Genomic DNA, 52,750 nt, shown 5'->3' on the forward strand with positions numbered 1-52,750 from the left:
GAACGGCCATCCCAGTCGATTCGAGGTTTCCATTCGCTGGCCGCCACCTCCACGGCCGCTACCAAGTCATTGAACTGGGCGACGTCGATGATGCCAAGTTCGTGCACCTGACGGATGTAGGTGATCGTCTGCGCGGCATTCCGGCAGGCAAAGTCGTGGCTCGCGCCATGGCGAATTGACTCGATTAGTTCGTCGATGCGCTCAGCTACGCGTTTGGGGGTCATGGGCATGAGTTTTCCATTGTGTCTGTGAATGTCGGCAACCGACTCACTGAATCGACCACGACAGGCCTGGGATATCGGGCTTATTTGCCCTGTGTCTGCAGCTCTGGTTGCCCCTCTTTACTGGCAAGCCCCACCATCCAATGACCGCCTGGCTCCATGGCTGCAGTTAAGAGGTCGTAGGTTTTAATCATGTCGATCAATCCTGAGTGCCCGTACACACTGGGTGAAAATGCTGGGTCGGTTCGCTTTAAGTAGGCCCCCAGCAGGCCGGCTGTCACCTTCCCTTCTGTTGCCCCACTGGCCAACAACGACACAGCCTCTACAACAAACTTGGGCCTCCGCTTAATCACAGGTGATCCAAGATCTTCCTTGCCCGAACCCGTTTTAGGAGAACAGTCAGACGGGGTATCCAAGGTGGTGGCCGCTATTGGCTCCGCTGCGGGAGCCGGGCGGCTCCACTCGAAGAATTGGTCACTTGCATTCCGTAATGCGTCAGGTGTTTTAGCCTCACCAACAATGCACACTGATGCGCCACGCTCGCGGAGCTTGCGGCAAAGATAAGCGAAGTCAGAATCACTAGTGACCAGGCAGAACACATCAGCTCTATGGTCAAAAAGCGCTTCAAGTGCATCAAGGGCAAGGGCTATGTCGGATGTATTTTTACCAGAAGCGTATTGGTACTGCAGGCAGGGCGTGAAAGCCTGGCGCACCAGAGCTTCCTGCCATTTATTGGCGAGAGTGGCATGGTTGCCATAGCCACGTCGCAGAACGATTCGGCCAAACTGTGCACCTACTCGGAGCGCATGCTCTAAAACGTCAGGTGAAACATTGTCGCAGTCCACCAGCACGGCAACGCGTGCTTCGCCAGGTGTAGAGTGAGCGGTCATCTTAGTTTCCCCATATCAGACCAATCTAAGGCCTGCGCCCTTGTCGGCTGCGTTGGCCGCTTCTTTCTCTAGCTCGGCTTCCCCCATGCGCATGAGCAGCTTCAACGCTCTATGACGGGTGATTACCTGGCAGATCTGGAGAGTCGCAATTTGGCTTTCCAGCATTCCCTGGAAACGGTGATACATCGCATCCGCTGAGTCCAGTTTCAGCCAGTTCGCAAGGTTTCTTTCAAAACGTTCAATTTCGCTAGCTTGCAAGGGGTGCGGTGGCTTCTTAGTTGCCATGCTCATCCTTTCCGTTATTAATTCATACGCTGATAGCGCCCATCATGTGCGCAAATTAGGCTTCGAACGAACGTCGCATCCCACGGTTGTGATCCATCAATAGTCCAGCCGTCATCCCAGTCCCACCATACGTAGTATCCGCCGACCTTCCAGAGATATGGCGTTTGCTCGCTGTCAAGAAGACGCATCATAGAGTCAACCTTCAGCATGGCCCAAGGATCAGGGGGGCCTACAAAATCATCTGGCAGGTATTTGCGGATGCTTGGAGCCAACGTGATCACCGTCATTAGATTCGAGGGTTTCTATCTTTCCTAGAACCGGTCACCGTGCCAATTTTTCTTGACCATGGATTGATCTGCGGACCGATGAATTGTAGTCATCGAGGAAGGCCGTGCGCTTGTCAAGGGTCCCCGAATGTTCGGCATAGATCTCTTGTGCGAGTGCGGGACCATTAGCGGCTGTCACGCTATCGGATAATTCTTTGCCGACACCACTCCTCTCCCAAACATACATAGCGTTCACGGCCGGCGGATAGTTGATTACGGAAATTGCAATTACGCACGTCAAGTACTGCTTTTGGTCGAGCTTTGGAGAGCAAGCGCAGATGGAGGTCAGAGCCAAAGCCAAAGCACTATCTGCATTGTGGACACACAATTGCTTAGTTTCATCAGGCGGAAGGTCATTCAAATGAGTCCTTAGGGTCGTTTTCCTATGCTGATTCGTCTTCACCGCCAGGTACATCCTTTTCAGCAGCAGCCAAGCATTTCGGCCATTGCTTCCTGTGCGCGGCACGGTTGCATAGTCTTTCCAAACAAGACACTGGCACCGGCGCTTAATGTACGGAACGCGATTGCTCATACGGTGCGTGAGCGAAAGGCCGCCACGTTCGCTTTGTTACCGCAAAGAGCGTAGGAGTGCCATCGCTGAGTGCGGGCCCGCGTCGTGTCGAAGTAAGCGGCCTTGCAATCGGGGTTGGCGCAGATCTTGAACCGATTCCATTTTCCCTCCCGGCGCAGCTGCGCAACATCCCGAAGGGCCAATCCGACCAGGGTTTCACCCCCCTGCTCTTCCAGACAGGCGCCTGACGCTTCAGCAAAAAAATAGTGGAAAGATCGTTGCGTCGAGAGTTGATTCAGCTTAGCCAGTGCGTCGGGATCGTCGCCACCGTGGTAGACCATCGTCAACAGGCAATCACGAAGCTGACGGGCCAGCGGAAGTGAATCCTCTCCAACCTTCTCGGCAGTCGCCATGATCAGCGGCAGGCGAAACGCGTCGAAACGCTCGGCGTTTTCCATCTGATCGATACCTTGTTCAAACCCGACTCCGCCTGAATTCAAAAGAGCTAACAAACGGTCGACGGCCGAAGCCTGCTGCTGGGTTGGCATCGTGTTTCCTCGCAATGCAAAAAGCCCATCCTACAAAAAAGCCTTGCCGCACCGAGATTGTAATGGTCATAATCATTTAAGGCAATTACATTGACGGGAGAGCGGTGATGAAGTCACTTCAAATTAACGCCCTCGGCGAGCCGGGCGAGGTCATCGCATTAGCGTCCCTTCCTTTACCGACGCCGAACGAAGGTGAAGTGGTGGTGAGGCTGGAAGCGGCACCGATCAACCCATCCGATTTCATGCTGGTGCGTGGGCGGTACGCGGTGAAGCCGACATTTCCTTTCACCCTCGGTGCAGAAGGCGTCGGCCGCGTGGTTGCCTTGGGTCCAAAAGTCAGCCAGACATGGGAAGGCGCAAGGGTCATCGTCTTGCCCACCAACGAAGCCGGAACCTGGGCCGAAGAAATGGTGGCTCCAGTAAGAAGTCTGGTGGTGGTCGGTGAGAGTGACGAATCCGTTCAGATGTCCATGCTGGGCATCAATCCGCTGACGGCCTACCTGATCTTCAATCACTTCAAGGCCCTGAAGGCCGGGGACACGATCGCTCAAACAGCCGCCAACTCTGCCGTGGGGCATTGCATCGCTCAACTGGCGCATCAGGCCGGTGTCCATGTCGTCCATGTCATCAGGCGGCCAGAAGCTGTGAGCGAAGTGCTGAGCCATCCGGGCGATCTGATTGCCGTCGAAGGCGATGGATTGATCGCGGATGTCGAACGGCGTTTGGCCGGAAGAAAGCTGTCACTGGTGCTGGATTCAGTCGGCGGCAAAACGGCGGGCAGTCTGACGTCGCTAATGGATCACGGCGGCGCGATGGTCTGTTATGCAGCCCAAAGCGGCGCTGCTCCGCTCGTGTCCCCGATCGATCTGAATTTCAAAGGGCTGTCCATTCACGGGTTCTGGTTGATCAACTGGATCCGGTCAACGCCACGGCTGCAAATCGAGGCCATTTACAAACGGCTGGCAGATCTGACCAGAGCAGGCACCATCAGGTCCCCTGTGGAGGCGGTTTATGGCATCGATGATTACCAGCAAGCGATTGCCCATGCCCTGCGACCTCACCGGATAGGCAAGATCCTGTTCAAGTTCTAAACACCAGCGTTTCAGGCGTTCGGTTCGCCCGCTTAAATGTCACTCATCATTCATAGGAGTCACCTCATGCTGTCAGGCCACATGAAATGGCGCTACGCAACCAAGAAATTCGACCCGGCCGCCAAGGTCTCAGAAGCCGAGCTGCAAGAGCTGCTGCTCAACATTCAATTGGCGCCCACCTCCTACGGTTTGCAGCCTTTCAAAGTCATCGATGTCCGCACGCCGGCACTTCGCGCGCAGATTCGAGAAGCCGCCATCGGTCAGCCGCAGACCACCGAAGGCAGCCATCTGCTCGTTTTCGCCGTGCGTACCGATCTCGATAGCGCCGCTGTTGCCCAGTTCATCGACCTGGCCGCGAAGACGCGTGGAGTAAGCCGCGAAACCCTCGCCCAACGGGAGACGCATATTCAGGGCGCGGTCAATAAGCTGATCCCGTCCGAGCGCATCATTTGGGCGCAGAAACAGGCGTACCTTGCCCTGGGTGTCCTGGTAAGCGCAGCCGCGCAGATGCAGATCGACATCTGCCCGATGGAAGGCTTCGACCGTTCGCAAGTGGACAAGATTCTCGGGCTGACAGAACAAGGACTGGCGTCAACGGTGTTCGCGGTAATCGGCCATCGCGCATCCGACGATCCAACCGCCGGCCTGGCAAAAGTGCGCAAAAGCACAAACCAACTGTTCATGACCGTCTGATCGTTTTGGGGGGCCAGTCCCGTGGCCTCCTGTTCTCCCCTGTTCTCATTCAAAAACCAGGTAACCCGCTATGCAGTCGGAAAAATTCATTCTTCTGGTCCAGGCCCATGTCAAACCCGAATGCCGCGAGGAAGTCCTCAGCGCGGCACGAGCCAACTTTCCCCACACCCTTGCAGAGCCGGGCTGCGAGGCCTTCTTTCAAACCACCGCGGCAGACAATCCGAATGAGCTGGTGTTCTTCGAAGTCTTCAGCTCGGTCGCGGCGCACGAAGTGCACCTGACACAGGACTACGCCGAAGCTTTCTTTGCCGCGCTTGAAGGCAAGTTGATCAGTCCGCCCAGCATCAAAAAACTTCAGCTGATTTGAGCGTGACGCCTACCGAGGAATGTCGATATGCCTGATGTCAAACACACGGTTCTCATTACCGGCGCCAGCGGGCGACTGGGTCGAGCGGTGGTTTCGCTGGCCGCTGCACGGGACGACGTCAATGTCATTGCGGCCAGTCGCTCGCCGGAAAAACTGTCGGCGTTGCAATCACTGAACGTCACCCTGCGCAAGGCAGATTTCGACCGACCGGAGCTTCTGGTGGACGCGTTCACTGGCGTTGATCGGCTGCTGCTGATTTCCACCGATGAACTCCACGCGCCGGGCAAGCGGATCGTGCAGCACCAGGCGGCAATCGATGCTGCGCGCGAGGCGGGTGTGAAACACATCGTCTACACCTCGATGCCGAACCCTGAGCGCGCGCAGACCATCCCGTTCGCACCTGACCACACGGCCACCGAGCAGGCGTTGAAAGCTAGCGGCATCCGTCACACGATTCTGCGCGTGGCGTGGTATGCCGAGAATTTGATCGAGCTGGGCATTCTGCCGCTTGCCCTATCGACGGGGACCTGGCTGACGTCGTCGGGCGAAGGCGCGATCCCGTACATCATGCGTAAGGACGTAGCGCGGGCAGCCTGCGCTGCATTGCTCGATACCGGCACCCGCAGCCGGACGCTGGACATTACCGGTCCTGCGGCACTCACGGTGAATGAAATGGCGGCCACGCTCTCGCACCTCTCGCAGAAGGCGTTGCGCGTTGTTTCCCTCGGGGACGCCGAGCTGCTGGACAGACTGTTGGCTGCCAACATCCCGCCTCCGGTGGCGCCCATGATTGTTGCGACTGACGCCACCGCCCGGGCGGGCCATTTCAACATCGTGTCGAATGCCGTGAAGGCATTGACCGGCCAGCCACCGACAGCTTTCGCCGATTTCGCGCGGCAAGCATTCAACGCCGCGTTGTGAGGGCGACCTTCAAGGGGCGCGGCTTTTCCAACACATCAAAGGACGTTTTCCATGACTGAAATGGACAGTCTCGAACCGGCCGTCAAATACAAGATCGCTGTCGTTCTGCGTGAAGATTTGCAAGGCTGGCAAAAGCTCAATGTAACCGCGTTTCTGGTCAGCGGCATCACCGCCGGGGCCATGGTGCAAGGCCTGACCTATTACGACAAATCGGGCTACAAGTACCTGCCGATGTTTCAGGAACCGGTGATGACCTACAGCGCTCCGCTGGAGGGGCTGCGGTCCATCGCCGACCGGGCGCGGGTGCGTGACATTCCATTCGCCATCTTCACCGACGAGCTGTTTCTGACCTATGACGATGAGGCCAACCGGCAGGCCGTGTCGGCGTTTTACAGCGAAGATTTGAACCTCGCGGGCCTGGCATTTCGATGCCCGAGAAACGCCGCTGACAAGCTGCTCAAGGGATACAAATTAATGAGCTGACTGCGCCGCCTGGCGCTCGCGCAATCCCCTGATTGAACCCTGGAGTGTTGACGGAGCAATAATGGACATTGAAGAAGCAAGCCTGACCCGAAGCGCTGACACCCGAGCGCTCGCCTACCTGGAAACCGTGGCTACGCGCCGTGTCTTTCCTGATAACGATGCGCTGGCTGCGCTGTCGGCCTTCGATGAGCCCCTGAGCGAACGGGGTGTCGACGCGGAGGAAACATTGGCGCTGCTGGACGACGTGGGATCCCCCGCAACAGTGGCCACCAACGGCCCGCGGTATTTCGGCTTTGTGGTCGGCGCCGCGTTGCCGGTCGCCGCCGCCGCCGAGAGACTGATGCTGGCCTGGGACAATGGGGCACCGCTTCATCTCACCTCCCCAGTCTGCGCCAAGGTCGAGGAAGTCGCAGCCGGCTGGTTGCTCGACATCCTTGATCTACCGCGCAAAAGCGCGGTGGGCTTTGGAACCTCGGCCTCCGCCAGCAGCCTCGTCTGTCTGACGGCGGCCCGTCAGAAACTGTTGATGAACGCCGGTTGGGATGCCGATAAACACGGCCTTTTCGGTGCACCGGAAATCAAGGTCGTGGTCTCTGAAAAAGTCCACATCACGGTTCTGAAAGCCTTACGCATACTGGGTTTCGGCACTGAGCGAATCATCTTCGCAGCGGTGAACGATCACGGCGCCATCGACCTGGCAAGACTGCCGCCGCTGGACGCTCGCACGATTGTTTGTCTCCAGGCCGGCGAGGTGAACACGGGCGAGTTCGACCCCGTCGAGGCGATCGCACTCAAGGCTCAAGAGGTTGGCGCCTGGGTGCATGTCGATGGTGCATTTGGTTTGTGGGCGCGTGCGTCTGAGAAGCTCAGGCACCACACCGTGGGCATGGAGCTGGCAGACAGTTGGGCCGTCGACGGCCATAAATGGCTGAACACCCCTTACGACTGCGCGATGGCCATCTGCAAAGACCCCGCAACGCTCGCAGCGGCGATGAACAGCGATGCGGTGTATGCCAATGGCGCGAACTCGGCCCAGAAAAACCTGACGATCGAGTTCTCCCGCCGCGCTCGGGGCGTGCCCGTCTGGGCAGCGCTTCGCACGCTGGGTCGCCAGGGTGTCGCTGCCATGATCGAGCGTCACTGCACGCAAGCCAGTGCCCTGGCGCAGGCATTGAGCGACAACGGATTCGACGTGGTTAACCGCGTGGTACTCAATCAGGTTTTGGTGCGCGGTCGGGACGATGCCGAAACCAGGGCCATTCAGGCCTATGTTCACGACTCCGGCGATGTCTGGTTTGGCACAACGATGTGGGGTGGTCGAGCGGCATTTCGTTTGAGCGTGTCATCTTGGCGCACTACTGACAGTGATATTTCACTGTTGTCGAACGTAATCTGTAAAGCGCGGGACGCATATAACCCCTCTGCACAGTAGGTGACACACGTGGTTCGAGGCCACTGCTAATGCCTATCGACATGAGTCACTGGATTGGGGGCCTCAATACAAAGTCCCTTCGGCCATCGCGAGCGCTCTTATGATGATCTGCTGGCAGCTTTTTCCTATGCTTGCCACATAGTGACATCATCAGCCTCAACCAAGGGCGCCATACTGGCAACTTGGCCGAAACCGAGGACAACACTCCAGCTCATGGCAGCTCGATCCCCAGCTTCTCCTTCAGGACTTCTTTTCCGTAGGCTTTGCCGATTTCTAAGAGTAATCCAAGGCTCGCGACGCCTGCTTTTTCCGCACCGGCTTTGGTACGTCGCCACACTTCGTTATCCCGTACGGTGTCCAGAAACTCGTGTCCTCGATAGGTCAGGCGCTTGGGTTGCCATACGGGAAAAACGTCGGCCAAGACAGAGGCATCGCGGCCTACAAGCAACCCTGCTTCATGCAGCAGCATTACATGGTAGGACACCTCCTGTGGCGTTCGATTATTCAACGACAGCGTGATGCTTACTTCAGGGCTATGGTCGCTGTCTTCAACAGCCAACAAGATCTCGCGCACTAGGTCTTTATCTAGCTTCATAAGCTGTGTTTTTCCTAAGGCGAGGGACTGTTATCCGTGTACTCAACCTGGTGCCCTTCTTTAGAAAGCTGGGCAATGTAGGTTGCCACAATTCGGTAGAACTCCAATGCATCGCCATTCGCAATCAGCCCTGATGGTGAATGAACGTGGTCATAACCAGTCAGTTCTTTCTCGCTGACCACCAACGTCCGATTTCCGCCTGGGTGGTGCGAGACTTTTGCATAAAGGGTTGCCATTTATCGATTCCTTGCTTCGCGGACGTCAAATGAGTGTCCTTCTACGTCATCGGCCCCGCGTTTGAAGGCGAGGCTTGGGTGTACCTAGTGCGAATTCCTATAACCCAAGAGGCAAATCGTAAACGCCGAAATGCTGATAATCTGCGGCGATAACACCGGCTGGATGGTCAGCACGCCAGGCATTCATCTGCATACGCCATTCGGTCCAATCTTCTGCATTATCGGACCCGTGGGGCTGCTCAGGCGGACTCACATGATAGTCGAGCAATTTGTCCAACCAACCGTCTGCTTCCGATCGGTCTTAAAAGACTCGCAGAGGCAGAGGTTGCCTCTCGGATGCTCTAAAGCCGCTGGCGGTTGCCATCACCAAAAAAACTGTGGCCATGCTTCCTTCCTTCAGCTTTCGGCACGTCGCGCCAAAGCGCGTTGCATGTACTCAATGGCCTTTTCCAGATTCGCAACGGCGTAATCAGGACACGGTGTTGAGCTTGGCTTTTCGGGATCGTTGAGCCACGAGCGAACGGTTCGCACCGAGCATGGCCTCGCTGTAACCGCTGCAATAAGTTCAGCGCTTTTGGCCTGGGTGATGCCGTAGGTATCCAGCAGTTGTAGATAGCGTGTGCGATTGTCCACGCATCCCTCGCTTAGTTAACAATAGGCAATATTGCCTAATCAAGATGATAGGCAATATTGCCTACTCAGTCTACTGGCGCAGCCCCAGTTTTTAGGCCAGGGCTTGAGGGTGCAGCTGATCGATTTCCGGGAATGCATCGAGAAAGGCAGTCAATCGATCCGCCAGTATCGTGCGCAGAAAAAAAGGATCGACATCGACCCTGAGCTTCCCGCGTACCGCTGCGGGTGAGCTGACCAAATCTGCGGCCGCAGCTTCAATGTCGGCAAGCCCCGGAACAACTTGCTGGTAGAACCGACGACCCTCTTCTGTAAGCGCCAGTGATCGAGTCGTACGGTCAAGCAGGCGTATACCAACCTGCGTTTCCAGGCGCGCAACGGCACGCCCAACACCCGAATCGGACATTCCCAGCACAACAGCAGCCCGCGTAAAACTTCCGGTTTCCACAACAGCCGCCAGCACGGCAACGCCTGATAACAAACGCCCATCAAAGCTCATGGCCACCTCTGCACTTGAGTCAAGAGTGTAAGGACATAAGCGCACTTCAGTAAACAGATGCTGGGCCTTAGGCTTTGTTTCATGCAGGGCTGCTCTTGCCAGCTCTGGACAATCAGCAGGACGCCTCTTAGTCCGCTGCCTCAGCTAACCAGCGTTATGGATGTATGCCCAAATGCAAACCACACCTTACAAGCGCACGCTATTTCAGGGCGGTATCGTCCTCACACTTGACGCCAGCGTCGGCGACTTTGCCAAGGCGGATGTCTTGATCGAAGGCTCACGCATCATTGCCGTGGGCCCAAATCTGAGCGCTGAAGGCGCGCTGGTCATCGACGCCACCGGCCACATCGTCATGCCTGGCTTCGTGAACCCACACCAGCATGCTTGGCTTGGACTGCTGCGCGGTCTCATGCCGAACGTCGAGACACTTAACGAATACTTCGAAGCGATCCCGTTAGCTATTGGGCGCCATTACCGCCCTCGCGACATGTACCTGGCAACCCTGTTGACGAGCCTGTCATGTCTGGACGCGGGCATCACCAGCATCCTGGACGCTGCGCACAACAGCCTTACCCCAGAACACACCGACGCGGCGCTCGAAGCTTTCGACGATGCGGGTATTCGCGCTATCCACATGGTGGGTCAGCCGGTGGGTCTGACGGTGAAGCACTGGCCAAACGAAGTTCAACGCCTGAAGAGATCTGCTGACGCTTTGGTTAACGTGGGCTTGTTCGCCAATACATCCGACGCGGATCAATGGGCCGTTGCACGCGCATCTGGCTGCCGGATTCTGAGCGAGTTTGGCAACTGGGACGGCTGCGTATCGCCGCTTCGTGATCTTCAAGACAAGGGATTGCTCGGCCCAGACAATGTCTTCAACCACTGCGTCCGGTTGACCGACGATGATTGGAAAATCCTCCGCGAAGCCGGGGTTCAGATCACTGTAAATCCGAGAACGGACTCATTGTTCGGCCTGGAAACTGATGGATTTCCCTATCAAACGGCGCTCGAACACGGCCTACGACCAGCGCTTGGTATCGATATCGACACCTCACAGGGGGAGACATGTTTGGCGAGATGCACGCGGCGTTTTATCAGCAGCGCACATCCAGCCAAAAACGACGCGCCAATGGAGATACATCGGTGCCTGGTCCGGTACACGTAAGGCCGATTCTGGAAGCTGCGACGATTGACGGTGCCCGATGCATGGGACTGGAGAGCACCGTGGGGAGTCTCACACCGGGCAAACAGGCCGACCTGATCATGATCCGTACCGACGGCGTCAGCATCTTTCCTTCACACAACGCCATAGGCAACGTTGTCCACATGGCTAACCGCAGTGACGTGCGTACTGTCATGGTAGCCGGTCGCCTGCGTAAGCATGAAGGTCAACTGCTGGGCGTCGATCTGGCGCGTATTCAACAGGACACCGAGGCTGCCCGCAGCTATCTGTTCGAAGCATCGGGTTATCAACCCGACGCCTTCGAAGAAGACTTCCCTCGCCTGCAACCTGCCACATGAACGCCATGACGTGAACGAATCTGCCGCAGTCACTGACTGCGGCAGGTTTCGTGTTCTGCAAAACATGTTCAGAGGAACTGTTGTTCACAGGAAAAAACATGCGCTCATTTTCAAACTTGCCACCGGTATCACCGGCTGGCGCGCGTCACCCGAGTCCTGTTCGAGCCATGGCTCCTATTGCCATGGCACTTTTCTTTGGCTTCGTGTCAGTGGGGTTACCACTTCCCGTCGTACCTCTGTTCGTACATCAGGTACTCGGCTATGGCGACATCGTCGTAGGGACCACGGTGGGCTTGCAATTTTTGGCAACCGTGCTCACGCGCGGTCACGCAGGAAGTGTCGCTGACGCCCAAGGCGGCAAACTGTCGATGATGCGTGGCGCTTTGACCTGCTCGGGAGCGGGTGCGTTGTATGTCATCGCTTCAATCCTGCCGTTTTCTCCCGCAGTCGCGTTATCCGTATTGCTCGTCGGACGTGTGCTCGCAGGAGTCGGCGAAAGCCAGTTGGTGACAGGGTCCGTGACTTGGATGATCGCCACTGGCGGCTCGGCCTATGCCGGAACCGCGATGTCGCTGACCGGCATGGCCATGTATGCCTCGGTCGCCCTTAGTGCGCCGTTAGGTATGGTCCTCTACGAGCACCTTGGCTTTCCTAGCGCAATGACGGTGATTGTAATCGCCCCTTTACTCGCCTGCGCAGTCGGCGCTCGGACGCCTTCCGCATTTACCACCCCAGGGGTGCGCGTGCCGATGAGTCGCGTACTTGGAACAATCTGGCGCAGCGGCTTGGGTTTGCTGCTCCAAGGCGTCGGGTTCGCGGTCATTAGCGCGTTCGCTTCGCTCTTCTTCGCGTCACGCGGCTGGCCACATGCGGCGTTGGCGATGACGCTGTTCGGTGGAGCCTACGCGCTGATGCGCGTGTGTTTCGGACACTTACCTGATCGCATGGGGGGATACCTAATTGCGGTCATTTCGCTAGGCGTCGAATGTGCTGGCCAAGCGATGCTGTGGTTATCTCCCACTGAAACTGTGGCCCTTGGGGGGGCCTTCTTATCAGGCATGGGTTGCTCGCTGCTGTTCCCGGCGCTGGGCGTGGAAATCCTCAAACACATCCCCGCGCACAGTCGAGGAACGGCCTTAGGAGGGTTCGTCGCGTTTCAGGACATCGCCTACGGAATCACCGGCCCGATCACCGGCGTACTGGCTGCGCGAGCTGGGTATGCATCGGTCTTCCTCGTGGGCGCACTGTCCGCATTAGCAGGCATTGGATTCGTCCTGTTCGAAAGATCCAGATCCCATTCGCACAATCGGCTGACGCCATCACTCCCAGAAAGGAACCCTGCTCATGAGTAAAACTGACGTCGAAAACCTCATTAGTTCTTCGTCCAGGAGGCAGTTCGTCAACCGTCTTGGTGCCGGTGCAGCTGCGCTCGCATTGGGCTCAATCGTAACCTCGGCAAGCGCTACCTCAGCATCATCGGACAGTGTGCCAAAACCGCCCCTTTCGCCGTCCCCAGGAACGCGCGTAGGAACAACGGCCGTCTCATCAAGCGGCCTGATCACCAAAGCGATTCCAAGCACTGGAGAAATGCTGCCCGCCATTGGAATGGGTACATTCATGACCTTTGACGTACTGGCAGGGCAACCTATCGACAATTTGCGTGAGGTACTGAGGCGTTTTTACGAAGGTGGCGGACGGGTCGTCGATACGTCGCCGCTGTATGGAAATGCTGAAGTTAACGTAGGTGAATTGTCCAGCGGACTGGGGCTGACGGACCGTCTGTTTTTTACCGACAAAATGTGGGTGACCGGCGACTACCTGACCGACGACAGTCATGCCCGGCGCACCCTTGATCAATCGATGAAACGATTGTCGCGCGACCAGATTGATGTCGTTCAGGTCCACAGCTTGACCAACGTCGAAATCATGGTCCCCTATCTCAATCGAATGAAAGCAGAGGGGCGGCTACGCTACGTGGGAGTTACCCACCATGACAAGTTGTACTTCGAACCACTCGCCTGGTGGGCTGAGAACGGGCCTATCGATTTTATACAAGTGCACTACTCAATCCGCACCCGTGAGGCCGAACAGCGGATTTTGCCTGCTGCGCAAAGGCGCGGCTTGGGCGTGATGCTGAACATGCCGCTCGAAAAGGCGCGCCTGTTGAAAATCGTCGAAGGTCGTCCACTGCCCGATTTTGCTGCTGACATTGGCGTTACAACTTGGTCACAGTATTTTCTCAAATGGGCCATTTCTCACCCTGCCGTTACCTGTGCACTGCCCGCTACCACCAACCCCGATCACATAAGTGAAAACCTAGAAGCCATGCGAGGACCTCTGCCAGACCAAGCGATGCGTGACCGGATGCTGCGCTACATGGAGGCAGTGCCCGGATTTGATCAGGTTGACCGGATGCCTTGGTATCCAGGTAAATCATTTAATGGGTTGGTGAAGCTAAGGTCATAAGGAGGGCTTAGCCGGACGTGCGGCCGGTGCTCGTCTGCAAATCTGAATCGCGGCAAAGATCTTCTCTTCCGCGATTCAGATTACTTACACGGAACCGGCAAAGAGTGGCAGCTTCGGGTCGGTAGCTGCCACCCAGGGCGCCGCCCCAATCTCACGAGCACTCATGGTTACGTAACGGCTCTCTCAAAATCACTGAGCGCCTGGTTGACCTTGTATCGAAGCATCATCGATGCAGAAAGCTTAACCATAGCTTCGAACAAGACATGCCCTGATTCGATCTCACACTGACCAACGCAACGCCCCGCATATTCGCCAGGTTCGTATGCGTAAACTGTGTAGTAAACCCTACCAGCCTTTCGGTTCAATCCCGCAGTGATATGTGTGACCGCCCCTTCCCTCACATCTGATTCAGGACGTGAAAACTCCAAGACGTCTTCAAACGGAATGAACATCGCCGATGCGGACATCACAAAGAGACTCGCGATATCCAACGCTTCTTCAACGCTTCCAATCTCAGAAGTTACGTACTCATGCTCAAGAACATTTCGCATATCTACGACTTTCCGCAGCAGACTCGGCGCGAGTAGTCCCAAAGCCCTAAGACGTTCAATCTTCTTCGGCACGTTCCATCTGAATGACGGATAGCCAAAAGAGGTCAGCAATTGATCTAGCTGGCTGACAATGGCACGTTTTGCATTGGCCGTCGCGTTGACAAGAGCCGCCAATCCGCCCCGTTCAAAATCGTCCTCCGCCAGCGATAGAAACTCGACCGGTGAGGTCTCAAGGTCAGCCGTTCCAAAACTACCGCCGCCTGACGCGACCGAACACTTGCTCATATCAAATTTATGAGCGAGGCAAAATTCTCTGATATCCATTTCACTCCAGCGGATTGGCAATTGTCAGAACGAAAAGCAGTGTATCAGCGAGAATGAATGCTCCATGAATTCCACCGACGCTTGAGAGCAGTGTGGGACTACGTGGTTTTGGAAACGCACACGACAATCGCCCTCTGATGCTGCCGCTACTTCACACCGGCAGCTCTCGGCCACAAGCAGACCGTCAGGTCGGTTACTCGCGACCATGAGCGTCCACATACGGCTCGCCCAATGTCTCCGCGCGGCAGAAGCTAGACCAGTCGCAAGAAACGCGACCACGTTCATCCTTTGCCAAGTCGCGAAATCGTCACGAACCATGAAGGCAATTTTGGTGAACACATGGGACACTTCTTAAGGCCGAATGGCGATGATAGAGCTGGCGAATCATCCAGTCTGTAACGTTGGTGCAGGGCGACACTCTCAGCGATGCCTCGGCCTCATCTATTCGCCATCGGTATCGAATTAGCCCCATCCTCATCGACAGACTCACCATCCTCGTTAGAGGGTTTGGATGAAAGCTTTTTAGGGGCATTTATGAACGGGACGCGGCTCGGGCCCTGCTCTTCAAGTCCCTCGGTTTTTGGCTGCACGCATATTCCTCCGTTGGAATCTATCAGAGGGCTGCTGAGCTTAGATGTTCACTCCATACCAATGGGATGACCGCCAGACTATCTGCATTGGTGATCCGGTGATCTTTTACTCGGAACGATCCCGGACTGAGTCACTCAACTTATTGACTGACTCCAAGCCAGCACTTTCTTACTCCCTCCGAGTATTTCCGCATCCGATCAGGTGGAGCACACACACATGCAAACCATGGATGACCTTAAAAACTCTAGAGCTGTTGCCAGCTTCATCTCCCGTCCAAGGCTGATGCTGGGAATGGTGATTTTCTGCGCTGGTGTGACCCTGTTGACGGTCGAGGCCGCTTCAACTCTGTACCGCTAACCTCTCCCGCATCCTTCCCTAAAACGCGTTGCGTTGGTTACAGGCACCATGGCTCAACACCCTCAAATGTCCCCACCAAAGGAATGACCTATGCCGTCCAAACAACCAATCGCTGCTTTAGCCATCACTCTACTTTGCGCAGTTTCAAGCGTTTCTCATGCTGCTGATGATCTAGGCGTTACGCTGGATCGACCTGGAACCGGGGACAGGGAATACAAAGTGGGTGATCCCGTGCCCGATGAATATCAACGTGAAAGCATGGAAGTCAAAGACTGGAAAAGCCGGCACTTGAAGGCGCCTGCTGAGCACGAGCAATGGGTGCAAATCAAAGGCAAATATGCCCTGATCAGTGTGCCAACCGGCACCATCAAAGAGATGGTCAACAAGTAGTCTGTGAGCTTTCCGCATCGACCGGCGCTCGATTGGTCAGTGAGCGCCGAATCAAAAAAAACCCGTGCAGGGCACGGGCAAAAAGCTTGGCTCGAGCTACGACCGGCCAAGCAATCCTTGTTTAAAGCGCTGAATGAACAAGGCAGTATGCAGACCTCGGGCACAGGCATTGGCCTGCGACTCAAAGCTGCGAGCACAACGCCCAAACTCATTCGAAACATGCGCATCGATGCTTCCGACACCGTGGTTTTTCGTCGATGGACTACGGAATGCAGAGGCCATGAGCAATCTCCTGGTCTGAATTTGCGAAACTGGCAGCAACTGGCGCTGCCGCCAGGAGAGAATTAAAGCGCTGGGTCGATATCCTTCTCGGAGCCCTGGCCCAGGCCGGAACCCAGGTCTGCACCGGTCACCGGATCGGATGTTAGATCAGACTTGGTGCGCTCCTTCAGCATGGTCAGGGTGACCGAGTCATCTTCACTCAGCGTGACCGATGCCGTGCCGTCACCACCGTCCACCGCTGGATGAGGGTTCTCGACATATTCAAACTCGGTATCGCTGTTCCACGGCCCACGCACGTTCGGCTCGCCATTGGACATGCTGAAATAGGTGCGGCTGAACTCCGGCATGCCCGGCAGCTTGCCTTGCGGAAAGTTGGGCTGGATCGAATGCAGGGCTTTCTCGAATGAGAGCTGGTGGGCGATTTCGCGAGTCATCAGAAAACCCAGTGCGTCCTTAATTCCCGGATCGGAGGTGACGTTCATCAAACGTTCGTAAACGATCTTGGCCCGGGCCTCTGCGGCGATGTTGGAGCGGAAATCTGCAGTCGGCTCACCGATGGTGTCGATGTACGCGGCAGTCCAAGGAACGCCCGCCGAGTTCACCAACGGCGCGCCTCCCCCGTAGAGGAGGCTGGTGATGTGTGAATCATTGCCGGCACCATTGATATCGCGGTAAAGCTCGCCCTCTGCCTGAACGCCTTCGGCCAGCTTGCCCTTGGCGCCCTTATTAAGCATGACGATGATCGACCCGATGATTTCCAGGTGGCTCAGCTCTTCGGTGGCGATGTCCAGCAGCAGATCCTTGCGACCTGGATCTTCCTCGGCCAGCGCCTGGGTGAAATAACGGGTGGCAGCCGCCAGCTCACCTTGAGCTCCCCCAAACTGCTCCAGAAGTAGATTGGCCAAACCCGGATTAGGCTCAGCGACGCGCACGGTATATTGCAAACGTTTGTTATGTAAGAACATGTTGTTACTCCCATCCTTAGCTATTATTAGGCGAGTTCGAGCCGAAGCCCGATATCGCTCACGGTTTACTACTCAGGAATCAACTTCAAACTTAAAGCTGCTTAGCCGGCACTAAACTCATTGTGCCCGACTTATACATAGTTTCAGCTTTGTACAGGTTCAGTCTCAGAGTTAGTTCGCGGCATCGAAATGGCGATGACGCAGTCCATCACTTTTTAGCGAGCGTCGCCGCTTGATTACCGCCCTCTTCGGCGATGGCCGAGAGCTTCTCATCGGCGGCCTTTTCTTCTGCCAGCGTTTCGGCCAAGAGATTGGCAGCGTCAGTCATTCCAAGGTGTTTAGCCATCGCGATGAGCGTGCCGTAGCTCGCGATCTCGTAGTGCTCGACCTTCTGGCAGGCCCCGATCAGCGCGGCATCCAGCACCTCACCCTTCTCGATTTCATCAAGCAGTTCCTTGCTCTCCTCCACGAGACCTTCCATGGCAACACACTTCATGCGCTTGAGCTTCAGTCCGGCTTGCTCAACGAGTTGATCAATGCGTTCGATCTGGCCCTGAGTCTCTTCCAAGTGAGAGGTGAAGGCCTCTGCGAGCTTCGGATTGGTGGAAGCCCGTGCCAATCGTGGAAGTGCTTTGGTAATCTGTTTCTCCGCGCTGTAGACATCGGAAAGTTCGTGAATAAACAAATCATCCACAGTGGTTCTAGCCATGACTAAGTCCTCGTCTGATCGGTACCGGATTAAAAAGCGGAGACGGCGATTTAACGCGTCCTGCTAATTACTCGACCTAGGGCAAACGGCGGGCGTTCTTGAAAATAATCCGTTGACCGACCGGTGGTAGCTGGCGCCTTTAATTAGCACCATTGAGCAAATATCGCTGAACGTAATTTATCGGCATCGCTCACAAGCCCATGGGCGCGAATGCCCATCATGGAATGATGAGGAAAATCTAAATGGCTAAATTACTGAACACTTGCGTCCTGACCCTGCTGATTGGCCTGGGAACTCAAAGTGCTTTTGCAGCACAGGATAACGACGACTTTGTGGAGGACGCCTCTGCCAAAGGTGTGGCTGAGGTTGAGGCGGGCAAGCTGGCTCAGGAAAAGGGCACTGCCGCTGACGTGAAAAGCTTTGCTGACATGATGGTCAAAGACCACACCGCCGCCAACGCGAAACTCAAGTCGATTGCCGATGCCAAGAAGCTTGAGGTTTCTGACAGCGCTGAGCTAGTGGACAAAGCGAAGGCGATGATTCTTGAACTGCGAAGCGCCAAATCGTTCGATCAGGCGTACGCGAACAACCAGGTCAAGGCTCACGAAGCGACCATCGCGCTGTTCGAAGAAGAGGCCTCCAATGGTAAGGATGCAGAACTCAAAGCTTTCGCCACCGACACCCTGCCAAAACTGAAAGCTCACTTGGAGCATGCCAAGGCTCTGGCCAAAGCCCATGGTGGCGACGCCGCAAACTGACGTCACCTGCGCCGCCCTCCTGATCGGCGGCGCATTCCACCAAGTGCGGAAAAGGATTTCGTTATGGTCATTTCTTACGACGGCATTGCTTCGCTTTGTGTTTCCGCTGGCGAGGATCCTTCACACATACGTCGCCTGCACACCATCGCGTTCATCAAGCTCAGATGTGAGTATCCGACAGGCCTGGGCCTAGTGGACTTTGTGGGTCACTTGAATCGTCCCACGGGGTTCAAGCATGTGCAGATCTGCACATCGGCAGGGCCATCGCTTTCAGGAGACATTATCGATTATCTGGAGCATGGCAGCGGAGGCTGGATCAGGTTCGAGGTAGGTGGATCATGACTTATTTCGCTCCACCTACTGGAGAGGTAATACGCTTGATCAGGCAGTTTTGGGCGGAAGGTGCGTGTTCGGTTGGGACATGGTGCTGAACTCGGTCCGGAGCTCTCCAATCAGTTCCGAGATGGCACGACTGGTACCCAAAGTCGCGACATCAATCCCACCCACAGCGAGATTGGCGCCGGTGGTTCGATCAATGATCTCGATGGTCAACTCATTGGCTGTGGTGGATGTACATCGGCATTCAAGCGGCAGAAAACCCGATTCGATGATGTGGCGTAATTCAAGCAGAGAAATAGACATGATGTTTTCCTTCTTGTGTGAGGGGTCGACTGCCTCGCAGGTGGCTTAATTCCATCTTTCGGCGGGAAGGCCACGATAGAAATTCACCCATGACCCTTAGGAGGCTGCATGAGCCGATCTCGTCAAAACGCTGAATCAGAGGTCGCAGGTCATTTGCTCGGGCTGCGCAGTGCCATCCAGACCCTCGCCGAGCACCACACCTCTGAGCCCCATGAACTCTCAGGCCATCAGACTGTGGAATCCCGGCAAAGCCTGCTGCTCAGCTTCCAACGCCTGCAGGCCTGTGTCGACGAAATGCAAGAGATCCTCGCAACCATCGCGGAAGCCACAACTGATAATTGAGGCGCCGGAGATCCTGACCTCGCCCTTCAGTTCGTGCGCTTGATGTCATCTGTCCAGGCCGACCAAACTTCGTTGAATTAATCCTCCAGGCCTTTCTCTCACCTACATACCAAGAAAACTGTGTAGGCCTATCTATGACTTCTCTGCGAAACGTCGCTGACTGCCTGATCTCGAAACCGACGCACGCATCAGATGCGGTTTCCATCTATGACGCCCTCCTGAACCGGCCTCAGGACGTCGCCTTGCCGGTGGTTAAGGAATTTCTGAGCGCTCAATTGATGCGAGCTAAGCAGCACCGTGACGCCTCAGGGCTTCCTGATGACCTCAACAACTGGGCAGCGTGGATCGAGGGCAATGCAAGTCAGGTAGCAAGCGCCTATCGCGAATATCTGGAAGGTCGACACGCGGGGCGTGGCCGAAAATTTTTCACCAATAAATCTCACGCCTTGTATTTCCTGCAGCACGTAGCACCGACCAAACTGGTCGACGGTGCCTGGCTGTATGACGCAGTGAACCATCTCGGTGACTGGCGATATCACAACCTGATCCGCACGTATCTCGAAGAGCTGGGCGACGGAGATCCCGCACTGAATCACGTGGTGCTCTACCGCAAGCTGCTGGCGAAACACGATTGCGCGCCCACAGAAGTGCTTGATCAGGAACACTACGTTCAAGGCGCTATCCAACTCGCGTTGGGGCATGCAGGCGCCGATTACCTGCCTGAAGTACTGGGCTACAACCTGGGTTATGAACAACTGCCGCTCCACCTGCTGATCACCGCGTTCGAACTCAACGAACTTGGAATCGACCCCTACTATTTCACGCTACATGTCACCATCGACAACGCCAGCACAGGCCATGCCCACAAGGCCGTCCAAGCCGCTATCGACCTCCTGCCCACGGATGGCTCGCGAGAGAAATTCATCGCACGCATGCGGACAGGGTACTTGCTCAACGAGCTAGGAATAGGCACCAAAGCTGTGATTTCAAGCTTCGATTTGGAGCAGGAAGTCGTCGCCATGCTGGAGCGCAAACGTTCGTTCGGCCAGCACATGCATTCTGATTACTGCCGTCTCGATGGCTTGACCATCAACGAGTGGCTTTCTGAGCCGGGGCGATGCCGGACCTTCCTTGCCGTTCTCGAAAACAAGGGTTGGATCAAACGACATGAAGATCCGGCTAATAGCCGTTTCTGGCAACTGATCGATGGCCCCGGTGCCGCAATGTTCGGGGTGTTCAGTGGCTACGAAATGCAGCTGCTTCGGGACTGGATTTCGGGGAGTTGGCAGGAAGAAAACCTGGCGAAGAAAGCTAATCCATTTCGCGCGCAATTCCGTCGTCGAGCGCCTTGCGCCGCGCTCCCACCGACGACCTCAGAGGTCTTGTCCATCGAACAGCTGACTGCCCTCCTGTCTCCTTCCATGCATTCAACCCCAGACGGCCTGAATGCGACCCGAACATTCTCACGCCAACTTGCTGAAGGATCTTCAATCCGATGAGCCAAGCCATTGTTCATTCCCAGCCTCTCGATGTAATCAACCCTGAAGACCAGACTCATGATCTCGCCCTGCTGCAGTTGGGACGGCGCCTTCTGGCGGATGACTATCGATTCACTACCGTCACCCCGCTCACGCACCAGCGCAATAACGCTCGTGAGGAGAATCATCAGGCGCGCAACTTGCGGGACATTTTCGGCTGGAACAGACCTTTTGCTTCTGAGCTACTCCCCGAAGCAGAGCTGGAAGCGCTGCTCAGCCGAGCCATCCTGCGGGCACATGCGGGACTGTGGATCAGCGAAGTGCGCTGGTCGAGCCTGCACGATCATCTGTTTGTCCACTCGGCGTTTCCCACGGTCTCCAACGACTCAGTGTTCTTTGGCCCTGACACCTATCGATTTGCCCAGGCCATCGAGGAACATTTGCGTACCTCGACCCATCCCATCCGCACGGCAGTCGATATAGGTTGCGGCAGTGGTGCAGGCGCCATCCTGATCGCCAAGGCCAGGCACGGAGCTCACGTACTGGCGTTGGACATCAATCCCACGGCGCTGAGGTTTACAGCGGTGAATGCAGCGCTGGCTGAGACGGAAAACGTCTCTGCATGGCATAGCGATCTCCTCGACAGTGCCTCCGGTGAGTTCGATCTGATCGTTGCCAATCCGCCTTACATGCAGGACAGCCAGAAACGAGCCTATCGCCACGGGGGTGATCGCTTAGGTTCGGAATTGTCGGTACGTATTGTGGATCAGGCCATGACTCGCCTGGCAGTTGGCGGGAGCCTCGTTCTCTATACCGGCTCACCTTGGGTCGAGGGTGTAGATCTGTTTCTTGAACATGCCCGCCCATTGATCGACAAAGCCGGCTACAGCTGGTCGTATCGCGAGGTTGACCCTGATGTCTTTGGAGAAGAGCTTGAGACCGAGATCTACTCACATGCAGAACGGATTGCGGCGGTAGTGCTGACCGTGACCAGGCTCTCATGAGCCAAATCATCACCCAGCGATCAGAGGCTGACGTCCAGGATGCTTCTGACGCGATCATGTTCGGATCGCTGAAAGATCGGCTGGACTTCTATCGGAAGGAAATTCAGTACGAAACGACCATGCTCTCCAGTCGGACAAACGCCTATCTGGGGGCGCAGTCGTTTCTGGTGATTGCCTACTGCTCCTCCATGGCGAACATCAATCCGCAATGGGGCAACATTTTCTCGCTGGTGGTCTCAATTCTTTTGTCGGTTCTGGGCTTGATCACTTCGCTGCACGCCTGGTCGGGAATAAAGGCGGCGTACGAGATCATCGACCACTGGTATCTGAAGCAAAGCAATCTGTTGCAAAGCCAACCCAAAATGAGCGATGCGTACGACGACTCCCCTCTGTTCGCTAAACGGGAATCCAATCAGCGTGGGTACCGGGATGCACTGAAGTTTTCGATGCGCTCACCCTGGATCTTTTTCACTCTGTGGATTCTGCTTGGCGGGTTCTCAGCGCTGATTCACTTCACCGCGATCAAAGTCTGATAAAAAAGCCGCCTTTGAAAGACGGCTCCTAACCATCATTAACACCACCACCATCAGCGTTGCGGTGGATGCTCCTGAGACACGGAGTCATTGGCTTCTATGTCTGACATGTCCTCGTCCACCAGGATGTCGCCATCGAGGATTGGCGCCGGTTCGTTGTCCTTAGAGTCGCCCTCGTCGCTGCCAGGAGGCGGATTGGGCATCACGTCAGGACGACCTGGTTCCAATGGCTCGATGGCGTCATTGGCATCTCTGTCATCACCGGGTATTGCGGAACTGTTCATAAGCACCTCGCTCGACCACGAAAGAGTCGCGATCTACAGATTTCGAAATCGCTTTGTGCTTCCCGTTCGATGAAGTTCTCGAACGGTCACTCCCTCGTGATTAATCGCGAACTCCTCCCCCTGCAAACCCTCACATGAGTAGGCTCGGACTGCTCGAAGGTACGCAAAGGTGCAAGACCTGAAGATCGCCACGTACAACGTGAATGGCATCGGCGCCCGCCTGCCCAATTTGTTGCAATGGCTTGAGCGCGAGCAGCCTGACATCGTCTGCCTACAAGAGCTCAAGGCGCCGGACAAGGCGTTCCCGGCCAGCGACCTCGAAGCAGCGGGCTACGGTTCTGTGCACCTGGGCCAGACGTCGTGGAACGGCGTTGCCATTCTGGCTCGGGATTCCGAGCCATTGCTGATCCACAAGGGCTTGCCAGGCGAGGAAGCCGATACCCAGGCGCGGTACATCGAGGCAGCGGCCCATGGCGTCATTGTCGCCTGCCTGTACCTGCCCAACGGCAACCCTCAGCCCGGCCCGAAATTCGACTACAAGCTCCGTTGGTTCGAACACCTAACCGAGCATGCGAAATCATTGCAGGCCAGTGAGCATCCAGTCGTGCTGGCCGGGGATTTCAATGTGGTGCCGACTAACGAAGACATCTACAACCCACGCTCATGGCTCAAGGACGCCCTGCTTCAGCCCGAGAGTCGCGAATGCTACCGCCGGCTGCTGGCTCAAGGCTGGATCGACTCGGTTAGGCACCTGTATCCGGACGAGCGCGTCTACACGTTTTGGGATTACTTTCGTCAGCACTGGCAGACAAACTCCGGCCTGCGGATCGATCACCTCCTGCTGAACCCAGTACTGGCGCCCCGTCTGCAAGATGCGGGTGTTGACGCCTGGGTGCGCGGCGAAGAGCACGCGAGCGATCACGCACCCACCTGGATTCGCATCGGGGATGCGCCACAGAAGCCGGAAAAGAAAACCCGGAAGAAAAGCCAATCCGCTGCCTCACCGCCAGCTCATGGCGAAACCCAATCGAGCCTTGAAGAGTACAACCGCAAACGTGACTTCAACGCCACGTCCGAGCCAGCCGGCGGCAGCGACCACAAACGTGGCTCAAAGAAAAAAAACTCCGATCAAGCGCTTCAGTTCTGCATTCAGAAGCACGATGCAACCCGGCTTCATTATGATTTTCGGTTGGAGCTGGATGGTACGTTGAAGAGCTGGGCCGTACCCAAAGGCCCTTCCCTTGATCCCAAAGCCAAACGCTTGGCCGTGCATGTCGAAGATCACCCCATCGATTACGCGACGTTTGAAGGCAGCATCCCCGAGGGCCATTACGGGGCTGGCGATGTCATCGTGTGGGATCGGGGCATCTGGAAGCCATTGTCAGACCCCGCCGAAGCCTACGCCAAGGGGCGACTGAAGTTCGAGTTGCAGGGCGAGAAGCTTGGCGGCGTATGGAACCTGGTGAAGACCCATATTCCCGGCAAACAGGAGCAATGGTTCCTGATCAAGCATCAGGACGAGTTTGCCCGTGCTGAATCGGATTACGACATCGTTAATGAACAGCCCGACAGCGTGTTGAGCGAACGGACAATCGTGGCCAGGAAAAGAGGCGGCAAAGCTGCCGAGCCGAAACCCGTCGAGAAGGTGCCAGCACGCAAGAAAAGGCCTGCGAAAGCCAAGCTTGAGGGGGCACAGCCGGCAGACCTCCCCGACACTCTTAAACCGGAGCTGGCGACGCTGGTGGAGTCAGCCCCCGACGGCGACTGGCGCTACGAGATTAAGTTCGACGGCTATCGGCTCATGGCCAGGGTGGATGACGGGAAAGTGCAACTGTTCACCCGCAACGGTCATGACTGGACGCACAAGCTCCCGCGCCAGGCCGAAGCCATCGCCAGTCTCGGGCTGGCCTCTGCCTGGCTAGACGGCGAGATGGTGGTCGCCAACGAGGACGGTGTCCCTGACTTCCAGGCATTGCAGAACGCGTTCGAATCCGAGCGCAGCGGCAATATCGTTTACTACCTGTTCGACATGCCCTTCCTCAACGGCATGGATTTACGCGAGGTGCCGGTCGAGCAAAGGCGCGCCGCCTTGGCCAAAGTGCTGGAAGCCAGCGAGGACGAAATACTCAGATTTTCTGAGGACTTCGGGGAGGCTCCCGACGCTCTGCTCAACAGCGCCTGTCAGATGAAAATGGAGGGCCTGATTGGAAAGCGCGTAGGCAGCCCCTATGTGTCCAGGCGCAGCGGCGACTGGATCAAACTTAAGTGCAAGCGCCGGCAGGAGTTCGTGGTGGTCGGCTACACCGAGCCAAAGGGCGCTCGGAGCAAATTCGGTGCCCTGCTCCTGGGGCTTCACGATGCCGATAGCGGCGAACTGCGGTTTTCGGGCAAGGTCGGGACAGGCTTCAATGAAGCGACACTGAATACCATCTTCCATCAGCTCGTCCCGCTGGAGGTAAAGAAAGCGACCGTGGTTAATCCACCCACTGGCTTCGAGGCCAAGGGCGTGCACTGGCTCAAGCCTCAGTTGCTGGCCGAGGTGGCATTCGCTGAAATCACGAAGGACGGCTCGGTCAGACACGCGGTGTTCCACGGGTTGCGCACGGACAAGCCGGCCAAGTCCATCACTGAAGAACGCCCTGCCCCGCCACCAGACGTCGAGAAAATCCCAGTTGCGAAAGCCACTCGAAGCAAAACCGCCAAGGTGGCCCCAACTCAAAAATCAAAGTCCGCTGCCGGGTCGACATCAGGAAAGATCCGCTTAACCCACCCCGAGCGCATCATTGACCCCACGAGCGGATCGACCAAGCGTGACTTGGCAGATTACTACATCAGCGTCTCCGATTGGTTGCTACCGCAGTTAGCGCAACGCCCTGTCGCGCTGGTCAGGGCGCCCGAAGGCATCACCGGGGAGCTGTTCTTTCAGAAGAACGCTGACAGACTGGCAATCCCGGGCATCGAGACGATGGGCAAGGAATACACCGGCCATCCGGTCATGCTGATCAACAATCTCGAAGCCCTGATCGGGGCCGTGCAGATGAATGCGATGGAGTTGCACACGTGGAACGCTGTCTCCAAAGATCTGGAGCGCCCCGACCGCTTCATCCTCGACCTCGACCCTGATCCCGCGCTGCCGTGGAAGAGTATGGTGGAAGCCACGCAGCTGACCTTGGCGGTGCTCGATGAACTGGGACTCAAGTCTTTCCTCAAGACCAGTGGCGGCAAAGGGATTCACCTGGTCGTGCCGCTGACGCCCAAAGCCGATTGGGAGGCTGTAAAGGGCTTCAGCCATGCCATCGTCAAATACATCGCCAAGCTGCTGCCAGATCGCTTCTCAGCCGTCTCGGGGCCAAAAAACCGCGTGGGGCGCATCTTTATCGATTACCTGCGAAATGGCCTGGGCGCCACGACGATCTGCGCTTACTCAGTGCGCACGCGGGAGGGCCTTCCGGTCTCGGTACCCATCTTTCGCGAGGAGCTGCTTGAGATCAAAGGTGCCAACGTCTGGAACATTCACAACCTTCGTGAGCGCCTGGGACAGCTTGACAGCGATCCGTGGGCAGAGCTGCCGACGACCCGGCAAACCATCACCGCCGAAATGCGTCGGCGGGTAGGCATTAAATAGCGGAATCACCTGAGGAGAAACATCATGGACAACTACCACATCACCAAGACGGATGAAGGCTGGGCACTCAAGAAACAAGGTGCTGATCGAGTGTCGAAAACTGCGTCGACCAAGTCCGAGATCGTCGCGCTCGCCAGCGAGTTTCTGGAGGGTAAAAGCGCCTCACTGAAGATCCATAAGGAGGACGGCACGATTCAGGAGGAGCGTACCTACCCAAGAGCTGCTGACCCAACGAAGACAAAAGGCTGACATCGTCACCGAAGATGGTTGCCGCAACATAGGTGAAGACATGGACTGGGTTCAATGGCCGGCGATGATGGCGATAGTTTTAGCCGCTTGGCTCGTCGGCTCGAAGCGAGCCGAGCGTCGGACTACGGCTTTCGCCGTGTTCATTATTGGCAATCTGCTGTGGGTCGTCTGGGGACTCTATGTCGAAGCGTATGCCGTCGCGCTGCTGGACATAGTACTTTGTGGAATGAACGTCAGAGGATTTCTAAAAAACAGGGCCGCAGTTTCAAAGGACGCACGCCGTGCGGCTGAATAACCGGTGAGCAGCCTTAACTCAACTTATCCTAGGAAATCAAACTATTGAACAGTGTGGACTGGCTACAATGGCCGGCGATGGTTGTCACCGTGATAGCCGCATGGCTCATCGGTTCGCAGCAACCTCGTCGACGCATGATGGGATTCTGGGCCTTCATCGCGAGCAATGTCTTGTGGGTCGTCTGGGGCTGGCCTGCCCAGGCCTACGCGCTCATCATTCTGCAAATGGCCCTATTTGCACTGAACCTCCGTGGTTTCAAAAAAAACCTGCACCATCATCAACCCCGTAAGCCTTGACTGCGCTGGACAGTCCATCGGAACCTTCAACTATAACAGCGCATTCACTATTCGAGCAAGCTCGGTGTTGGATCTGCGTAGATCTAGTTAGCGGTGCTTTGATTGGAGGAATCGCCAGCCGTGGAATCAGGATCGTTGACCTCATCAGCGCCCAGCGCCTTGTACCGCTTTCTGAGCGCCGCTAGCTCTTTCTGATCGAGGTTGTCTAGGCTGAGCACGGCATTCTGAGCATCCTTGGTCACCCGCAAAAGCTCATCAATCTTGATGTGCAAAATGTCTGTATCACGGTTCTGGGTGTTCTGGATCAGGAAGACCATCAGAAAGGTGATGATGGTGGTGGAGGTGTTGATCACTAGCTGCCAGGCATCGTTGTAGTGAAACCATGGCCCGGAAGCCGCCCATAAAACCACCAGCGTGATTGCAGTCAAAAACGTCTTCGGGCTGCCCATCCATTTCGATAACCGCTCGGAAAACTTCCAAAATTTCATCATGGCACTCCCGCGTTAGATAAATGATCTGACCTGAGTGACCACGGAAAATTCTTGTTACATCTAGACCGGGAGATCACAGGTAAGCAATTGCACAAGTGTCGAGGAACACGCCGCGATCCCGTCCCTCAGAATGATTTCAAATCCATGGGTGTTTTCAGTCGGTATCGCTACACACCCCACCTTTCCCATCACGCCGACACTCAAAATCGCACTGGCATCGGAAGCAAAGTCGATGAGCAATGCAACCTGAGCTTCGTATCCGGCTTCACGCACTGCGGCAATCAGAGCATCTGTGACCTGGCGACTGTAATGGCCTTTCTCATCGCCGGCGACGATGATTGGATTCGCCGAGAGCACCGTGCCGTACTCCTTGGCAACGGGCCCGACCTCCACAGCAATGGCTGTTCTGCAAGGCAGATGGCGTGCCGCGAACAGTGCGCCCGCGTTGGTTTCTTCTTCCATGGTGGTAAACGCAAGGTACACGTCTTGCATGAGCTCTGACCGCCGGCCATAAAGCTGTGCTGCGGCATTCAACACCGCCAAGACTGGAGCCCTGTCATCGAGAAAGTGGGCTGCGACTGCGTCTTGCAAGGGAAACGGTTTGCGCCAGTGTCGACTCATGACAACCCGCGTGCCAGGCCTAATACCGGCTCTCTCAAGTTGTTCTCGACCAAGTCGGGTGACGACATGAACGTCTTCCCATCGGACATTACCGGTCTGGACATCCCTGCCCTGTTTTGAGTGTGCTGTAAGGTGCATGCTGCCGAAGGAAAGCACGCCGGGACATTTCTGTTTATCACCCAGGATATCGACTGGGCACATGCCGAAATTGACCGGATTGGCACCCCCTAGTGCCACCACCTCCAAGGTTCCATCATCACCGATCCGTCTGACTGTCATGGCGATCTCATCCAGATGCGCCATTACCAGTACACCACCGGTGCCATTGCCTTCTGCTGGCTTTGCTCGAATCAGCCCCACCAAGTTACCTGCATCGTCAACCCACCTTTCGTCGCAGTGCTGTTGGAGCTCCTTCTGACAAACTTCTCGGACTTCTAGCTCTTCTCCACCTGGCCCCCGAGCCATCAGCAGCTGTTCCAAGAGTGTTTCTTCAGTCATCGATACCTCTCCTGATCTCTAAGCCGTTTCACCTGCGAGCATGCGTTGATGGAACTGCGGCAAGTGCTTCAGTGCATGTAGCGCGGCGTCGTGCTGCATGGTTTCGCGCTCGCCGAAAAAGCGGTGCTTGCGGGTGAACACGCAATAGCGATCCGCATTTACGAATCCCCAAGCGAAACAGACAGTGCCTGCCGGAATGCCATCAACGTCTTCGTTGCCGCATAAACCGGTAGTAGCAATGGCGACCGTTGCAGGGCTATCCCGAAGTGCGCCCATCGCCATCTCCCGTGCCACCTCCACGCTGGTTAGGTTGAAATCAGCGATAGTCTTGGCACTAACCCCAAGCAGGCGCTGCTTGGCTTCCGGGGAATACACCACGTAGCCACATTCCACCAGCGATCCACTCCCCGGGATTTCAGCGAGTAGGGCAACGATCCGACCTGCCGTGCATGACTCTGCCGTGGCCGAAATCAATGCATGTTTTTTTAGATATTCGACTGTTCCTTCTATGATCATCAAACACCTCAATCGCTCGCCCGCTGCTTCGCTTACATTCCGACCCAGCGGCGCGGCATTCCTCTCAGATTTCATGACCCCACTCTTACCAGAGGCACATTAGCTGCCGCTGATCCTGTTGCTCACGAAAATCCTGAACGAACCCCGCATCCACGCCTCCGCTGTCTACTACCCATAAATCTGCGGAGTTAGACCATGAGAGCACTTACCTACCACGGCGCCCACGACGTGAAAGTGGACACTGTCCCTGACCCGATTATCGAAGCGCCGGACGACATTATTCTGCGAGTCACCGCAACGGCGATATGCGGTTCAGACCTGCACCTGTATCGCGGCAAGATTCCCACAGTCGAGCACGGCGATATCTTCGGCCACGAGTTTATGGGGATCGTCGAAGAGACGGGCTCAGGCGTGACTGCCGTCCAGCCGGGGGATCGCGTTGTAATCCCGTTTGTTATTGCTTGCGGAGACTGCTTCTTCTGCCAACTGGATCTGTTCGCGGCCTGTGAAACGACTAATACCGGTCGTGGCGCGATCATCAACAAGAAAGCCATCCCGCCGGGTGCGGCGCTGTTTGGTTTCAGCCACCTGTACGGTGGCATTCCGGGTGGCCAGGCCGAATACGTGCGCGTGCCTAAAGCCAACACCGGCCCGTTCAAGGTTCCGGGCACATTGGCGGATGAGAAGGTACTGTTCCTCTCGGACATTCTGCCCACCGCGTATCAAGCCGTGACCAATACCGGCATCGGCCAAGGCTCCAGCATCGCCATCTACGGCGCTGGCCCGGTCGGCCTCCTCTGCGCAGCGGTTGCCCGGATGCTCGGCGCTGATCGGGTATTTATGGTCGACCATCACCCCTATCGCCTTGCCTACGCGCAAGCAACCTATGGCGTCATACCGATCAATTTTGATGAAGACGACGACCCTGCCGACACGATCATTCGGCAAACCCCGGGTATGCGAGGCGTTGATGGCGTGGTGGATGCAGTCGGATTCGAGGCCAAGGGCAGCACGACTGAAACGATCCTGGCCACCCTCAAGCTCGAAGGCAGTAGCGGTAAGGCCCTGCGCCAGTGCATCGCGGCAGTGCGGCGCGGCGGCACCGTCAGCGTGCCCGGCGTCTACTCGGGCTTCATTCACGGTTTTCTGTTCGGAGACGCGTTCGATAAAGGGCTCACCTTCAAGATGGGCCAGACCCATGTTCAGCGATTCCTGCCCGAGCTGCTTGAGCACATCGAAACTGGTCGCCTCTCACCCGAGGCCATCATCACCCACCGGATGTCACTGGAGCAGGCGGCTGAAGGCTACAAGATCTTCGACAAGAAACAAGAGGATTGTCGCAAGGTCATCCTCACTCCGGGCAGGGACGACGTTGAGCTACCAGAGCTCGATTCACCGACCGCGATCCCCGCAACGTAAGCAGCCAAACAGAGGTGTGAAATGGAGCTGACATTTTTGTGGATTGGAGTGGCGATCCTTCTCCTGCTTGTAGACATGTGGGCCCTTGCAAGCATTTGGCGTACGACTAAATCATCCGGCACCAAATTCGGTTGGGCCGTACTTATCCTGGCACTTCCGGTCATCGGTCTAGCGATCTGGGGAATCGCCGGGCCACGTGGCGTAGCCGAACCTCCGACTTCCAAAGAGCACAGTAAGGGATAGACCCACTATAACGAGGAGTGATCAGAGTCATGGCGCTCCTCCGACCTCCACAATCGCCCCGGCTCTGCAATATCCGGGCGTAGGCATCACGGGAAATCGTAGTAATTCATGCCACCGGGAACGATCTCGCGAGACGTCACAAAAAATACGGGGGATTCCCGAGGCGCACTGGCGAGTGATGCTCCGATGGCTACTGCCACGGATTGATCGTCAACATAGACGTATGAGATACCGGTGAAACGGTGAACAGCGGTCATGACGGAGCACAGTTGACCGATCGGCAATGAGGTCATCACTATTTGCTTCACCTGCCTCAGGCAGTCGAACATCTCTATGCCTCGAACGACCTCTAACCTATACCAAATGGCCACCAGATTGTCTTCGCAAGGATTTGCATTCAGAGTCAGCCAAATGTGAGACGTTCTAATTATTTCTAGGAGCATCACATTCCCAGATAGTGCCTCACCACCTGATGCAACTGATCGAGCGTCCAGGGCTTTTGAAGGAAGCATGCGTTGGCAGGGAGGGACTCGTTCGAGACTGATCGACTTCCGGATGAAAGGATGACTGGCAATCCTGGCCAACGTACCCAGATATTTTGAGCAAGCTATAGACCGTCCATTGTGCCTGGCATGCAAATGTCAGTGATCACCAGGGCGAAGTCATTGGGTGCCTCCAGCAACGCTAGGGCCTCATCGGCGCTGCTGCTCTGAACAGCGTTTATATCGATGAGTGACAGCGCTTCGAAGAGTAACGAGCGCAGCATCTCTTCGTCGTCAACCAAGAGGACGGTCGTGGGCATCGTACGCATCCGCAGAAAGTGTTATGTGTTAGTGAGGCATACGATGATCTCGTTTCCTGAGTCAGATGGGTGGCACAGTCTGTCGTCCTTCCACCCCTCGATAAACTAAGCTGAGCCTCTCAACGACATCGCGAGCTGGGTGCCGCGTCAACAATAAGGATGTTCAGGGTCATGAGACTTGCAAGCTTCATCCTCAACAATCTGGAGCCTATCCTTCAGTCTTGGGAGGATTTCGCCAGAACGGTAATCACGCCGATGCCTGCGCTGGATACGGCAGGATTGAGAAACCATGCTGAGCAAATCCTCAAAGCTCTCGCTGTGGACATGCGTACCTCTCAAACCACTCAACAGCAGATTGATAAATCGCAAGGACTCGCTCCAGCCGCTGAGGACGAAACGGCTGCGCAAAGTCATGCGGTGATACGGCTCATGGATGGTTTCACCCTCGATCAGATGGTGTCTGAATACCGGGCGTTGAGATCAAGTGTGTTGAGGCTTTGGTTGGCGCGAGAGCGCACCGATGACGAACATGATGTGACAGACATCATTCGGTTCAATGAGGCCATAGACCAAGCACTCGTCGAGTCAATCGCGGCGTTTGGCCAAGCTGTCGAGACCACTCGAAAACGAGTTCTTGGGGTGTTAGGGCACGATCTGCGTTCGCCACTGGGTGCGGTGTTGATGGCCAGCGAGTTACTGCGCAAAAAGACAACACTGGAGCAACATGACCTCGTGCTCGCAACTCAAATCTGGACAAGCGTCAGCCGGGCAAATGCCATGGTCAATGATCTACTGGATTTGGCGCGCAGTAATCTGGGCACGGGCATGCCTCTGGCTTTGGAGGCGACCGAGCTCAATCAAATCTGCAGATCGGTGATTGATGAGATTCGAACCGGCCATCCTGCCGCGCAGATTAGCTTTCAAGAAGAAGCCCCTGCACGGGGAAGGTTCGATCCAGCTCGGATAGCGCAGGTCTTTGCGAATCTGATCGGCAATGCCGTACGCCATGGCGAATCACGCAGGTCTATCCACGTCGACCTCAAATGCGATGGCCTGACCGCGACGTTTAGCGTGCATAACCTTGGAGAGCCCATTCCAGCGAGTGCGATCCCTTATCTGTTTAATCCTGAGGGACGCTATTCGACCTATGCCCACGAGGAAAAAGGGCCATCTGCGGGCCTGGGACTGGGCCTGTTTATAGCCGCACAAATTGTCGAAGGGCACGGTGGACGGATTGAAGCAGCGTCCACAGCGGATGAAGGAACCGTATTCCGAGTGTATCTGCCCATCACCTGAAAGAAGCTGACATTAGCCCCGCAATCTCCATACGCTCAAAGCTCCCCCTATGCTTTCGAGGGCACAGAATAGGTGTCAGCCCAGTCCCAGCCGACATCGAACCGCAGGAGCCAATCGCTGAGGGCTTGCTCGATTCTTCCAAGATGGACGTCATATGCCGCGTGGTCGATTACCCCGACCTTGTAAGCTTCTCTCAAATATTCCAGTGCAAGATCGCGTTACGCTGTGCAAAGGGCTCACCACCCTCTGAGCGTATCGAGTCGATAAATCTCGTGACATGCCTAGCCACGCTCTCAGCTGACATTTCCATCGCAGGCCTCCTCCAAGCTCATAGGCTAAAGCTAGATCATGCGGGCTGACCTTCAACCCGAGGAATGACCTGGCTGACTACCGGTATACATAATCCAGGATGCCGAAGAGAAGAAGGCACCAGGCGAAAGCAATACCAAAAAAACACCCCGCTACCGCCGTGTTGCTCATCTGAGATCCCCTACTCGACAGGTTGATCAGATGACGCGCACTGCGGCTCGTTCCATGAATTTGAAAGTATTCCCCAAGGACTCAACGAACCGTCAAACCTCGCCACTATTTGTAATGCACGGCATAAGGGCAGGCTTAACGAACAGTGATTTCCAAAGCGTTACTAACGCTTCTAGGCCCAGCGGTAGACCGACAGCCTGAAAGAGTAGAAAGCCGACTCTACCCAAACTCGCGTTGAAATTCAGGACGCGGAATTCTGATACGAGGCGGTCAGGACTGTAAGACCGGCCCCGCTTCCCTCATGAATATTTCGAGGGTCTTAGGCCCAATGCCCTCGAAACTCAGTAACCATTTCCCGAGCTCAATAGTATCTGTCGCCCCGCTTCTGATTGCCTCTACGCGAGTCGCCAGCGCCTCATCTAAACCAGTCGCCAGTAGTCGCAACCTTCTCGCAGTAGATTCATCGTACCTGGCATATCCTGCTCGCCCCAGTATTCTGACTAGTGAGCCATGAGAGCAATTGGCGAGTTTGGCAGGAGTATCCAGCCCATATTCATGCACTAACATTCGATAGGCCTCAACGGCCACGGACGACCTGATTCTTTTGCCTATGAGAAAGCTTGCTACCAGCCACCTGTAGAACCCATTCGCGTTGGGGGCGGTGAATTCGATCCCGAGACCAGCAGCGGTGACAGCAACGCCCATGATGTTTTTCTCACTCTACTAGGATGATGAAGCATCCGGATTATCGGGGGGAGGAGGATGGGATACTTGCAAGCGTTGCCGATCACCAGCCCAACACCAACCATTGGATGCCCACTTCACTGCTGGGTGCAATTGGATATCGAATGACGGAAGTGGGGGTGACCGCCCAGAGGGGTCTCTGGCTTTATCGTCACCCTTGATCCACCTTGCGGAACGTTCACGCTATAGGTGCCTCTATCACTCATCAACGAAGGAGCATCCTATGAATCGCTTGACGGGCATGATGGCGGGCCGGCGATACAGCATCGAGAACGTACGCGGAGCGCCAGAATTTGCAGGCTTCTTTCTAGACGACAAATACTTTCTTCATCCCGAGCTCCTGACTGCGATTGGCTGGTTAGACGGTGATCACTTCATCTATGACCAGCTGAGCTCGACAGGGGAGTTCGCTTTCCCAGGTGGAGTGGCCGGCACCATCAAAGATCTCACCCTCACGCTGGGTGATGGCAGATCCCTGACCATTACGGAACTGGAGACTGCCGCCCAGCCAGAGGGGGTTACAGAGCAAACGTGTGGCTCAGCAGATGAACTCCTGCCGGAAAAACGCCCTAACCCCGCGTTCCTGTTCGCAACAACGGCTGCCACGGTCATGGCTGGGTACATCATTGGCAGACTCCTGAAACGCCGTCGAGATGAATAGCCGGGCCATAAGCTTGACCTGAGCCAGTGTCGCCAATGTCGATGGGTCAACATGGCCTCCCTCTCATCATCGATGTATTGTTGCCGTTGTGCGGCCAATTGGAGAGCAATGAGCAGAATTCCAGCACCTTGAGTGCCCTAGATCGCCATTACACGGGGGTAGAGCAACGCATCGCGGTCTACCAGCGCTTGATCATCGCTTTTGCCTTTGAAGTTCTGGCGGCAACAACCTTCCCCTCGGCAATCGTCACGTCCACATACCCTCGATCCTTTAAGTGCAACAACGCCGTGAAATCTAGAGGATCGATTCTGCGAGGGGAGTCATCGATGAAGGTGGCCAAAAGCCTTACGGCACGCGATTCGAGCATGAGCTGGGGTGCCTATAAATCACTGATGGCGATTTGGCACCCTATCACAACAAGAGTTCCGGCCCCGTCGATCAACGTAACTGAACGGTACGAAGACCTGGGATTGCAACATCACTCTGACCAGCAATCCTGCTGAGCGTCCATCTCTAGTGCCCGGCCAGCTTCCTGACCCGAAACCGCAGGCTCAAGGAGTCGATAGTAGTTCATATGGAACTGCGCTTGCTCGCGCCGCCCTTCGGCCTGGGCCCGAAGCGCACTGGTCAGATGCCATTCGCGGATGGACACCAGACTTTCGATCTGGCGTTTAGACCGTTTGTTTACCAACATTGGCCACTCCCTGCCTAAATCCCTTAACTACCAGTTAAGGCACAAGCGAGGAGCGATGGTTCGACCTAATTGCGACTAATTTCTGTTTCCATACGCTTGGGTCAGAATCAGCAGCATGACGCCTACCGCGCTATCCTCAACGATGCTCTCAGGCTGCTGGATAAGTTGGGCCAACAGCGGCATTGCCGCCAATTCTAAGCAGGTTAAATTTCAAAGGATTTGAATATGAAAGACGCATTCACTGCCGCCTTATCTGACGTGGTTCAAAATCAGGTTGAGCTGACGTCGACCATCGAATCATTCCTCGGCCAAGCTCTGTCCCAAGGCGGTAACGTCACGGAAGCCGATCAGGTGCAAGGGCGGCTGGATAGTTTCAATGCTCACGTGAATGCGCTGATCAAGGCGCTTGCCGAGAGGTTCGACGGGCTTGATGCGTAGACACCATCCCTAGACGGTAGTCTCGTCCAATTGCACTATTCGGCCCGCAGCAATTTCGTTGACGATGGTGCTTAGACGACCCTCCTCACGCTGGAACATGGCAATCATCCGGTGCAAAGCTTGTGCATCAGGTTCATTGCCGGCTTGACTCAGCCGCTCTGCAATCCTCACCAGCTCAACGGCTGACCATTTCAAATCAGCAGCAATGCCTTGAAGGTCTCTGCGCAAAGTTTGGGTAGTGCTGTCCATTCATGACTCTCCAGGTCGTCTCTTCAAATTCATATCGGCAGGAAACCGGGACTTTTGCATGTCCTCCGTCGGTTTGGGAGCAGGGCCTTCGTTCTCCTGTGCAACCCTCATCGCCTGCGTCCATTCATGTGGGTCTCGCTGCTCAATCACATAGCTATAGGCGGCGTCGGCGTAATCGAGCATCTCATTGAGCTCGCCAAGGGTGATTACTCCCAGCCTTGCCAGTGCCATAGCGTGGCCAGTTAACTCGCCGCTCCAGTGATCAATCGCAAGCTCTCTACGCACCTCGTGGTTGAGCAAGATGTTCCAGAGCTCAAGCTCACGCTCTCTGACCGCTTCATCCGTCATTTCCCATTCTCCTCAGGCAATGGGCCTGCACCACCAGGACTGCGCCTACCAGACATCCTCTTCAAGCTGGATGCCGCTGAGCGTAAATCCTTCACGAGCCATGGCCGATACGTTCGCGTCGTAGAGTTCTGGAAGGAGCAGCCTGATCTCACCGTTGGTAGCCATGACCGTGGCCACATTAGAATGTCGATGTAGGTGCTCGCACACGCGATTGGTGATGGTGAGCTCCCCACGGATCACTGTCGTTCGCTTCGCAGGAACCATTGGTAGAAACTTTCCCCTACATCGTCGTGGGGTAATGAAAAATTGCATGTGAGCCACTGCAACTAACTGTATATGCGTACAGTTAACTAGACCATCCGACAGCGGTCAATGCTGTATGAGATGAGCGGCGTAATGCGAGGTGATCGTCATGCGTGCAGGCGAAGCAAAGGACAAAAACCGGGCGTACGAGCCCGTGCGGGTCTATTTTCCGAATCCTAAGGCGGCGTTCCCGGTGATCCTAGATGACGGCACTGATTTGGGCTGGGTACGCTGGGGTCGGCGGAAGGAACAATCTGGCTCATGCCCACAGGGGGATGGGCAAAGCTCGAAACTAAGTGTTGGAGGCCATGTTGAATTGACCCAGTTGCCGGGACCTCCCTGCCCCAGTCTGGTGCTTCCACGGCCATGCCTGCGATGGGAATGCTCCGGTCTGGAGGTAGGTCAGTCTGGCGTCAGCCCATGGGGCAATGCTGCATCGGCGTCGACAGCCAGGCATTGGCTGGGGTTGCTCACCATGGTTTTGACTGCTGAAAAAGCCGTATTCCGTTGAGGCATTACTTGATGCGCATTGAAAATGCGTTGAAGCGGTAGCGCCGATCCCTTGAGGTCACCCACAAATTGCATGGAGTGAGTGACTGCTATGGGTCGGTTAGCGACGGTCTGATCTCGACCGTCGCTAGGCATCTCAAACCTCGGTCTGCTCCGCCATTTCCAAGGCGTCATCGACCTCGATCCCCAAATATCGAACGGTGCTCTCCAGCTTTGTATGGCCGAGCAGCAGTTGAACCGCCCTCAGGTTTTTCGTCCTGCGATAGATCAGTGATGCCTTCGTACGTCTCATCGTATGAGTGCCATACATGGCTGGATCAAGGTCAATGGCTTTCACCCAGCCTTTGACTATACGAGCGTATTGCCGAGTGGATAGATGGTCAGATGTATGCAGTCGGCTAGGGAACAAACAGTCCTCGCTGCGTAGCTTGGCCTGACGTATCCAGGCTGCGACAGCAGACCGTGTTTGTTCAGTAATCTCGAACTGCACAGGCCGCTGCGTTTTCTGCTGCATGACCATGGTTCGTGATGATACGTGCTCGCCGTGGGCGACGTCGCGCACGCGGAGCTTGGTTAAGTCGCAAGCTCGAAGCTTGCTATCGATGGCGAGATCGAAGAGAGCCAGATCCCGAGTTCTTTCTGCAATTTGAAGCCTTACTCGGATAGACCAGATATCTCTCAGTCGTAGCGGGGGTTTCTGCCCGACCAATTTTCCTTTGTTCCAGGGCTGACGGCTGCGGGTAGCAATGATGCTCATGACATGTCCTCCATGTGTGGAAGGACAAGGATGGGCTGCCTGAGCAACGGTCGTTAAACGGCCAAGAACGGCCTCTAGCTACGGACTAAATCAGCTAGAGGGAGTTAGTGACACCGCGGTACAACTTGAGAATTTTCACTCCAAATACACTATTTACTCCCGAGAACGACCAGTCCCTGGGACCCTGCATCTACTATCCACCGTTGGCCCGGCCTCGCCGAACCGGCCGGTCAAATATTCAACCGGGGCTCTTGACACCATAAGCATAAAAACTGCCATAAGCCAAAAGTTTCCAGGTGCTCCTTATACCAAGCGGGGTTCGCCGCCGTAGGCTTTCTCAATCACCTCAACAAACGTGTCGTGGGAGATAGGTTTGCCTATGTGGTGTGTGAAACCTGACTGCAACGCTTTCTTATGATCATCAGGGGTCGCATAGCCCGTCAGCGCGATGGCTGGAACTTGCTTAAATTGAGGCAGATTCCGTATTTCAAAAATGAACTGGTGGCCATTCATCACGGGCATTCCGATGTCCGAAATGATGACGTCGTACTCGTTCTTTCTTGCGACCTCTAACGCCTTTAGGGGATCGGAAAACGCGGCGACCTGGGCCTCCTCCATTTCAAGCAGCATCTGCATGACCTCCAACACGTCAGGCGAATCGTCTACCAGCAAAATCCGTACGCCATGGAGCCGTCCTGTGTCTTCCGACAATTGAGGGGAGTGATCCGGAAATTGTTCATTCTGCTTCAACGGCAGCCGCATACTGAACGTGCAACCTTTGCCTACACCCTGCGAATAGACCTCTACAGAACCTCCATGGGCCTCCACGAGCTGGCGTACCAGAGAGAGACCAATGCCTAAGCCTTCACGCTGATGGGTAGCGTGCTGATGCTCAGCCTGGCTGAAGAGGTCGAATACGTTTTGCAGATCCTCTTCACTCAGACCAATGCCGCTGTCCGTCACGTCTAGCTGCGCCATACCTTCGTTTTTGAAAGCGGACAACTCCACGCGACCACCCTCAGGCGTAAACTTCAATGCGTTATTCAGCAGGTTCCAGATGATTTGCTCCAAGCGGGTGCCATCGGCATCGATGACCAGCGGTGCATCTGCGCCGGGCGGTAATTGAAGGGTAACTTCGCAACCGTGTCGAGCGTTGACAACCACCGTATGGATATCTCGAAGTACCTGCCCAAGATCTACCGCCTGCCTTTTGAGCTTCAATTTGCCGGTGCGCACTCGGGCGACATCCAACAGGTCATCAATGATGCGCGCCTGACTCGATACAGCCTCAAAGATGGTGTTGACCGCTTTCACAGCGGGCACGGTAGACTTTATCGACGGCAGTCGACGTAGTAGCTCTGCGTTAAGCTGGATAAGGTTCAGCGGATGTTTCAGCTCGTGGGACATGACCGCAAAGAACTCGTCTTTTAGATGATTGCTCGTTTGGGTGGCGGCCAGACGAATGTCCTGTTCATCCTGGGTTCGCTTGTGCCCCGTAAGATCGCGGGCGATTTTCACGTAACCCTGCATACTTTCCCCACGAAGCAGGGTTACCTCTCCGCTGCAATAAAAGCGGCTGCCATCCTTCCGCTTGTGCCACCGCTCGTCCTCGCTTCGTCCGTTCAGACGGGCTCCGTTCAGCTCAGCTTGCGGAACGCCCGCCGTGCAGTCTTCCGGCAAGAAAATCAAATCGTAGCGTCGGCCCAGGACTTCGCTCTTGGCGTAGCCGAAGACCAGTTCCGCGCCCATGTTCCAGTCGATGATCAAACCTTGCTCGTCAAGGATGATGATCGCGAAATCTCGCGTGCTCTCTGATACCAACCGCAAGCGCTCTTCACTCTGGCGCAGTTCTTCTTCAGCGGCACGCCGTTTGGTCATATCGATGAACGTCAGGATGGTGCCGTCGATATGATCTTCGTTCGAGCGGTAAGGCAGCAGGCGGGCGAGGTACCAGCGTTGATCATTGCCACTGACTTCACGTTCCATCATGTTGAGCGATTCAAATACCGCCGTCGCATCGTCAGCCATCTCTTGGTAATTCAGCCGATGCGTGATGTCCAGCAGTGACCGCCCCGTGTCTACCGGCAGCATGCTGAAAATATCCGTGGCGCGCGGAGTGAACCATCGGATGCGCAGGTTTCGGTCAACAAAAACAGTGGCGATGTCCGTGGAGGTGATCAGGTTGGAGAGGTAGTCGTTGACCTTGTCCGTTTCCTCAACCTTGGTCTTGAGTTCGTGGTTGACCGTCAGAAGCTCTTCGTTGATTGACTGTAATTCTTCCTTACTGGTTTCCAGCTCCTCGGTGGCTGATCTCAACTCTTCGTTGATGGCCTGCATCTCTTCATTCGAGGCTTTCAACTCTTCACTGGAGACTTCTGACTGCTCCAGCGTCTCTTGCAGATGAAGCTTGGTGCGCTGCAATTCCAGTTCCAGGCTGGTCAGCACCTGGCTCTCTGTCTGAGTTTGACCTCCGGCGTCGTGGGAATCGACCTCCTGCTCGTCAAACAACACGAGTACATAGTCGTTTTCGGTCACGTCGTCTCGATAAGGGTGAGCCGTGACGCCCACCAGGCATTCGCGCTGGTGAAGGGTGATTCTGACTTTGCGAGATGAGACAACACTGGCGGTCTGTTGTGTCTGGAAAAGCGTGGTGCGAATCTCCAGCCGCAGTTCGGGATGAGCCACGGTCAGCAGATTGCGAGACATCTCTCCAGCGACGTGCCGCAGGTAGCGGCCTGCCCCCTCGTTCATATGAAGAATGTTGGCGTCGGTGTCGATGACAACGCTTGGAGGCGCCGCTTTGCCAAGGGCACGCAGATGGACATCGGCCAGAGAAACTCTTGGAGATACTGACTGCTTGGCGGGGGGGACTGCGGTCGGTACCGGTAAAGGCCGTGGATAGCCACCGCGAGGAATTGCGGGAGCGCGCCGCAGATGATTGACGGCGCTTTTGGCTCGGAAGATGCGATTACGTTTGTCTATAACGGTGAAAAACTCCAGACAATCGTCAATGGATTCGGAGTTACCCAGGAACAGATACCCCCCCGAACGCAGGGCGAAATGAAACATCTGCATAATCTCACGCTGCACTTCCCGATCCAGATAAATCAGCAGATTTCTGCACACAATCAGATCGATTTGAGAGAACGGCGGATCCAGCAGGAGGCTGTGCTGTGCGAACAGGACTTTTTCTCGCAAGTCCTTGCGAATGCGGTATTGGTGGTTCTCTTTGGTGAAGTTCTGGCGCAGGCGAATGGTCGGTACGTCAGTCAGAATGGCCTCGGGATATATACCGTTGCGACCGAATGCGATCGCCCGGTCATCGATATCCGTCGCAAATACTTGAAGTCGGGCATTGCTGCCTTCCTGCGCCATATGCTCGGTCATGAGAATTGCCAGGCTGTACGCTTCTTCGCCCGTAGAGCAGCCGGCTGACCAGACTCTGATTTCCTCGCGGTGAGGCAGGGTGTCCTTCAGCGACTGGAGCAGTGTCGGCACCACGCTGCGTTCGAGCGCCTCGAAAGCATCTCGATCCCGAAAAAAATTCGTGACGCCGATCAGCATGTCTCCCAGCAGGGCCTTGGTTTCTTCAGGATGGCTTCGCAGATAGTCGTAGTACGCGCCCAAATGAGGCTGCGCCGTTACCTGCATGCGTCGTTCGATACGACGCAAGACGGTAGCCCGCTTATAGTGCTTGAAGTCGTAGCCAGTACCCGCACGCAATTGGTGAAGAATGTCTTGCAGGTGCTGCTCCGCCACCACTGCATCGCTTTCGGTAGCAGGAGGCGCTGTTCTGATTGCAGAATCCGCCGCCGGAAGCACCATCGACCTGGAGTTTTTCCAAAGTTCGATAAGCTTCTCCGGCATTTCTGCGACCGGCAGCACCACATCGACCATCTGTGTCCCGATCGCCGCCAACGGCATGCCATCGAACTCTGCGTCCTCTGGGGATTGTGCCAAGGTAACGCCGCCTTGCTCCTTGATCCGGGAAAGCCCTACGGCACCGTCAGATCCTGTCCCTGAAAGGACTACACAAAATGCTCGCTCCTTGTGAACATCTGCGAGATCTCTGAAGAAAAGGTCGATAGCGATCTGCGCGCCAGGCTGGCGATTTGAGGGAGTGGCGGTGATGTAACCATCGTTCATCATTAGATAATGCGATGGTGAGATGACGTAAACGGTGTTGCGCTCGATATAAAGCGTCTCTGCTACCTGCCGTACCTTCATTTGCGAAACTTGCTGAAGGATCTGATCAGCCAGGCTCTCATGGTCGGGTGACAAGTGAAGGATGACGACAAAGGCCATACCGTTGTCAGCCGGCATGTTGGCAAAAAAGACCTTCAAGGCCTGAAGTCCCCCCGCCGAAGCACCAATGCCCACCACGGGAAAAGGCAGAGTGCTGGGAATCACTTCCTTGCGCTGCGGGACGTTGGCGGAGCGCTTGCCGGAGGAGGTCATGAGGTAAGCCTTGGATGGCGGCTGCAAGATTTGCATGCGATTGGGTATGTTAACCCAAGGCTCTATCGCCGGTTGTGCCTGTAAATTGGGCCGAAGAAGACTGGGAGTCTCTTCAGAAGACTTTGGTGGGAGGCAGTGGTTCCACGCGCCCACGGCATTGGGGCATTCATTTCACAGTGAGGGATGGCTAAAGCGCACCCCGCAAGTGGATCTAGGCTTAACGCTTCATACAACATGCGCTCAACATTGGCCAGTACGAGGGAGCAGTGTCAGCTTTGGGTCGATAGCAGTCGTACAAATCGTGACCGCGCTGGCATTACATACCTGTGATGGCCGACACGGCATTTTTTCACAGGAAATCCAATCCAAACCTATCTTCAACATTGCCAGCCTCCTGCCCTGGAACTGCCCACAATCGATCAACACACTCGTATCATCGTCCAGCCAAAGCTGATGGCATGAACCGGTCACCCCCTCCCCTGCGCCATGATGAATGACCTTGCAGTTGCTCATGGTTGCTCCGCTGCATGGCCAAAAGTAGATGACGCAAAATGGAGTCACCCTAGTAGCCAGTTGGGCATCATGCATTGACAGATAGTTTCTATTAGACCCTCAAACATGTGACCACCCAAAGCGACTGATCCAAACCATCTGCTCGAGGTCGAATCTGCGTTCAGAGGCAGTTATCGGAGAACTTCGATGGACGTTGCAAAAACGGTCAAATACCTTGAACAGCACGAGTTGCTGCTCGCCACCGCGGAATCCTGTACCGCTGGACGTATCGTTGCCCTGTTGGCCGAGGTGCCAGGTAGTGGATCACTGGTTGAATGCGGCTATGTAGTTTACTCACCCGAGGCTAAACAGCGCCTGCTGGGTGTGAACCCGAAAACCATCGAGTATTTCAACCTCACCAGCATAGAAGTTGCACACGAAATGGCAATAGGTGTACTGCGGGACAGCCCGGCTAACGTGGCGATCGCGACCACTGGCCTCTGCGGAACAGAGGATGTAGATGGCATTCCAGCGGGGACCGTCTGTTTTGCGTGGGGATTCGTGCATCACAATCGGTGAGCGTATTTACGCGCAAGCATCGTTTCTTTGGGGATCGAGCAACGCTGCAGCATGACGCTGCCGTCCATGCACTAGCGATGCTCCCTCATTTTCACGCCCGGATGATGGCTGGAGAGTCGGCATGAGCGCAGCCGCTCTCGCATACTGGGTGCGCCACAGGCGGTCCTTGTTTTGTCTCAGTGGTTATCAGCCATAGCGAAGCTCAGTCACGAATTTGCGTAGCAACCGTTTGGCTGCAGACTTTATGCATCTATCATGTGCTGGATAGGTCACCAGGTGCAACCAACAATCTCGTTTTAGGGGACAGCGATTTGATCAGGGCCCACATCAACAGCAAAAATAAAATGCATGGAGTTGCCAGAAACATATCGTGCCAGAATAAATAGATCTGTAGGACATACCCCTGTCTCCTCAGCCAGCTCCCGGTAAGCAGCGTCTCGAGGCGTTTCCGAGCGCTTGATTTTACCGCCAGGAAGATTCCATCTGCATTGCCGCCTGCGAACGAATAACAACTCCTCTCCACGCCGGCATATCAGCGTTGCTCGCTCTTTCATTAGAAGCTCCTTACAGGCGAAGTATTTGAGACAGGGCGGCAAAGCCGCCCCTGCCCCTTCAATCATGAGGAGCGGCCACCACCGTGGCTTTGCTGCCCGCCTTTTTTGCCGGCTTCCGACGCTTTTTCACGATCATTCGCGAAATTTCCACCGGACGCCTGGCCACCTTTTTTACCTGTTTCTGACGCTTTCTCGCGGTCATTAGCGAAGTTTCCTGGATTTTGGTTATTAGTACTCATTGTAAATCTCCGATGCTTATATTCACTGACCATTCAGCGAACATAAATTAGGAACCCCCCTCTACAGAAAATACCGCATTGATTTTCATAGCCACTGACGAACGGTGAGTTTAAATATAAATGTTTGTATTAATGTCACCCATGCGGAGGGATACAATTCAAACGACCGCTTCGTTTGTTATAAGCTTTTAAAAACCAGTATCAGATAAACATCATTCTGTAGCGATAGCCTATATAGCTGGCTATCATCATGCGGCGGCGCTGACCGAGTGACCCGCCGTCGGCGGCTAAACATGTATAGATGGCTTTGACTCAACGCTTGGCCACATCACCGGTCGCCTCAGCAATCATCGCAACCGTTTCTTCCACTCCTGCAAGCTGCTCTTGAAGTGCTAGAAACGAAAGATGCAATGCCTCATCGGTGTCTGCTGTTTGCGCGCCGCGCAATGAGTCAACCTCAGTCATATCGAGGATCCTCAAGTCATTAACAGTCTCGCGAAGATCCTGTAACTGATCCAATATGTGCTTTACCAGTGCATTGTGTTGCTTGCCCATCAATGAAAACCATCCGTGTAGGAAGGGGCAGACTTAATAGGAGACTTCCTCGACCGAGACCGCGCAGTCTCCGCCAGTGCAATTTCATAGCGCGACACCTGTTCTGAAAAAGCCCAACGTGTTTGTGCCAATGAGCGGCAGCAATCCGCTGAGAGCCCAATAGCGGACGGGATCGCTGCCGCTAATGCTGACACGTCACCAGGCTCTACCAGAACTCCTACCTCAGGCGTAACCAACTCTGAAAGAGCACCTCGGTTGAAACCGGCTACAGGGGTTCCACTTGCGATCGCTTCGGCCACTACCAACCCGAAAGGCTCCTCCCAACAGGGGGTAACGAGCGCGACTGATGCACAAGCTACTCCAGCCGCCAATGCCGGCCGAGCCAGATGACCAAGGTAGGTAACACCGGAGCCCAAACGCGGCTGGATACACTGCTGGTAGTAAACCGGATCGGAGATAGGGCCCGCGATACGCAAAGGAATGTTCGCCATTCGGGCCGCTTCAATGGCCAGATGTAACCCCTTCTCCGGCACGATACGTCCAGACCAGATAGCGAAGTCTGACTTTGCGCCTCTTGGTTTCCACATTTGGAGATCAACGGCGTTAGGTATCACTTCACACCTGGAGATGAGTCCGCCCCAATTTCGAGCATTTGCATGAGATGGAGAGCATAAATATCCCCCTACATTGGGGTAGGCATAGGCTTCGCGAAGCTCAGGGATAGGGGGCGTATGAAGTACAGTCAGCATCGGCGTGGCGATGGAAGTGGCCATTGTGGCTGGCACATAATGCAGGCTGTTATTAAATATGACATCCAATCCATAGAGATCGATTGTGAGCATGATCTGCAGATATTCATGATGCGCAAGTAGGCCAAAATCTTCGCATTCATGAGCTAATCCTGCCGAGGCGCCTGGGCTCAAACAGGGCAAGGATTTTATTTTCTCAGACGAGCCACGAACTCCAAACACAGTCAAATCATGGCCCCGTGCCCGTAGTTCCATAGCGATATCATACGTGAAGGCCTCAAGGCCTCCGTACATAGGCTCTGTGAGAGCGTACTGGTTGTGAGTGATAAGGCCAATGCGCATGACTGAACATCCATTTTGCGAGGTGTAATATTAGTTTCCTATAGCCTTCCTACGTTCGATTTATTTTCGGGACCAGATAAATATCTTTATCGAGAGTCAGGTCTCAACACCGTGGACTATCAGGTTCACTCATTTGAATAGAAATTAACACGCGTTTGGATGGATTAGTAACTCGATGAAAAAATAATCGACTGGTGATTAGAGTGACGGTTAGATTATTTCGTGATAACTGAGAATATTTCCCTTTCAAACTGTATAGAACCGGGAGAAAAAACGCCTATAGTAATGGATTGCACCATCCGTATAGATGGAATGCTCTCCAAATGTTGAAGTACAGCTAAATATAAAAAAGACCTTTCAGATATCCCAAGGTCAACCTCTATGTGCTGCAACTGCACATCCTCGGTAAGTCCTTAGCCCGCGTTGCGGGCTTTTTTATTAGGTACACCACGAAATGGATATCAAAACAATATCAGAGGTGCTGAAAAACTGTCCCCACGCCGCAGTACGTAAGGCCTATTACCTCGGCATCGATTTTGATGGCTATATCTGTGTGTATTGCGGCAAACGGTTTATGAACATTGCCGAGGCGCCAGTGCCGACTCCCCGCAATTGTCACGCCCGTTCACAAGAAAAGGAATGAGGTCATGAGCCTGTCTCTGCTGGAACTGCGACATATCATCGAATCGGGTTTTTTGCCCATGAAATGCCGGTGTACGATGGATACAAACGGTGATCTTACAATCGAGCTGATGGACGAGTCCGCCGGGACCAACCTGGTCACAGGGGGCATCTCTGTGACAGGTCTTCAGACAAGTCGCGACATTGCGAATCTCGTCGGAAAATTGAGGGCAGAAATTGCATCATCAGGCTCGGACGTGAAGCACATCCGAGCCTGATCCGTTGCTCCTCTACAGTGCCCCGTGAAGGTCGCTAGATCGGGACCTGGCGACCCGGAGATCAGTTTGCAGCATCGCCACCGTGCGCCTTGGCCAAGGCCTGCGCATGAGCCAGATGGTCTTTCAGCTTTGGCAACGTTTCGACAGCAAAGGCCTTGAGCTCAACATCCTTACCGTTGGCCGCTTCGTCTTCAAAAATCTTGATGGTTGCCTCGTGCGCCTTGACCTGGTTGTTCGCATAGGCCTGATCAAAGGACTTGGCACTGCGCAGCTCCAGAATCATCGATTTGGCCTTGTCCATCAGTTGAGCGTCATCGGAAACCTTAAGTTTTTTGCTATCGGCAATTGACTTGAGCTTGGCATTGGCCGCTGTGTGATCCTTGATCATCATGTCAGCGAAGCTTTTCACATCGGCAGCACTGCCTTTTTCCTGGGCAAGTTTACCCGCCTCCACTTCGGCCACACCTTTGGCAGACGCGTCTTCAACAAAATCATCGTTATCTTGAGCCGCATAGGCATGACCGGCCAGTGTGACCATGAGGGCGAGTGCTGAGGTTTTGAAGAGATGAGCCATGGGAGCATTCCTTTTGTTGGGTCAACGAAGTGGCAACCGCCACGCATGTTTGAGCAATGCGCATGGCCGGTCGTTCACCGAATTTCGGTGGGTCACTCTGATCACCTTTTGTCGGTGCATTGTCAGGCGCAAGGAACAGCCCTCACTCCACGCTGGTCGAGTCTACTGATGGGCAAAAATGTCCACGCAAGCAGTCTCCACCCCAACGGACAAGGAATATCCCATGGCTAGAACAACTGTTGACGATCTGTTCATCCACGAACTCTCTGACGTATACAGCGCGGAGAAGCAGATCACCAAGGCGCTGCCGCGGCTTGCGCGTGCCGCCACTAATCCTAAACTTGCCGAAGTTTTTACATCCCATCTTGAGGAGACTCAGGGCCAAATCGAGCGCATTGACCAACTCGTCGAACAAGCTGGCCTGAAACTCAAGCGAATGAAATGCGTGGCAATGGAAGGTCTGATCGAGGAGAGCAAGGAGCTACTCGACGAGATTGAAAAAGGCGAGGTACTCGATGCCGCGCTGATCGGTGCCAGCCAGAAGGTTGAGCATTATGAAATCGCCTCCTACGGTACGCTGATCGCGATGGCCAAGCACCTCGGCATGACCGATGCGGCAAATCTGCTCGCTGAGACACTCGCAGAAGAAAAGGCGGCTGATGAAAAGCTGACTGCTGTCGCCGAGGAAGGCGGTAATCAGGCTGCCACGCTTGCTAAAAAATGAGTCACGCGATACTGGAGGCGATTTATGACGCTAGCAAAAAGCGATTATTCCGAGTCGTCTGCCGACTCTGACGCTAAATATCAACGTGCATTAGCGCATTTTCACTCTGATGCTCAAGCGTTGAAACGAGGCATGTTCACAGCCCTGTTTGTCCAGCGCTTCAAGCAAGGTTTGATCAAACCAACGTAGCCGTACGGACTGCTTCACCTTTGAACGAGAATAGCCCGTGTTCGCACGGGCTATTTCGTTCCAGCTACTCGAGCAAACCTGATTACCCTTTGCTGTGCTCCTTTGAGGTTGGCGGCTGCGCAACACCGCGAGGGCCCGCTATTCCCCAGATGACGACACCAATGACCGGCAATATCAGGACCAGCAGCACCCAGCCCATTTTGGTATTGGCTGACTTGGTCGTGCGCCAAACGCTGGCAATAACCCAGAGGTCCAGAAGAACAATGATAGGGACCAAAACATAGGCAAGCAAAGACATGTCCATTTTAATTCTCCCTCAAGTTACGGCGACAACGAGCGTTTCTCTACCAGAATCGAAGAGGACAATTGCGGCAAATCATACCGCCAGCCCGCCTCAACTTCCGGTCACTTGCCGGCGTCAGATTTGTTGATCATCTCTTTGATCGTGCCTGTCGGAATGTCTACCAGGACGTATTTGTCCTGGATTTCAACCCACTGCTCATTCTTCTGGGGCACCTTGAGGTGACGCTTGTCCCAATCCTTGATGGCAAGACTGTCCCGTTGGTACTGATCCGGAACGTTGTCACCTTCCTTGATCTCCTTCATGCCCGCTCCAGGCCTATCCAGAGTGACGCTAGGTTCATCGGCGGCGTAAGTAGCGCTGCCAAGTGCACAGAGCACGGCGAGGGCAATGGATGAGAGGTAGTGTCGACTGAACATAAGGAGGCTCCGCAGTATGAATGTTTGGCTCACATTTCTTAGGACAGCCAGAGGGGAGCTTGTATCATCGTTTTAACGCACCGTTCCACCAGGCGCAGTACACCTGATCATTTTTAGTGAACGCATCGAGGGGATAGGGGATCAGCTGTAGTACGGATGTGAATCCGTGGTCAAAACTCCTTTTGGCCCACGCCTAGTGGGCTTTTTTAAGACTCGTCGTTGCCGTGGAGCCATCCATCACACAGCTGCGCCCGGCGAGCCGTCCTGAACCCACGTAAGGAACCATCTAATGGCAACTCCTCAAGAAAATCTTCTCGACTGGCTACGCGATGCGCATGCAATGGAGCAGCAAGCCGAGAAAATGCTCAAGGCTCAGTCAGAGCGACTGGAACACTATCCACAGTTGAAGGCACGAATCGATCAGCATCTTCAGGAAACACTCGGTCAGCAGAAGCTGGTCGATGAGTGTATTGCCCGGCTCGGCGGAAGCTCCTCTGCACTCAAGGACATTGCCGGCAAGCTCATGGCATTTGGACAGGCCATCGGTGGCTCCATGATGAGCGACGAGGTCATCAAAGGTGCCATGGCAGGCTACGTGTTCGAAAATGTTGAAATCGCTACTTACACCGTGTTGATCGCTGCCGCCAAAGCTGCAGGTGATGCACAAACGGTAGCGGCCTGCGAACAAATCTTGCCACAGGAAGAAGCAATGGCTCAGTGGCTACTCGCGCACTTGCCTGAGCTAACTGAAGTTTTTTTAGCACGCTCTGTGAACCCAAATACCGAGGCGAAGAAATAGGTCCGCGATAGCCTCTGCAAGCCAGTGCCCACTGTGCTGGTTTGCCAACTTCCCCCGGGGGGGGGGTGTTTTTACCGTTCGTCCTAAGGCGCAGAAATAACAGAGACGATCAGGGCTGGTCCTCCTCGAAACTTGTGAACGCGCTAATGCCCATAGAGGCACTGCGCACAACCTGAGCCAGAGGAAAGCCTAATGTTCTTACACAATAAGCGTCTTCAATACACCGTCCGTGTGGCTGAACCCAACCCAGGTCTTGCAAACCTGCTTCTTGAGCAATTCGGCGGGGCACAAGGTGAGCTTGCCGCAGCAGCACGCTATTTTACGCAAGCCCTGGCTGAGGAAGATCCAGGCCGCAAGGATTTGTTGATGGACATTGCTACCGAAGAGCTAAGTCACCTTGAAATCGTCGGTTCGATCATCGTCATGCTTAACAAAGGCGCGAAAGGACAGCTTGCCGAAGGTGTACAGGAGGAAGGTGAGCTCTATCGTGCCATCAATGGTGCGGGCAACGATTCGCATATCACCAGCATCCTGTACGGCGCCGGCGCGCCGCTGGTTAACTCTGCCGGAGTCCCGTGGACCGCTGCATATGTAGATTCGATTACCGAACCTACCGCGGACTTTCGCTCCAACATTGCAGCTGAAGCACGGGCCAAGATTGTCTATGAGCGCCTGATGAATGTGGTGGACGATCCAGGCATCAAAGACGCGCTCGGGTTCCTGATGACACGTGAGGTTGCGCATCAACTGTCGTTTGAAAAAGCCCTGCATTCGATTCAGCCGAACTTCCCACAAGGCAAGCTGCCCGGCATGCCTGAGTTCTCGCGTACCTATTTCAGCATGTCCAATGGTGAGCCGAACGTACGCGGCCCTTGGAACAGTGATGCAGACTTTGAATATGTCGAGAATCCGCAGCCAGCAGTCGATGGCGGTGACGGCACAGCTGCTGTCGAGCTGACCGAAGCGGATGCTGTCACGCTGACCATGATGAAAGAGCGTACAAAATCGGACCTGACCGCAAACCCGGTAACCGGTGCTGATCTTGGTTCTGGCTTGGCTCAAGGCAAAGAAGACATCTGATCTCTCCACGGTATTGGATGCCTGTTCGCAGGCATCCCTTTTTTTCATTTCCAAAGGACTCGGACATGAAAACGCTCGGAAAAAATCACCATGTGCCATTGGCTAATCGACTAGGGTCTCGCGCCTCTGTATGTCTTGGCCTCTTCATATTTGTTATCAGTTGCGGTGTGCTCGTCGTTGAGGCTCTTGATTTGTTAGCACGTTGAAAGCGCAGCTATATACCGATGCTAAGCGCTGGTATGCAAAAGCAGGCCTGCTTACCTAATGCATGGAGCACTGCCTGAGCGCAACGTACGACTTCCAATTCACCCGTTTTATTGGCTGTGCTCGGCATAAACCAAATCTTGGCTAAGGAAGAATATGAAAATTGCGTGTCTCGGATGGGGGTCGTTGATCTGGAACCCGGGAGAACTATTACTCGCCTCAGAATGGCAAACGGACGGCCCGATGCTGCCTATCGAATTTTCCCGCGTAGGAGATGGAGGAGAGCTCGCGACAGCCATATGCCTGAATGCCCCACCGTGCCAAGTGCTGTGGGCACCCTTGAGTTTCCAGTCGCTCTCCGACGCGGTGTCTGCGCTGCGCAGGCGGGAGAGAATCCCTGTTGATCGAGAGGACGGTGTAGGTATCTTCACCATTAATAGTCTGACCGTAGGCACACTGGGTAAATGGGCAGCTGATCGCCAGCTGGATGCGATTATCTGGACCGCTCTGCCACCACGCTTCGAAGGTGTCGAGGGGCTTATTCCCTCGCTCGACGATGTCCTCTCATACCTGATCGGCCTGGATGGTCAGACATTGGAGCATGCAAAGTATTATATGGATAACGTGCCTGACCAGATCGAGACCCCGTATCGAAAAGAAATCAAGAAATTGGGGTGGGATTGATCTGTACTCAGGGCGATACCTGAGTCTGGATAGGGCGAGGGACTTACCACCATCACGATTACCAGGAAGGGGGAGAGGCATGAAATGTTACCTTTGCGAGCTGGACGCCCAACAAGATGAGTCCAGTTCAGCCGGTGAGCTTGTCAGTTGTCGGGACTGTGGCACCTACAAAATATCAGAGATCGTCCTTAGGAATTTAGGGACGAGAAAGCTCAATTTTTCCAAGATGCGTGACGACCTGCATCGACAACGTCAGTACAACGCTACGGCTGTCGCCGAGATTAATACCGAAACGGCGATCTGGGCGTGAGCGTTGAAAGCAGCTGGTCGCCCTGTGGCGCAGACCTGACGTTAAACTGCCGGTTATCTTGGCTCGGAATGGTTTTCAGGGAGCGTAGCTCGGGTCTTGGGCTTGCCTAACACATAAGTTACGCCGCCATCCTTGGTGC

General features: G+C 55.1%; 64 protein-coding genes and 1 pseudogene. 35 read left to right on the forward strand and 30 right to left on the reverse strand.

Annotated features, from left to right (window positions below):
* The 4 genes from ACIQAL_RS30635 to ACIQAL_RS30650 form a co-directional block, all read right to left on the reverse strand.
* On the reverse strand, positions 1-224 hold a 224-nt coding region (locus ACIQAL_RS30635; protein WP_401152251.1), incomplete at its 3' end, for a hypothetical protein.
* Between the two features lie 80 nt (positions 225-304).
* Complete coding sequence (locus ACIQAL_RS30640) at positions 305-1,111, reverse strand: NYN domain-containing protein (protein ID WP_401152254.1); 807 nt, start codon at positions 1,109-1,111, stop codon at positions 305-307.
* Between the two features lie 15 nt (positions 1,112-1,126).
* Entirely contained in the window at positions 1,127-1,396 is a 270-nt protein-coding gene (locus ACIQAL_RS30645) for a hypothetical protein (protein WP_401152257.1), read from the reverse strand.
* 854 nt (positions 1,397-2,250) lie between these two features.
* Positions 2,251-2,781, reverse strand: coding sequence for a CGNR zinc finger domain-containing protein (locus tag ACIQAL_RS30650; protein WP_401152259.1), 531 nt, complete (start codon positions 2,779-2,781; stop codon positions 2,251-2,253).
* Between the two features lie 107 nt (positions 2,782-2,888).
* On the opposite strand from ACIQAL_RS30650, the gene ACIQAL_RS30655 reads away from it, so the two are divergent.
* From ACIQAL_RS30655 to ACIQAL_RS30680, 6 genes are all read left to right on the forward strand, one after another.
* Positions 2,889-3,872 carry a zinc-dependent alcohol dehydrogenase family protein gene (locus ACIQAL_RS30655; RefSeq protein WP_401152262.1) on the forward strand — a complete coding sequence of 328 codons (984 nt, stop codon included), beginning with the start codon at positions 2,889-2,891 and terminating at the stop codon, positions 3,870-3,872.
* 66 nt (positions 3,873-3,938) lie between these two features.
* Positions 3,939-4,565 carry an NAD(P)H-dependent oxidoreductase gene (locus tag ACIQAL_RS30660; protein ID WP_401152265.1) on the forward strand — a complete coding sequence of 209 codons (627 nt, stop codon included), beginning with the start codon at positions 3,939-3,941 and terminating at the stop codon, positions 4,563-4,565.
* 70 nt (positions 4,566-4,635) lie between these two features.
* Positions 4,636-4,932, forward strand: coding sequence for a putative quinol monooxygenase (locus tag ACIQAL_RS30665; RefSeq protein WP_401152268.1), 297 nt, complete (start codon positions 4,636-4,638; stop codon positions 4,930-4,932).
* Positions 4,933-4,959: 27 nt separating this feature from the next.
* On the forward strand, positions 4,960-5,853 hold the full coding sequence (locus ACIQAL_RS30670) for an SDR family oxidoreductase (RefSeq protein ID WP_401152271.1): 894 nt from the start codon (positions 4,960-4,962) through the stop codon (positions 5,851-5,853).
* Positions 5,854-5,904: 51 nt separating this feature from the next.
* Positions 5,905-6,336 (forward strand): DUF2000 family protein, encoded by a 432-nt coding sequence (locus tag ACIQAL_RS30675; protein ID WP_401152274.1) that lies wholly within the window; start codon positions 5,905-5,907, stop codon positions 6,334-6,336.
* A 61-nt stretch (positions 6,337-6,397) separates the two neighbouring features.
* A complete protein-coding gene (locus tag ACIQAL_RS30680) occupies positions 6,398-7,768 on the forward strand; it encodes a pyridoxal phosphate-dependent decarboxylase family protein (RefSeq protein ID WP_401152276.1) in 1,371 nt (456 codons plus the stop codon).
* Between the two features lie 211 nt (positions 7,769-7,979).
* On the opposite strand, the gene ACIQAL_RS30685 is transcribed toward ACIQAL_RS30680, so the two are convergent.
* The 4 genes from ACIQAL_RS30685 to ACIQAL_RS30700 all read right to left on the reverse strand — a co-directional run bounded on the left by ACIQAL_RS30685 (position 7,980) and on the right by ACIQAL_RS30700 (position 9,728).
* The gene (locus ACIQAL_RS30685) at positions 7,980-8,363 is read right to left on the reverse strand and encodes a DUF2513 domain-containing protein (protein WP_401152279.1); all 384 of its coding nucleotides are present in this window, start codon (positions 8,361-8,363) and stop codon (positions 7,980-7,982) included.
* 14 nt (positions 8,364-8,377) lie between these two features.
* Positions 8,378-8,599, reverse strand: coding sequence for a hypothetical protein (locus ACIQAL_RS30690; protein WP_401152281.1), 222 nt, complete (start codon positions 8,597-8,599; stop codon positions 8,378-8,380).
* Positions 8,600-8,995: 396 nt separating this feature from the next.
* The gene (locus ACIQAL_RS30695; protein ID WP_117144337.1) at positions 8,996-9,232 is read right to left on the reverse strand and encodes a hypothetical protein; all 237 of its coding nucleotides are present in this window, start codon (positions 9,230-9,232) and stop codon (positions 8,996-8,998) included.
* Positions 9,233-9,323: 91 nt separating this feature from the next.
* Complete coding sequence (locus ACIQAL_RS30700) at positions 9,324-9,728, reverse strand: LysR family transcriptional regulator (protein ID WP_401152284.1); 405 nt, start codon at positions 9,726-9,728, stop codon at positions 9,324-9,326.
* Between the two features lie 172 nt (positions 9,729-9,900).
* Between ACIQAL_RS30700 and ACIQAL_RS30705 the strand changes: the two genes are divergently transcribed.
* From ACIQAL_RS30705 to ACIQAL_RS30720, 4 genes are all read left to right on the forward strand, one after another.
* Positions 9,901-10,893, forward strand: a complete 993-nt coding sequence (locus ACIQAL_RS30705) for an amidohydrolase family protein (RefSeq protein WP_401152286.1) — start codon at positions 9,901-9,903, stop codon at positions 10,891-10,893.
* Positions 10,806-11,249 carry an amidohydrolase family protein gene (locus ACIQAL_RS30710; RefSeq protein WP_401152407.1) on the forward strand — a complete coding sequence of 148 codons (444 nt, stop codon included), beginning with the start codon at positions 10,806-10,808 and terminating at the stop codon, positions 11,247-11,249. The genes ACIQAL_RS30705 and ACIQAL_RS30710 overlap by 88 nt, the downstream gene beginning before the upstream one ends.
* Before the next feature lie 98 nt (positions 11,250-11,347).
* Positions 11,348-12,601: an arabinose transporter gene (locus tag ACIQAL_RS30715; protein WP_401152288.1), complete on the forward strand. Its 1,254-nt coding sequence runs from the start codon at positions 11,348-11,350 to the stop codon at positions 12,599-12,601.
* Positions 12,594-13,715: an aldo/keto reductase gene (locus tag ACIQAL_RS30720; protein WP_401152291.1), complete on the forward strand. Its 1,122-nt coding sequence runs from the start codon at positions 12,594-12,596 to the stop codon at positions 13,713-13,715. Before ACIQAL_RS30715 ends, ACIQAL_RS30720 begins: the two co-directional genes overlap by 8 nt.
* A gap of 167 nt (positions 13,716-13,882) precedes the next feature.
* Here the strand turns inward: ACIQAL_RS30720 and ACIQAL_RS30725 are convergent, their stop codons facing one another.
* A complete protein-coding gene (locus ACIQAL_RS30725) occupies positions 13,883-14,590 on the reverse strand; it encodes a hypothetical protein (RefSeq protein ID WP_401152294.1) in 708 nt (235 codons plus the stop codon).
* 24 nt (positions 14,591-14,614) lie between these two features.
* The gene (locus tag ACIQAL_RS30730) at positions 14,615-14,908 is read right to left on the reverse strand and encodes a hypothetical protein (protein WP_401152409.1); all 294 of its coding nucleotides are present in this window, start codon (positions 14,906-14,908) and stop codon (positions 14,615-14,617) included.
* Positions 14,909-15,397: 489 nt separating this feature from the next.
* Between ACIQAL_RS30730 and ACIQAL_RS30735 the strand changes: the two genes are divergently transcribed.
* The 3 genes from ACIQAL_RS30735 (at position 15,398) to ACIQAL_RS30745 (ending at position 16,276) form a co-directional block, all read left to right on the forward strand.
* Positions 15,398-15,538 carry a hypothetical protein gene (locus ACIQAL_RS30735; RefSeq protein WP_401152296.1) on the forward strand — a complete coding sequence of 47 codons (141 nt, stop codon included), beginning with the start codon at positions 15,398-15,400 and terminating at the stop codon, positions 15,536-15,538.
* Between the two features lie 90 nt (positions 15,539-15,628).
* A complete protein-coding gene (locus ACIQAL_RS30740) occupies positions 15,629-15,928 on the forward strand; it encodes an RcnB family protein (protein ID WP_401152298.1) in 300 nt (99 codons plus the stop codon).
* Between the two features lie 39 nt (positions 15,929-15,967).
* Positions 15,968-16,276 carry a hypothetical protein gene (locus ACIQAL_RS30745; protein ID WP_401152301.1) on the forward strand — a complete coding sequence of 103 codons (309 nt, stop codon included), beginning with the start codon at positions 15,968-15,970 and terminating at the stop codon, positions 16,274-16,276.
* Here the strand turns inward: ACIQAL_RS30745 and ACIQAL_RS30750 are convergent.
* Positions 16,273-17,175 (reverse strand): manganese catalase family protein, encoded by a 903-nt coding sequence (locus tag ACIQAL_RS30750; protein WP_401152303.1) that lies wholly within the window; start codon positions 17,173-17,175, stop codon positions 16,273-16,275. The genes ACIQAL_RS30745 and ACIQAL_RS30750 overlap by 4 nt on opposite strands.
* Positions 17,176-17,383: 208 nt before the next feature.
* Positions 17,384-17,884, reverse strand: a complete 501-nt coding sequence (locus ACIQAL_RS30755; RefSeq protein WP_401152306.1) for a ferritin-like domain-containing protein — start codon at positions 17,882-17,884, stop codon at positions 17,384-17,386.
* 242 nt (positions 17,885-18,126) lie between these two features.
* Between ACIQAL_RS30755 and ACIQAL_RS30760 the strand changes: the two genes are divergently transcribed.
* A complete protein-coding gene (locus tag ACIQAL_RS30760; RefSeq protein WP_401152309.1) occupies positions 18,127-18,642 on the forward strand; it encodes a DUF4142 domain-containing protein in 516 nt (171 codons plus the stop codon).
* A gap of 381 nt (positions 18,643-19,023) precedes the next feature.
* On the opposite strand, the gene ACIQAL_RS30765 is transcribed toward ACIQAL_RS30760, so the two are convergent.
* Entirely contained in the window at positions 19,024-19,284 is a 261-nt protein-coding gene (locus ACIQAL_RS30765) for a DUF1652 domain-containing protein (protein ID WP_401152311.1), read from the reverse strand.
* A gap of 108 nt (positions 19,285-19,392) precedes the next feature.
* Between ACIQAL_RS30765 and ACIQAL_RS30770 the strand changes: the two genes are divergently transcribed.
* From ACIQAL_RS30770 to ACIQAL_RS30785, 4 genes are all read left to right on the forward strand, one after another.
* The gene (locus ACIQAL_RS30770; protein WP_401152313.1) at positions 19,393-19,626 is read left to right on the forward strand and encodes a hypothetical protein; all 234 of its coding nucleotides are present in this window, start codon (positions 19,393-19,395) and stop codon (positions 19,624-19,626) included.
* A 134-nt stretch (positions 19,627-19,760) separates the two neighbouring features.
* On the forward strand, positions 19,761-21,125 hold the full coding sequence (locus ACIQAL_RS30775; RefSeq protein ID WP_401152315.1) for an iron-containing redox enzyme family protein: 1,365 nt from the start codon (positions 19,761-19,763) through the stop codon (positions 21,123-21,125).
* The gene (locus ACIQAL_RS30780) at positions 21,122-22,108 is read left to right on the forward strand and encodes a methyltransferase (RefSeq protein WP_401152318.1); all 987 of its coding nucleotides are present in this window, start codon (positions 21,122-21,124) and stop codon (positions 22,106-22,108) included. Before ACIQAL_RS30775 ends, ACIQAL_RS30780 begins: the two co-directional genes overlap by 4 nt.
* Positions 22,105-22,641, forward strand: coding sequence for a hypothetical protein (locus ACIQAL_RS30785; protein WP_401152322.1), 537 nt, complete (start codon positions 22,105-22,107; stop codon positions 22,639-22,641). The genes ACIQAL_RS30780 and ACIQAL_RS30785 overlap by 4 nt, the downstream gene beginning before the upstream one ends.
* 53 nt (positions 22,642-22,694) lie before the next feature.
* Here ACIQAL_RS30785 and ACIQAL_RS30790 read toward each other — a convergent pair whose 3' ends face one another.
* Complete coding sequence (locus ACIQAL_RS30790) at positions 22,695-22,925, reverse strand: hypothetical protein (RefSeq protein ID WP_401152325.1); 231 nt, start codon at positions 22,923-22,925, stop codon at positions 22,695-22,697.
* 169 nt (positions 22,926-23,094) lie between these two features.
* Between ACIQAL_RS30790 and ligD the strand changes: the two genes are divergently transcribed.
* From ligD to ACIQAL_RS30810, 4 genes are all read left to right on the forward strand, one after another.
* Entirely contained in the window at positions 23,095-26,550 is a 3,456-nt protein-coding gene (ligD, locus tag ACIQAL_RS30795; protein WP_401152328.1) for a DNA ligase D, read from the forward strand.
* A 24-nt stretch (positions 26,551-26,574) separates the two neighbouring features.
* The gene (locus ACIQAL_RS30800) at positions 26,575-26,799 is read left to right on the forward strand and encodes a DUF2188 domain-containing protein (protein WP_401152330.1); all 225 of its coding nucleotides are present in this window, start codon (positions 26,575-26,577) and stop codon (positions 26,797-26,799) included.
* Positions 26,800-26,839: 40 nt separating this feature from the next.
* On the forward strand, positions 26,840-27,094 hold the full coding sequence (locus tag ACIQAL_RS30805; protein ID WP_401152332.1) for a hypothetical protein: 255 nt from the start codon (positions 26,840-26,842) through the stop codon (positions 27,092-27,094).
* Between the two features lie 77 nt (positions 27,095-27,171).
* Positions 27,172-27,390: a hypothetical protein gene (locus tag ACIQAL_RS30810; protein ID WP_401152412.1), complete on the forward strand. Its 219-nt coding sequence runs from the start codon at positions 27,172-27,174 to the stop codon at positions 27,388-27,390.
* 83 nt (positions 27,391-27,473) lie between these two features.
* Here the strand turns inward: ACIQAL_RS30810 and ACIQAL_RS30815 are convergent, their stop codons facing one another.
* The 3 genes from ACIQAL_RS30815 to ACIQAL_RS30825 form a co-directional block, all read right to left on the reverse strand.
* The gene (locus ACIQAL_RS30815; protein ID WP_401152414.1) at positions 27,474-27,878 is read right to left on the reverse strand and encodes a low affinity iron permease family protein; all 405 of its coding nucleotides are present in this window, start codon (positions 27,876-27,878) and stop codon (positions 27,474-27,476) included.
* Positions 27,879-27,941: 63 nt separating this feature from the next.
* Positions 27,942-29,000 carry a M42 family peptidase gene (locus ACIQAL_RS30820; RefSeq protein ID WP_401152335.1) on the reverse strand — a complete coding sequence of 353 codons (1,059 nt, stop codon included), beginning with the start codon at positions 28,998-29,000 and terminating at the stop codon, positions 27,942-27,944.
* A gap of 18 nt (positions 29,001-29,018) precedes the next feature.
* Positions 29,019-29,516 carry a CinA family protein gene (locus tag ACIQAL_RS30825; RefSeq protein ID WP_401152338.1) on the reverse strand — a complete coding sequence of 166 codons (498 nt, stop codon included), beginning with the start codon at positions 29,514-29,516 and terminating at the stop codon, positions 29,019-29,021.
* 195 nt (positions 29,517-29,711) lie between these two features.
* Between ACIQAL_RS30825 and ACIQAL_RS30830 the strand changes: the two genes are divergently transcribed.
* Both ACIQAL_RS30830 and ACIQAL_RS30835 read left to right on the forward strand, forming a co-directional pair.
* Positions 29,712-30,935: a zinc-dependent alcohol dehydrogenase gene (locus ACIQAL_RS30830; RefSeq protein WP_401152341.1), complete on the forward strand. Its 1,224-nt coding sequence runs from the start codon at positions 29,712-29,714 to the stop codon at positions 30,933-30,935.
* A gap of 21 nt (positions 30,936-30,956) precedes the next feature.
* Positions 30,957-31,178 (forward strand): PLD nuclease N-terminal domain-containing protein, encoded by a 222-nt coding sequence (locus ACIQAL_RS30835; protein WP_401152344.1) that lies wholly within the window; start codon positions 30,957-30,959, stop codon positions 31,176-31,178.
* A 607-nt stretch (positions 31,179-31,785) separates the two neighbouring features.
* Here the strand turns inward: ACIQAL_RS30835 and ACIQAL_RS30840 are convergent.
* Complete coding sequence (locus ACIQAL_RS30840; protein WP_401152346.1) at positions 31,786-31,980, reverse strand: response regulator; 195 nt, start codon at positions 31,978-31,980, stop codon at positions 31,786-31,788.
* Positions 31,981-32,151: 171 nt separating this feature from the next.
* Between ACIQAL_RS30840 and ACIQAL_RS30845 the strand changes: the two genes are divergently transcribed.
* Positions 32,152-33,276 (forward strand): ATP-binding protein, encoded by a 1,125-nt coding sequence (locus ACIQAL_RS30845; RefSeq protein WP_401152348.1) that lies wholly within the window; start codon positions 32,152-32,154, stop codon positions 33,274-33,276.
* Positions 33,277-34,723: 1,447 nt separating this feature from the next.
* Entirely contained in the window at positions 34,724-35,161 is a 438-nt protein-coding gene (locus tag ACIQAL_RS30850; protein ID WP_401152351.1) for a short chain dehydrogenase, read from the forward strand.
* A 478-nt stretch (positions 35,162-35,639) separates the two neighbouring features.
* Here ACIQAL_RS30850 and ACIQAL_RS30855 read toward each other — a convergent pair whose 3' ends face one another.
* The gene (locus ACIQAL_RS30855; protein WP_401152354.1) at positions 35,640-35,855 is read right to left on the reverse strand and encodes a hypothetical protein; all 216 of its coding nucleotides are present in this window, start codon (positions 35,853-35,855) and stop codon (positions 35,640-35,642) included.
* 225 nt (positions 35,856-36,080) lie between these two features.
* Between ACIQAL_RS30855 and ACIQAL_RS30860 the strand changes: the two genes are divergently transcribed.
* The gene (locus ACIQAL_RS30860; RefSeq protein ID WP_401152357.1) at positions 36,081-36,293 is read left to right on the forward strand and encodes a hypothetical protein; all 213 of its coding nucleotides are present in this window, start codon (positions 36,081-36,083) and stop codon (positions 36,291-36,293) included.
* 9 nt (positions 36,294-36,302) lie between these two features.
* On the opposite strand, the gene ACIQAL_RS30865 is transcribed toward ACIQAL_RS30860, so the two are convergent.
* The 4 genes from ACIQAL_RS30865 to ACIQAL_RS30880 form a co-directional block, all read right to left on the reverse strand.
* Complete coding sequence (locus ACIQAL_RS30865) at positions 36,303-36,542, reverse strand: hypothetical protein (protein ID WP_401152359.1); 240 nt, start codon at positions 36,540-36,542, stop codon at positions 36,303-36,305.
* Complete coding sequence (locus ACIQAL_RS30870) at positions 36,543-36,890, reverse strand: hypothetical protein (protein WP_401152362.1); 348 nt, start codon at positions 36,888-36,890, stop codon at positions 36,543-36,545. It abuts the gene before it with no gap.
* 949 nt (positions 36,891-37,839) lie between these two features.
* Complete coding sequence (locus tag ACIQAL_RS30875) at positions 37,840-38,460, reverse strand: tyrosine-type recombinase/integrase (RefSeq protein ID WP_401152364.1); 621 nt, start codon at positions 38,458-38,460, stop codon at positions 37,840-37,842.
* Between the two features lie 303 nt (positions 38,461-38,763).
* Positions 38,764-42,918, reverse strand: a complete 4,155-nt coding sequence (locus ACIQAL_RS30880; protein WP_401152367.1) for a CheR family methyltransferase — start codon at positions 42,916-42,918, stop codon at positions 38,764-38,766.
* Positions 42,919-43,617: 699 nt separating this feature from the next.
* Between ACIQAL_RS30880 and ACIQAL_RS30885 the strand changes: the two are divergent.
* Positions 43,618-44,114: pseudogene (locus tag ACIQAL_RS30885) on the forward strand (CinA family protein).
* A gap of 171 nt (positions 44,115-44,285) precedes the next feature.
* On the opposite strand, the gene ACIQAL_RS30890 reads toward ACIQAL_RS30885, so the two are convergent.
* From ACIQAL_RS30890 to ACIQAL_RS30905, 4 genes are all read right to left on the reverse strand, one after another.
* Positions 44,286-44,609, reverse strand: coding sequence for an NUDIX domain-containing protein (locus ACIQAL_RS30890; RefSeq protein WP_401152369.1), 324 nt, complete (start codon positions 44,607-44,609; stop codon positions 44,286-44,288).
* Positions 44,606-44,782: a general stress protein gene (locus ACIQAL_RS30895; protein WP_401152372.1), complete on the reverse strand. Its 177-nt coding sequence runs from the start codon at positions 44,780-44,782 to the stop codon at positions 44,606-44,608. Before ACIQAL_RS30895 ends, ACIQAL_RS30890 begins: the two co-directional genes overlap by 4 nt.
* Positions 44,783-45,094: 312 nt before the next feature.
* Positions 45,095-45,337 carry a hypothetical protein gene (locus ACIQAL_RS30900; RefSeq protein ID WP_401152375.1) on the reverse strand — a complete coding sequence of 81 codons (243 nt, stop codon included), beginning with the start codon at positions 45,335-45,337 and terminating at the stop codon, positions 45,095-45,097.
* Positions 45,337-46,428, reverse strand: a complete 1,092-nt coding sequence (locus ACIQAL_RS30905; RefSeq protein ID WP_401152378.1) for a glycosyltransferase — start codon at positions 46,426-46,428, stop codon at positions 45,337-45,339. The genes ACIQAL_RS30900 and ACIQAL_RS30905 overlap by 1 nt, the downstream gene beginning before the upstream one ends.
* A 454-nt stretch (positions 46,429-46,882) precedes the next feature.
* On the opposite strand from ACIQAL_RS30905, the gene ACIQAL_RS30910 reads away from it, so the two are divergent.
* Together ACIQAL_RS30910 and ACIQAL_RS30915 are read left to right on the forward strand one after the other, a co-directional pair.
* On the forward strand, positions 46,883-47,071 hold the full coding sequence (locus ACIQAL_RS30910) for a hypothetical protein (protein WP_401152380.1): 189 nt from the start codon (positions 46,883-46,885) through the stop codon (positions 47,069-47,071).
* 4 nt (positions 47,072-47,075) lie between these two features.
* A complete protein-coding gene (locus tag ACIQAL_RS30915; RefSeq protein WP_401152383.1) occupies positions 47,076-47,327 on the forward strand; it encodes a DUF1652 domain-containing protein in 252 nt (83 codons plus the stop codon).
* Positions 47,328-47,388: 61 nt separating this feature from the next.
* Here the strand turns inward: ACIQAL_RS30915 and ACIQAL_RS30920 are convergent, their stop codons facing one another.
* Positions 47,389-47,901 carry a DUF4142 domain-containing protein gene (locus ACIQAL_RS30920; protein ID WP_401152385.1) on the reverse strand — a complete coding sequence of 171 codons (513 nt, stop codon included), beginning with the start codon at positions 47,899-47,901 and terminating at the stop codon, positions 47,389-47,391.
* A 223-nt stretch (positions 47,902-48,124) separates the two neighbouring features.
* On the opposite strand from ACIQAL_RS30920, the gene ACIQAL_RS30925 reads away from it, so the two are divergent.
* Together ACIQAL_RS30925 and ACIQAL_RS30930 are read left to right on the forward strand one after the other, a co-directional pair.
* Positions 48,125-48,625 (forward strand): ferritin-like domain-containing protein, encoded by a 501-nt coding sequence (locus ACIQAL_RS30925; RefSeq protein ID WP_401152388.1) that lies wholly within the window; start codon positions 48,125-48,127, stop codon positions 48,623-48,625.
* Positions 48,626-48,649: 24 nt separating this feature from the next.
* Entirely contained in the window at positions 48,650-48,814 is a 165-nt protein-coding gene (locus ACIQAL_RS30930; RefSeq protein ID WP_401152390.1) for a hypothetical protein, read from the forward strand.
* A gap of 82 nt (positions 48,815-48,896) precedes the next feature.
* On the opposite strand, the gene ACIQAL_RS30935 is transcribed toward ACIQAL_RS30930, so the two are convergent.
* Positions 48,897-49,118 (reverse strand): PLD nuclease N-terminal domain-containing protein, encoded by a 222-nt coding sequence (locus tag ACIQAL_RS30935; RefSeq protein ID WP_401152393.1) that lies wholly within the window; start codon positions 49,116-49,118, stop codon positions 48,897-48,899.
* A 101-nt stretch (positions 49,119-49,219) separates the two neighbouring features.
* Complete coding sequence (locus ACIQAL_RS30940) at positions 49,220-49,534, reverse strand: RcnB family protein (protein ID WP_401152396.1); 315 nt, start codon at positions 49,532-49,534, stop codon at positions 49,220-49,222.
* Between the two features lie 289 nt (positions 49,535-49,823).
* Here ACIQAL_RS30940 and ACIQAL_RS30945 point away from each other — a divergent pair, with 289 nt between their 5' ends.
* The 3 genes from ACIQAL_RS30945 to ACIQAL_RS30955 all read left to right on the forward strand — a co-directional run bounded on the left by ACIQAL_RS30945 (position 49,824) and on the right by ACIQAL_RS30955 (position 52,301).
* On the forward strand, positions 49,824-50,333 hold the full coding sequence (locus ACIQAL_RS30945) for a ferritin-like domain-containing protein (RefSeq protein WP_401152398.1): 510 nt from the start codon (positions 49,824-49,826) through the stop codon (positions 50,331-50,333).
* 192 nt (positions 50,334-50,525) lie between these two features.
* On the forward strand, positions 50,526-51,413 hold the full coding sequence (locus ACIQAL_RS30950) for a manganese catalase family protein (RefSeq protein ID WP_401152401.1): 888 nt from the start codon (positions 50,526-50,528) through the stop codon (positions 51,411-51,413).
* Positions 51,414-51,860: 447 nt separating this feature from the next.
* Positions 51,861-52,301, forward strand: a complete 441-nt coding sequence (locus tag ACIQAL_RS30955; RefSeq protein ID WP_401152404.1) for a hypothetical protein — start codon at positions 51,861-51,863, stop codon at positions 52,299-52,301.
* The last annotated feature ends 449 nt before the right edge of the window (positions 52,302-52,750 follow it).

The organism is Pseudomonas sp. NPDC088368, from assembly GCF_044753445.1.
In the GTDB taxonomy this organism is placed as follows: domain Bacteria; phylum Pseudomonadota; class Gammaproteobacteria; order Pseudomonadales; family Pseudomonadaceae; genus Aquipseudomonas; species Aquipseudomonas bambusae.

Coding starts and splice junctions, on each gene's coding strand:
- ACIQAL_RS30640 (WP_401152254.1), bottom strand. CDS start 1,111: ATGACCGCTCACTCTACACCTGGCGAAGCACGCGTTGCCGTGCTGGTG.
- ACIQAL_RS30645 (WP_401152257.1), bottom strand. CDS start 1,396: ATGGCAACTAAGAAGCCACCGCACCCCTTGCAAGCTAGCGAAATTGAA.
- ACIQAL_RS30650 (WP_401152259.1), bottom strand. CDS start 2,781: ATGCCAACCCAGCAGCAGGCTTCGGCCGTCGACCGTTTGTTAGCTCTT.
- ACIQAL_RS30655 (WP_401152262.1), top strand. CDS start 2,889: ATGAAGTCACTTCAAATTAACGCCCTCGGCGAGCCGGGCGAGGTCATC.
- ACIQAL_RS30660 (WP_401152265.1), top strand. CDS start 3,939: ATGCTGTCAGGCCACATGAAATGGCGCTACGCAACCAAGAAATTCGAC.
- ACIQAL_RS30665 (WP_401152268.1), top strand. CDS start 4,636: ATGCAGTCGGAAAAATTCATTCTTCTGGTCCAGGCCCATGTCAAACCC.
- ACIQAL_RS30670 (WP_401152271.1), top strand. CDS start 4,960: ATGCCTGATGTCAAACACACGGTTCTCATTACCGGCGCCAGCGGGCGA.
- ACIQAL_RS30675 (WP_401152274.1), top strand. CDS start 5,905: ATGACTGAAATGGACAGTCTCGAACCGGCCGTCAAATACAAGATCGCT.
- ACIQAL_RS30680 (WP_401152276.1), top strand. CDS start 6,398: ATGGACATTGAAGAAGCAAGCCTGACCCGAAGCGCTGACACCCGAGCG.
- ACIQAL_RS30685 (WP_401152279.1), bottom strand. CDS start 8,363: ATGAAGCTAGATAAAGACCTAGTGCGCGAGATCTTGTTGGCTGTTGAA.
- ACIQAL_RS30690 (WP_401152281.1), bottom strand. CDS start 8,599: ATGGCAACCCTTTATGCAAAAGTCTCGCACCACCCAGGCGGAAATCGG.
- ACIQAL_RS30700 (WP_401152284.1), bottom strand. CDS start 9,728: ATGAGCTTTGATGGGCGTTTGTTATCAGGCGTTGCCGTGCTGGCGGCT.
- ACIQAL_RS30705 (WP_401152286.1), top strand. CDS start 9,901: ATGCAAACCACACCTTACAAGCGCACGCTATTTCAGGGCGGTATCGTC.
- ACIQAL_RS30710 (WP_401152407.1), top strand. CDS start 10,806: ATGCACGCGGCGTTTTATCAGCAGCGCACATCCAGCCAAAAACGACGC.
- ACIQAL_RS30715 (WP_401152288.1), top strand. CDS start 11,348: ATGCGCTCATTTTCAAACTTGCCACCGGTATCACCGGCTGGCGCGCGT.
- ACIQAL_RS30720 (WP_401152291.1), top strand. CDS start 12,594: ATGAGTAAAACTGACGTCGAAAACCTCATTAGTTCTTCGTCCAGGAGG.
- ACIQAL_RS30725 (WP_401152294.1), bottom strand. CDS start 14,590: ATGGATATCAGAGAATTTTGCCTCGCTCATAAATTTGATATGAGCAAG.
- ACIQAL_RS30730 (WP_401152409.1), bottom strand. CDS start 14,908: ATGGTTCGTGACGATTTCGCGACTTGGCAAAGGATGAACGTGGTCGCG.
- ACIQAL_RS30735 (WP_401152296.1), top strand. CDS start 15,398: ATGCAAACCATGGATGACCTTAAAAACTCTAGAGCTGTTGCCAGCTTC.
- ACIQAL_RS30740 (WP_401152298.1), top strand. CDS start 15,629: ATGCCGTCCAAACAACCAATCGCTGCTTTAGCCATCACTCTACTTTGC.
- ACIQAL_RS30750 (WP_401152303.1), bottom strand. CDS start 17,175: ATGTTCTTACATAACAAACGTTTGCAATATACCGTGCGCGTCGCTGAG.
- ACIQAL_RS30755 (WP_401152306.1), bottom strand. CDS start 17,884: ATGGCTAGAACCACTGTGGATGATTTGTTTATTCACGAACTTTCCGAT.
- ACIQAL_RS30760 (WP_401152309.1), top strand. CDS start 18,127: ATGGCTAAATTACTGAACACTTGCGTCCTGACCCTGCTGATTGGCCTG.
- ACIQAL_RS30765 (WP_401152311.1), bottom strand. CDS start 19,284: ATGTCTATTTCTCTGCTTGAATTACGCCACATCATCGAATCGGGTTTT.
- ACIQAL_RS30770 (WP_401152313.1), top strand. CDS start 19,393: ATGAGCCGATCTCGTCAAAACGCTGAATCAGAGGTCGCAGGTCATTTG.
- ACIQAL_RS30775 (WP_401152315.1), top strand. CDS start 19,761: ATGACTTCTCTGCGAAACGTCGCTGACTGCCTGATCTCGAAACCGACG.
- ACIQAL_RS30780 (WP_401152318.1), top strand. CDS start 21,122: ATGAGCCAAGCCATTGTTCATTCCCAGCCTCTCGATGTAATCAACCCT.
- ACIQAL_RS30785 (WP_401152322.1), top strand. CDS start 22,105: ATGAGCCAAATCATCACCCAGCGATCAGAGGCTGACGTCCAGGATGCT.
- ACIQAL_RS30790 (WP_401152325.1), bottom strand. CDS start 22,925: ATGAACAGTTCCGCAATACCCGGTGATGACAGAGATGCCAATGACGCC.
- ACIQAL_RS30800 (WP_401152330.1), top strand. CDS start 26,575: ATGGACAACTACCACATCACCAAGACGGATGAAGGCTGGGCACTCAAG.
- ACIQAL_RS30805 (WP_401152332.1), top strand. CDS start 26,840: ATGGACTGGGTTCAATGGCCGGCGATGATGGCGATAGTTTTAGCCGCT.
- ACIQAL_RS30810 (WP_401152412.1), top strand. CDS start 27,172: ATGGTTGTCACCGTGATAGCCGCATGGCTCATCGGTTCGCAGCAACCT.
- ACIQAL_RS30815 (WP_401152414.1), bottom strand. CDS start 27,878: ATGAAATTTTGGAAGTTTTCCGAGCGGTTATCGAAATGGATGGGCAGC.
- ACIQAL_RS30820 (WP_401152335.1), bottom strand. CDS start 29,000: ATGACTGAAGAAACACTCTTGGAACAGCTGCTGATGGCTCGGGGGCCA.
- ACIQAL_RS30825 (WP_401152338.1), bottom strand. CDS start 29,516: ATGATCATAGAAGGAACAGTCGAATATCTAAAAAAACATGCATTGATT.
- ACIQAL_RS30830 (WP_401152341.1), top strand. CDS start 29,712: ATGAGAGCACTTACCTACCACGGCGCCCACGACGTGAAAGTGGACACT.
- ACIQAL_RS30835 (WP_401152344.1), top strand. CDS start 30,957: ATGGAGCTGACATTTTTGTGGATTGGAGTGGCGATCCTTCTCCTGCTT.
- ACIQAL_RS30840 (WP_401152346.1), bottom strand. CDS start 31,980: ATGCCCACGACCGTCCTCTTGGTTGACGACGAAGAGATGCTGCGCTCG.
- ACIQAL_RS30845 (WP_401152348.1), top strand. CDS start 32,152: ATGAGACTTGCAAGCTTCATCCTCAACAATCTGGAGCCTATCCTTCAG.
- ACIQAL_RS30850 (WP_401152351.1), top strand. CDS start 34,724: ATGAATCGCTTGACGGGCATGATGGCGGGCCGGCGATACAGCATCGAG.
- ACIQAL_RS30855 (WP_401152354.1), bottom strand. CDS start 35,855: ATGTTGGTAAACAAACGGTCTAAACGCCAGATCGAAAGTCTGGTGTCC.
- ACIQAL_RS30860 (WP_401152357.1), top strand. CDS start 36,081: ATGAAAGACGCATTCACTGCCGCCTTATCTGACGTGGTTCAAAATCAG.
- ACIQAL_RS30865 (WP_401152359.1), bottom strand. CDS start 36,542: ATGGACAGCACTACCCAAACTTTGCGCAGAGACCTTCAAGGCATTGCT.
- ACIQAL_RS30870 (WP_401152362.1), bottom strand. CDS start 36,890: ATGACGGATGAAGCGGTCAGAGAGCGTGAGCTTGAGCTCTGGAACATC.
- ACIQAL_RS30875 (WP_401152364.1), bottom strand. CDS start 38,460: ATGAGCATCATTGCTACCCGCAGCCGTCAGCCCTGGAACAAAGGAAAA.
- ACIQAL_RS30880 (WP_401152367.1), bottom strand. CDS start 42,918: ATGACCTCCTCCGGCAAGCGCTCCGCCAACGTCCCGCAGCGCAAGGAA.
- ACIQAL_RS30890 (WP_401152369.1), bottom strand. CDS start 44,609: ATGATTGAAGGGGCAGGGGCGGCTTTGCCGCCCTGTCTCAAATACTTC.
- ACIQAL_RS30895 (WP_401152372.1), bottom strand. CDS start 44,782: ATGAGTACTAATAACCAAAATCCAGGAAACTTCGCTAATGACCGCGAG.
- ACIQAL_RS30900 (WP_401152375.1), bottom strand. CDS start 45,337: ATGGGCAAGCAACACAATGCACTGGTAAAGCACATATTGGATCAGTTA.
- ACIQAL_RS30905 (WP_401152378.1), bottom strand. CDS start 46,428: ATGCGCATTGGCCTTATCACTCACAACCAGTACGCTCTCACAGAGCCT.
- ACIQAL_RS30910 (WP_401152380.1), top strand. CDS start 46,883: ATGGATATCAAAACAATATCAGAGGTGCTGAAAAACTGTCCCCACGCC.
- ACIQAL_RS30915 (WP_401152383.1), top strand. CDS start 47,076: ATGAGCCTGTCTCTGCTGGAACTGCGACATATCATCGAATCGGGTTTT.
- ACIQAL_RS30920 (WP_401152385.1), bottom strand. CDS start 47,901: ATGGCTCATCTCTTCAAAACCTCAGCACTCGCCCTCATGGTCACACTG.
- ACIQAL_RS30925 (WP_401152388.1), top strand. CDS start 48,125: ATGGCTAGAACAACTGTTGACGATCTGTTCATCCACGAACTCTCTGAC.
- ACIQAL_RS30930 (WP_401152390.1), top strand. CDS start 48,650: ATGACGCTAGCAAAAAGCGATTATTCCGAGTCGTCTGCCGACTCTGAC.
- ACIQAL_RS30935 (WP_401152393.1), bottom strand. CDS start 49,118: ATGGACATGTCTTTGCTTGCCTATGTTTTGGTCCCTATCATTGTTCTT.
- ACIQAL_RS30940 (WP_401152396.1), bottom strand. CDS start 49,534: ATGTTCAGTCGACACTACCTCTCATCCATTGCCCTCGCCGTGCTCTGT.
- ACIQAL_RS30945 (WP_401152398.1), top strand. CDS start 49,824: ATGGCAACTCCTCAAGAAAATCTTCTCGACTGGCTACGCGATGCGCAT.
- ACIQAL_RS30950 (WP_401152401.1), top strand. CDS start 50,526: ATGTTCTTACACAATAAGCGTCTTCAATACACCGTCCGTGTGGCTGAA.
- ACIQAL_RS30955 (WP_401152404.1), top strand. CDS start 51,861: ATGCTGCCTATCGAATTTTCCCGCGTAGGAGATGGAGGAGAGCTCGCG.